Source organism: Sphingomonas yabuuchiae, assembly GCF_001477495.1.
GTDB lineage: Bacteria > Pseudomonadota > Alphaproteobacteria > Sphingomonadales > Sphingomonadaceae > Sphingomonas > Sphingomonas yabuuchiae_A.
Genome location: NZ_LDTF01000004.1, coordinates 55,624 through 112,454, shown reverse-complemented (window position 1 = coordinate 112,454; position 56,831 = coordinate 55,624). Strand labels below are relative to the sequence as shown.

Here is a 56,831-nt window from a genome sequence, read left to right as displayed (position 1 = left end):
ATATCCTGATCGCGGTCATGGAGGGACCACAGGGTGCGACGGGGGCCTATCTGGAGGGCTTCTACCTCGCCCTTGCCTCGATCGTGATCGGCACCGGTTTCCTCAAGGCCAATATCTCGGTGCTGGTGGGTCAGCTCTACGCGCGCGACGACATGCGCCGCGACCCGGCCTTCTCGATCTTCTATATGGGCATCAATGCAGGCGGTGCACTGGGACCGATCGTGTGTGGCGTCCTGGGTGAGACGGTGGGCTGGTCCTATGGCTTCGGCGCGGCGGGCGTGGGCATGCTGCTCGGTCTGGTCGCCTTCATCACCCTGAAGCGCGAACTGCACGGCGCGGGCGAAGCCCCCTCGCTGCCCGTATTGCGGGCGCCGGTCGTCGCGGGCCTGTCGCGCGAATGGCTGATCTATCTCGGCTCGATCGTCGCCACGCTGGCCGTGTGGCAGCTGATCCAGCATCAGGATGCGGTCGGCACCCTATTGGTTGTCTTCGCCGCCGCCACGGTGCTCTTCATCCTGTGGCGCGCGGTGTTCCAGCTGCCCAAGGTCGACCGCGATCGCATCTTCGCCGCGCTGTTCCTGATCGCGCTCTGCCCGCTCTTCTGGGCGTTGTTCGAGCAGGCGGGGTCGTCGCTGAACCTCTATACCGATCGCTCGGTCGACCGCACGCTGCTGGGCTGGACCATTCCCGCCTCGGCCTTCCAGTCGGTCAATTCGATCTTCATCATCCTGCTCGCCCCTCTGTTCGCCGCGCTGTGGACGATCCTGGGCAAGCGCGGGTGGGAGCCGAGCGCGCCGTTCAAGTTCGGTATCGGCCTGGTCGGCGTGGGCGCGGGCTTCATGGTGCTGGTGGCGGGCGCGGCGGCCTATGCGGGGGCCCCGACGCCGGTGATCTTCGTGATCCTCGTCTATTTGATCCACACCATGGCCGAGTTGTGCTTCTCGCCCGTCGGCCTGGCGGCGATGACGCGCCTGTCGCTGCCCAGCATGACGGGTCTCATGATGGGCACCTGGTTCCTGGCGACGGCGGCGGGCAACTTCATCGCCGGACTGATCGCCCAGGCGACCGGCGGCGAGGGCGCGGGGCCGGAAAAGGTACTCGACGTCTATACGCGGATCGGCTGGTTCTCGATCGGAATCGGCGTGGTCGTGCTGGTCGTGTCGCCCTTCATCGCCAAGCTGATGCACCTCGACCTGCTCAAGGCCGAGGGGACGCTGGCCGGGGACAAGGAACTGGCCGAACCGGCGGCGGCCGGGATCGACACGCGGCTGGAGCAGAAGCCGCATTGAGCCAAATGGGGCGGTCGGGTCGCGTGCCCGACCGTCCCACTTCCGTTCGGGCTGAGCGAAGTCGAAGCCTACGCCGCAGCCTATCTGCGTGACTTTGCGCTGATTGGATTGGATCTCGCGAAGCCGCGAACACGCGAAGATTTTTGTTCGCGCGGAGGCGCGGAGGCGCAGAGAGGTTCGGATGCGCTTCGGCGCACTCGCGCAGTTCAACGTTCCGCTTGCCGCACCGTGGTTATGTTAGGCCAGCCTGGCGGCTGGGTACGCCCCCTCCGCGTCTTTGCGTCTCCGCGCGAACCAAAATCAAAGCCGCGTCATCGCCATTGCCCGTTCGCCGTACCGCAGTCCTGCCGTGCCGCCACGCGGCGACGCTTCGTCCAGCTTGGCCAGTTCCTCCGCCGACAGCACCAGTTCGGCCGCCTTCATCGAATCCTCCAGCGTCGCGCGCCGCTTCGAGCCGGGGATCGGCACGATATCAGGCCCTTGCGCCAGCAACCACGCCAGCGCCACCTGCGCCGCACTGGCGTCATGCGCGGCGGCGATCTGCTTCACCACCTCGACCACCTTCATGTTGCGGTCGAAATTCTCTTCGGCATAGCGCGGGTCGCCCAGCCGATAATCGCCCTCGGGCAAGTCCTCGCGCCGGGTGATCTGCCCGGTCAGGAAGCCGCGCCCCAGCGGGCTGTACGGCACGAAGCCGATGCCCAGTTCGCGCACCACCGGCAGGATGTCGGCCTCGACATCGCGCTCCCACAACGAATATTCCGACTGGACCGCCGCGATCGGATGAACTGCGGCGGCGCGACGGATCGTCTCGGCGCTCGCCTCCGACAGGCCCAGGCGGCGGACCTTGCCCTGCTCGACCAGGCGGCCCATCGCGCCGACCGTCTCCTCGATGGGGACATTGGGGTCGACGCGGTGCTGATAGAACAGGTCGATCGTCTCGACGCCCAGCCGCTTGAGCGACCCCTCGCAAGAGCGCTGGACGTTGGCGGGCGTGGAGTCCACGCCGGTCATGCCGTTGTCGTCATAACGAAAGCCGAACTTGGTCGCGATCACCACCGCGTCGCGCTTGCCGCGAATGGCGCGGCCGACCAGTTCCTCATTGACCAGCGGGCCATAGATTTCGGCGGTGTCGAACAGGGTCACGCCCAGCTCGATCGCGCGGTGGATGGTGGCGATGCTCTCCGCCTCGTCGGCCTCGCCATACATGTTCCGGCCGACACCGGCCATCGGCATGCAGCCGAGGCCGAGGGCGGAAACCTCGAAATCCGGGCCGAGCGTGCGATACTTCATGAGACGTCCTCGTCGATGATGCGGCTGCCCCGGGAAACGGTCGCGGTGGCGGCAAGGTCCATGCTGACATTGCCCAAGGTCCGGAAGATGTCGGGAATCGTCTCCACCGCGATGAGCAGCCCCAGGGGTGCGGCGGGCACCCCCAGCGCGACGCAGACCGGCGCGATCGAGGCGAAGAAGGTGATCTGCGACGGCAGGCTCGCCGAGCCGAGCGAACACAGGATCGCGACCACCACGGCGGCGGCGACCGACGTCATGCCGGGCACGATGCCGAACCAGTCGGCGATATAGAGCGCCACCGCGACGTTCATTGCGGGCTGGGTCCCCCGGAACATGGCGACTGCCATCGGCAGGACCAGCCCGGCGGTCGCGGGTGCGATGCGCAAAGTCTTCGTCCCCTCGATCATCGCGGGCAGGCTGGCGAGCGAGCTTTGCGTCGAGATCGCGACCGCCTGGGCCGGGGCCAGCGCGCGGGCGAATCGCGACAACGGCACCCGCGCCGCCAGCATCGCCACACCGTACGCCATCAGCATCACGATGACGCCGATACTGGCGATGATCGTGATGTAATGCGCCAGCGCCCCGAACGCCCCGCCCCCCGCCGTCGCGCCGACGACAAAGGCGAGCGCGAAGACGCCCAGCGGCGCGAGCCACAAGACCCAGCCGATCAGGACCAGCATCGCATCGCGGATCGCGGTGAAGACGCGGAGCAGCAGCACCCGCCCCTCTCCCTCGATCCGGGTGATCGCAAAGGCGAAGGCCAGCGTGAACAGGATCAGCGACAACAGCGCATTGTTGGTGGCGGCGGCAAAGATGTTGGTCGGCACGATGCCGGTGACGAACTCGGCGATCGGCGGCGGCGGCGCGACCGGCTCGGCATGGCCCAGCGCCGCCTTCAGTGCGGCGGCCGCCTCGCGCGGGATGGGCAACAGGTGCAGCAGGGCGGGCGTGACCAGTGCCGCCATGGTCGCGGTCAGCGCGACCAGCACCAGGAAGGTCGCAATCGCCCGCCCCGCGATCCGCCCCGCCTGTGCCGCCTGCGCGGTCGAGGCGACGCCGGTGATCAGCAGCGTGACGACCAGCGGAATGACCGTCATCTGCAACCCGTTCAGCCACAAGGTCCCGACCGGCCGCGCGACGAACACCGCGCCCGCCGCCGCCGCAGGGGCCAGTGCCGCCGCCCCCACGCCGATCAGCAGACCGGCGGCAAGGCAAAGAAGGATCAGGGTCGCGCGCGACATGGATGGTTCTCGCGTATTTGGAGCTTTGGCAAAGGTCGCGCTAAAGGATGCGCGCAACCCGATTGTTCCACATCCTCTTAATCCGGCAGGGACCTGGCCGCATGGCAAGAAAATATTTCGGCACTGATGGCATTCGCGGCGCGACCAACGGCGCGGTCATGACGGCCGAGATGGCGATGAAGGTCGGCATGGCCGCCGGTGCCTATTTCCAGCGCGGCGACCATCGCCACCGCGTCGTGATCGGCAAGGACACCCGCCTGTCGGGCTATATGCTCGAATCGGCGCTGGTCGCGGGCTTCACCAGCGTCGGCATGGACGTGGTGATGCTCGGCCCGCTGCCGACGCCGGCGGTGGCGATGCTGACCCATTCGATGCGCGCCGATATCGGCGTGATGATCTCGGCCAGCCACAATCCCTTCGCCGACAACGGCATCAAGCTGTTCGGCCCGGACGGCTACAAGCTGTCCGACGAAGCCGAGGAATCGATCGAGGACCTGATCGAGCAGAAGGTGCCGCTGGTCCCTTCGGGCAAGATCGGCCGGGCGCGCCGGGTCGATGACGCGGCGGGCCGCTATATCCACTTCGCAAAGTCCACTTTCCCGCAATCGCTGCGCCTCGACGGGCTGCGCGTCGTGATCGATTGCGCCAATGGTGCCGCCTACAAGGTCGCGCCCGCCGCCCTGTGGGAACTGGGCGCGGATGTGGTGGCGATCGGCGTGACGCCCAACGGCACCAACATCAATGACGGCGTCGGCTCGACCGCGCCGCAGACGCTGGCCGAGACGGTGGTGGCCAGCGGCGCGGACATCGGCATCGCGCTGGACGGCGATGCCGACCGCCTGATCATTGTCGACGAGACCGGCGCGGTGGTCGATGGCGACCAGCTGATGGCGATGATCGCGACCAGCTATGCGCGCGAAGGGCGGCTGGCGGGCGGCGGCCTGGTCGCCACCGTCATGTCGAACCTGGGCCTGGAGCGGCATCTGGCCGCGCAGGGGCTGGGCCTGGTCCGCACCAAAGTCGGCGACCGCCACGTGCTCGAAGCCATGCGGACGCGCGGCTATAATGTCGGCGGCGAGCAGTCGGGGCATATCATCCTGTCCGACTATGCGCGCACCGGCGACGGGCTGGTCGCGGCACTTCAGGTGCTGGCCGAGCTGAAGCGCGCGGGTGCGCCCGCCAGCGAGGTGCTGCACCGCTTCGATCCGCTGCCGCAGCTCCTCAAAAATGTCCGCTTCGCGGGCGGCAAGCCGCTGGAGCATGAGAAGGTGCAGGGCGTCATCGCCGCCGCCGAGGCCGAACTGGCCGGGCGCGGCCGCCTGGTCATCCGCCCGTCGGGCACCGAGCCCGTCATCCGCGTGATGGCCGAAGGCGAGGACAAACGCCAGGTGGAGACGCTGGTGGACCGCATCTGCGACGTGGTGCGCGAGGTGGCCGCCTGATGCTGGAGATGCGTCCCGATTGCGAGCGCTGCGGCGCGGATCTGCCCCCAAGCCAGGGTGGCGCGTTCATCTGCTCGCTCGAATCCACCTATTGCGCCGAATGCGCCGATGATCTGGACGAGACCTGCCCCGATTGCGGCGGCGAACTGCTCGACCGGCCGACTCGGATGGGCCGGGTACTGAAGGCCAATCCCGCTTCGACGCAGCCCCGCTTTCGCGGCTGATCTCGACCCCGCCTGCCCGCTTCTCTATGCGGGAGGCCATCACTTTGAAGGAGTTTCCATGCCCCAGCTCGTCCTGATCCGCCACGGCCAGTCCGCCTGGAACCTGGAGAATCGCTTCACCGGCTGGTGGGACGTCGACGTGACGGCGCAAGGCGCGGCCGAGGCGCGCGCGGCGGGCGCGATGATGGCGGAGAAGGGCCTGGACTTCGACCTGACCTTCACCAGCCTGCAGACCCGCGCGATCAAGACGCTGAACCTGGCGCTGGAGACGATGGGCCGCCTCTGGCTGCCGACCGAGAAGCATTGGCGGCTGAACGAACGCCACTATGGCGGCCTGACCGGCCTGGACAAGGCGGAGACGGCGGCCAAGCATGGCGACGAGCAGGTGAAGATCTGGCGCCGCAGCTTCGACGTGCCCCCGCCCCCGGCCGAGGCGGGCGGCGAGTTCGATGTGTCGAACGATATCCGCTACAAGGGCATCGACGTGCCGCAGACGGAAAGCCTGAAGGACACGATCGCCCGCGTCCTGCCCTATTGGGAAGAGCGCATCGCACCCGCGCTGCGCGACGGCAACCGCGTGCTGATCTCGGCGCACGGCAACTCGCTGCGCGCGCTGGTCAAGCATCTGTCGAACATCCCGGACGACGAGATCACCGGCCTGGAAATCCCGACCGCGCAGCCGATCGTCTATGAGCTGGCCGACGACCTGACCCCGACCGACCGCTATTATCTGTCGGAACGCTGAGCGACCGGAAGACCGAGAGCCATCGCATCCAAGACCGTCTTTCGGTCGCTCATCCTCGCGTCATCGCGGCTTCGCGTGAACCAATTTTGATCTCACGCGGAGACGCGAGGGCGCGGAGAGATCCGGCGCGCGCCGGCGACGCCCTGCCGCCTCCGACACTCCCCTGTTCTGCCTGGCCTTCGATAGACCAGTCTTGCGGCTGGAGACGCCACCTCCGCGCCTCCGCGCGAACCAAAAAACCCACGCGAAAAGGTCCGAACGTATACGAGAGGTTGCCCCCCTCGCCCCGTCCCGCTAGTCAGCCCGCTTCCCCGGCGAAGGGGTCCAAGGGGCTAGGGCGGAAGAGCGGATATGGTGTCGGTCGGGATCATCATGGGGTCCACTTCGGACTGGGAAACCATGCGGCATGCCGCCGAGACTCTGGAGGCGCTGGGCGTCGCTCATGAGACCCGCGTCGTCTCCGCGCATCGCACGCCGCAGCGCCTGTACGACTATGCCACCGGCGCCGCCGATCGCGGGATCAAGGTCATCATCGCGGGCGCGGGCGGTGCGGCGCATCTGCCGGGCATGGCCGCGTCGATGACGCATCTGCCGGTACTGGGTGTGCCGGTCGAGTCCAAGGCGCTGAAGGGCATGGATAGCCTGCTCTCGATCGTCCAGATGCCCGGCGGCATTCCCGTCGGCACGCTGGCCATCGGCAAGGCGGGCGCGATCAATGCGGGCCTGCTCGCCGCATCGATCCTGTCGCTGTCGGACGAAAACCTCGCCGAGCGGCTGAAGGCGTGGCGCCAGCGCCAGACCGACAGCGTCGCCAACGATCCGCAGGGGTAAGCCAATGTTGAAGCCGGGTTCGACGATCGGGATATTGGGCGGCGGCCAGCTGGGCCGGATGCTGGCGGTGGCGGCGGCGCAGCTGGGCTATCGCACCCATGTGCTGGCCCCCGACGAGGAAAGCGTCGCGGCGCAGACCGCGTCCTCGCTGACCCGCGCCGATTATCACAACAAGGTCGTGTTGGCCGATTTCGTCGCGGCCTGCGACGTGGTGACCTACGAATTCGAGAATGTCGACGTGACGCCCGTCGAATGGCTGGCCGAGCGACTGCCCGTCCATCCCTCACCCGCCGCGCTCCGCGTCGCGCAGGACCGGATTGCCGAGAAGAGCTTCGTCGAGAAGGTCGGCGGTCGCCCCGCCCCCTGGGCGCCAGTGAACTGCGCCGCCGATCTGACCGAAGCGCTGGAGCGGATCGGCTGCCCCGCCATCCTGAAGACCACGCGGTTCGGCTATGACGGCAAGGGCCAGGTGCTCATCCGCGACATCGCCGAGGCGCCCGCCGCCTGGGAAGCGATTGGCGGCCCGGCGGTGCTCGAAGGGTTCATCCGGTTCAGCCACGAATTCTCGATCCTGATCGCGCGGGGGCCGGACGGCCGGACGGTCCGCTACGACCCGCCGCACAATGTCCATCGCGACGCGATCCTGCGCACCTCGACCTTACCCGCGCCGCCTGAAATCTCGGCGCAGGCCGAGGAAGCGACCGCGCTTGCCATCCGCATCGCCGAGGAACTGGGCTATGTCGGCGTGCTGGCCTGCGAGTTCTTCGCGACCGAGAACGGCCCCGTCTTCAACGAGATGGCCCCACGCGTTCACAATTCGGGCCATTGGACGATCGAGGGCGCCGAAACCTCGCAGTTCGAGAATCACATCCGCGCGATCTGCGGACTGCCGCTGGGCGATACGTCGCTGACCGGTGCGCACGTGCAGATGGAAAACCTGATCGGCGACGATGCGTGGGAGTCCGCGTTGACCGAGAAGGGCACGCATCTGCACCTCTACGGCAAGGGCGAGTCACGGCCCGGCCGCAAGATGGGGCATATCACGCGCGTGGTGCGTTAAGTCCGGTCGCGATCGCAGGATGCCCTGAAATGGCGCCCCTCCCTTCAGGGGGAGGGGCTCGCGTTGGCTCCATGCGATGTCATCGCGGTCTAAGGTCGCTTTTTGACATCGAAGGTCACGGGCACCAGCACCTGGGCCTGATAGACCTCATCGCCCTTCATCACCGGGCGGATGCGGAATTTCGGGTAGAGTCCCAGCGCCGCCGCACCGAAACCGCTTCCTCTCGGCCGTTCGGCGGCAATCGAACAGCTTTTGGGTCGGCCAGGCGTCGGGACGAAGCAGAGCAGAACTGCCACGCCGCTGACCCCGCCGTTTCGCGCCATCCGGGGAAAGGCCTCGTCGATCAGGTCCTGGGGCGGTTTTTCGATCCACTCGGCCAGCGCGAAGCGGAGCCTTCCCTCGCCCGGTCCATCCCCGTCACCGCGTCCGTTCCCGGTTCCATGCCCCTCACCACCGGTGCCACATCCGCTGGCGATCCCGACGCCCCGGCCATCCGACGCCGCCGTTCCGGCGCGCAGCGGCAGGTCGGTGCTGAACTCCGCGGCGGGCGCAGGCCGATCGACCCGGTCGAACCGCGCCGGAGCGGCGGCGGCCGGTGCCGCCTGCTCGGCCACAGGTGCCCTTGTCGGACGCGGCGATCCACCCCCGGCGGTGGGTCGCAGGACCGCGCTCTCTTGCTTGACCGGTCGGGCGGCGACCGGCGGCTGCGCGACGGGCACGAGCGGCGGGTCCGGCGGGCGCGGCAGGTCGAACAGGTTCAGCGGGGGGCGCTCGGCCGGAGTCGTCGAGGGCTGCGGCGCGCCCCAGAGCAGCAGCGCCACGAACGCGACATGAACCATCGCCGTGGCCATGACGGCCGTCCGCCGTCGCCCGCCATCCGGCCCGATCGAAGCGCTGACCTGCATCACGATATTCTCCCGCTCGGAAGGATCACCGCGATGCTGATTTCGGTCAAGCCCTGGCCCACTCCTCGCCCACCCGGCGCAGCACGTCGAGCGGTACGCGGCCATGGCGCAGGACGGCGGTGTGGAATGCCTTCAGGTCGAAACGGTCGCCCTGTTGCTTCTTCGCGGAATCGCGAATGTCCACGAACACCGAATGGCCCAGCTTGTAACTCGCCGCCTGGCCGGGATTGACGCAGTAACGCTCCACCTCGCGCGTGGCGAAGCCCTCCGCCTCGCCCTCGGCCTCGACGAAGTGGCGGATCGCCTGTTCGCGGGTCCAGCGCAAATGGTGCAGCCCAGTGTCGACGACACAGCGATTGGCGCGGAACAGCAGGAACTTCAGATAACCCAGTTGCCCCAGCGGATCGTCGTCATACATGCCGATCTCGTCCGCCAGCTGCTCGGCATAGAGCGCCCAGCCCTCGCCATAGCCCGAAAAACCGTTGATCTTGCGGATCAGCGGCAGTCGCGTGTTGGACAGCGCAAGGCCGCTCTCCATCTGATGGCCCGGCAGCCCTTCGTGATAGACGGTCGTCGCCAGGCAGAATTTGGGCCAGTCGGCGCTGTCCTTCAGGTTGAAATAGACGAGGCCCGGGCGCGAACCATCGATGGCCGGGGCCTGCGCAAAGGCCGCCGCCGCGCCCGCCTCGGTCTGGGGCGGCACACGGCGCACCTCGAATCCGTAAGGCGGGATACGCTCGAACACCTGCGGCAGGCGGGTGCGGATCGCGTCCAGTCGCGCGTTGCAATAGGCGATGGCCGCGCGCTTGCCCTCGTCGGTATTGGGATAGAGCTGATCGGCATTCTTGTAGAGCGCGGCCATGCGCTGGCCGACCGTTCCCTTGGTGTAGCCCTGCTTCTTCAGCAGCGTATCGAGCCGCGCGGACAGCATCGCCGCCTGCTCGCGGCCGAAGCGGTGCACCTCGTCGGGCGAGAAGCTGGTCGTCGTATTGGCCTTCAGCGCCACGGGATAATAGGCCGCGCCCTCACGCAGTTTCCAGACGCCCGCGTCATGCGTGGCCTTTGTGCGCAACTGCCGAGCATAGGCGATCTGGCGGTCGAGCGCGGGCAGGACTTCGGCGTCGTAGATCGTCCTGGCCTGTATGGCGTAGCGATCGCCCAGCCCCTTTTCGGCGGTGCGGCGCACGAGCGACTGAACGACCAGCGCCTGCTCGGCGGGCTGGCGCGTCTTGCCCATCTGTTCGAGCGCTAGGTCCAATATGAAGTCGGGCGGCACCACGCCCTGCTCCGCATCATGGCGCATCCGCTCGGTCTGCGCATCGATCTGCCGGGCGAAGGCGCGCAGCCGCATCAGATAGGCGTCGGCATCGCCAGCACCCGCGATCTTGTGCTTGGTGTCGAGGAAGTCGGGGACCGACTGATACGCGCCCGATAGCTGCGACACGACATAGGGGCTGGGGCCGTAGGAGCTGCCGCCGAAATCGAACGCCTGCACCGCCTCTGCCGAGCGGCGGGTGTAGAGGATCGATTCCAGGTCGATCCGCTCCTCGGGCGACAGGGTGGCAGGGTCGATCGCCTGCAACCGGGTCAGATCGGCCTTGGTCGCAGCCTTGGCCACGGCGATTCCGGCGGGCGACTGGTCGGAAAGCTGGCTGCGCAGATCGGCATTCGCCCCGGTGTCGAGGCCGAGATTTGTCGCGGCTTCGGGGCTGCGGCGGAGCTGCTCTTGGACCAGCGTGTCGAACAGGGCGGTCAGTCGGGTGGAGGGCGTGGCCTGCGCCACGACGCCTTCGCTGCCCGCCGCCACGGCCAGTGCCGCCGATCCGCCCAGGAAATGCCGACGGTCTATCATGCTGGTCCCCTTTTTTGGTTTTCAGGGGTCAGCGTAACGGGATTGGACGGGAATTGAAGCGGTTATGTGGTTGGCGTTTCGGCGTGGGCTTCGACTTCGCTCAGCCCCCAAAGAAAAAGGGCGGCCCGTCCTCCGACGCACCGCCCTTCCCCATCTCAAGGCGCGAAACTCACCCCGCGCGCGTGCCCGACAGCGGGAAGCTGCCGAACGCGCCTGCCCCGACCGAGCCGGTCAGCGTGTCGCCATCGGCGGTCGCTTCGCAGTCCAGCGTCATCGGCATCGGCGAGGAGATCGACATCTTCCACGTGATCGTGTTGCCCGACACGTCGCCCTCGATCTCCATCGCGCCCATCTGGCCGCCGCCGGAACCGGTAAAGCGATCGCCCTCGGTCGTGACCGTCAACGTCATTTCCTGATCGCCCAGCGGCGACTTGACGATGCAGTTCCAGGTCCCGTCGATATCCGCCATTCTCACTCTCCCTTATTGTGCCGCCGGGGCGGTCGCGACGATCGCCGATGGTTCGATCACCTCGACCGGCAGGCCCAGCGTGTCGAGCTGCGGCTTGACCGTCTTGGCATCGCCGACCACCACCCAGACGAAGTTCTTGGGGTTCAACGCCGTCTGGATCGACTTGTTCAGCTCGGACAGGGTCATCGCCTGATAACGCTGCGTGATCGTCGCATAATAATCGTCCGGGCGACGGTACAGGTCGTTGGTCTGCATCGCCGACAGAACCGCGCCGGAGGTTTCGAAATTGCCCGACAGCGAACGGATCGCGCCGGTGATCGCGCGGTCATACTCGACCTGGTCCATCGGTTTGGTGGTCAGGAACTCGGCCACGTCGGTGCGCAGCGCGTCGATCGACGGGCCGGTCTTGTCCGCCTGAACCGGCGCCGACATGACATAGGGCGCCGCGAATTCCGACGTCTGGAACCCGCCCCGCACGCCGTAGGACCAATGCTTGTTCTCGCGGATATCGGTGTTGATCCGGCTGAGGAAGCTGCCGCCCAGCGCGTCGTTCGCCGTGTTCTGGAGCAGCAGGTCGTCCACCCCCTTCAGCGCGGTCGGCGCGCCCGCCAGGATCATCGACTGCGGGCTGTCGGGCCGGTTCACCAGCACGATCTTCGGCGCGGAGGGCTGGCCCGCGGTGAAGCTCTTCACGCCCGCCGTACCGGTGCCCTTCCAGTCGCCGAACACCCGGTCGAGCGCCGCCTTCACCTCGGCCAGCGGACGGTCCGAGGTGACGAAGATCTTCGCCTTGTCGGGACGCAGCCAGGCCTGCTGGAATGCGACCAGCTGCTCGCGGGTCATCGCCGCGACCGCTGTCGGATCACCCGCCCCTTGCGCCTTGGCATAGGGGCTGGTCGGCCCATAGACGAGCGGCGGCAGCACGCGGCCCGCCAGCCCCTGCGGGCTGGTCAGCTCCTGCTTGATGCCGGCCAGCGTCTGCGCCTTCACCCGCGCCAGTTCGGGATCGGGGAAGGCCGGATTGCGCAGGATGTCGGCATAAAGGTCGAGCGCGGGGGCCAGGTTGATGCTCGGCACGTCCAGCCCGACGACGGTGCGGTCGTTCGACGCGCTCGACCCGATCGTCGCGCCCAGCCGTTCCTGCTCCTCTGCGATGGCGATGGTGTTGCGATGGGTCGTGCCCTCGTCGAGCATCGCCTGCACCATGCGCTGCGTGCCCAGCTTGCCGGGCACGTCGGCGGCGATACCGGCATCGAACGATGTCGCGATCTGCGTGACCGGCACGGCGGTGCGCTGGGCGTAGATCAGCTCGATACCATTGGCCAGGCGGCTGCGCTGGACGGCGGGGAAGCTCAGCGGCTTGACCTGTCCGACATCGGGCAGGGCCCCGCGCGTGCCCTTGGGCGCCTGCTCGGGGGCAGCGGGCACATCGGCGCGCGGCGGCACCTTGGCCTCTTCATAGGCGTCCCGCGCACCCGGCACGACGGTCAGGGTATAGGCGGGGCGCGACAGCCACTTGTTGGCCGCTGCCTTGACGGTCGCGGGTGTCTGCGCGGCGATCCCCTCCAGCTGCTTCTTATATTTGCCGGGATCGTTCGAGTAGAGCGTCCCCTCGGCCAGCGCGACCGCCTTGCCGCCGAAGCCGCCGACCGATTCCAGCCCCTGGACGCGGCCCGACACGAAACGGGTCACGGCGCGCTGCACCTCATCGGCGGTCGGGCCGTTCTTCAGGAAGTCGGCCAGGATCTCGTCCATCCGCTTGCTGACCACTGCCGGATCGACGCCGGGACGGACGATCGCCGTCATGTTGAACATGCCGACCTGCGAGAAGGGCCGGTCGCTCGCCGACACCTGCACCGCCAGCTTTTCCTGCTTCACCAGGATATTGTCGAGCCGCGACGAGGCGAGCCCGCCCAGCACCGACCCCGCCACGACCAGCGACGCGGTTTCGGGATCGTTCAACCCCGGCACCGCCCAGTTGCGGCTGATCATGACGGCGGCGACTCGGTCCTTCATCACCTCGTTGACGGGCGCGGGCAGCGTCGGGATGGTGACGGTCGGCAGGACGCTCTTGGGACCCGGCTGGATCGCGCCGAAATACTTCTCGACCAGGGGCTTGGCGGTGGCGACGTCGATATCCCCCGCCAGCACCAGCACGGCGTTGTTCGGACCGTAATGGCTGCGGAACCAGTCCTTGACCGTCTCCAGCGAGGCCTGGTCGAGGTCCGCCATCGAACCGATGGTCGAATGGGCGTACGGATGCCCCTCGGGGAACAGGCCGCTCAGGACCTTATACTGAGTCAGGCCATAAGGCTGGTTGTCGCCCTGGCGCTTCTCGTTCTGGACGACGCCGCGCTGCTCGTCGAGCACCCCTTGCGTCACCGCGCCGAGCAGATAGCCCATGCGGTCCGATTCCAGGAACAGCGCCCGGTCGAGCGCGGCGGTCGGCACCGTCTCGAAATAATTGGTCCGATCGAAATAGGTGGTGCCGTTATAGTCGGTGGCGCCCACGGACTTGAGCGGCGCGAAGAAGTCGCCCGGCGCGTTTTCCGAGCCGTTGAACATCAGATGCTCGAACAGATGCGCAAAGCCCGTCTTGCCCTTGGGCTCATGCTTCGACCCGACGTCGTACCATACGCTCACTGCGACCACGGGCGCCTTGCGGTCGGTATGAACGACGACGCGCAGGCCGTTCTTCAGGGTGAAGGTCTGATAGGGGATGTCGACCGCCTTCACGAGCGCCGAGACCGGCGCGGGCTTGGCGGCGGCCACGGTCTTCGGCGCGGCTTGGGCCAGGATGGCCTGCCCCGGCACGACGAACGCAAGGGCGGCGGCGCCGGTCAGCGCCACGGACTTGATACGCATCTTTTTGAGTCTCCCCACTCAGGTGTATGGTCCGAGCATAGCGCCCGCGCGGCGGACCGCAATCCGGCGTGACGCACGGATTTCGTCAGGAAAGGCTTTGGACCCTTTCGTTATCGAAACGGCCATCCCATGTTGCGGACAGGAAATTCCGCCCACCCCTTGTGTTGCCAAAATGCAACACCATCTGACCTGGAAAGCGACAGGAAGACCAGATGAACCTCGAAAAATTCACCGACCGCGCGAAAGGCTTTCTCCAAGCCGCGCAGACCGTGGCGATCCGCAACAGCCATCAGCGCATCGCCCCCGAACATCTCCTCAAGGCGCTGATCGAGGACGATCAGGGCATGGCGTCCGGCCTGATCCAGGCGGCCGGCGGCGATGCCAAGCGCGTCGAGCGCGAGACCGATGCGGCGCTGGCCAAAATTCCGGCGGTCTCCGGCTCGGGTGCACAGAGCTCGCCCGGCCTCGACAACGACCTGGTCCGCGTGCTCGACCAGGCCGAACAGGTTGCGCAGAAGGCAGGCGACAGCTTCGTCACCGTCGAGCGGTTGCTGCTGGCCCTGGCGCTCGCCTCCACCACGGCGGCGGGCAAGGCGCTGGCGGCGGGCGGGGTGAACCCGCAAGCCCTGAACGGCGCGATCGAACAGCTGCGCCAAGGCCGCACCGCCGACACGGCGGGTGCGGAGGATCGGTATGATGCGCTCAAGAAGTTCGCCCGCGACCTCACGCAAGTGGCGCGAGACGGTAAGCTCGATCCCGTCATCGGCCGCGACGAGGAAATCCGCCGCACGATCCAGATCCTCGCGCGCCGGACCAAGAACAACCCTGCGCTGATCGGCGAACCCGGCGTCGGCAAGACTGCGATCGCGGAAGGGCTGGCACTGCGTATCGCCAATGGCGACGTGCCGGACACGCTCAAGGACCGCAAGCTGATGGCGCTCGACATGGGCGCGCTGATCGCGGGTGCCAAATATCGCGGCGAGTTCGAGGAGCGGCTGAAGGGCGTGCTCGACGAGGTGAAGGCCGCCGAGGGCGACATCATCCTGTTCATCGACGAGATGCACACGCTCATCGGCGCAGGGAAAGGCGACGGGGCGATGGACGCCTCCAACCTGCTCAAGCCTGCCCTTGCGCGCGGTGAGCTGCATTGCGTCGGCGCGACCACGCTGGACGAGTATCGCAAGTACGTCGAGAAGGACCCCGCGCTCCAGCGGCGGTTCCAGCCGGTCTTCGTCGGCGAGCCCACGGTCGAGGACACCATCTCGATCCTGCGTGGCCTGAAGGAGAAATACGAACTCCATCACGGCGTGCGCATCACCGACGGCGCGCTGGTGGCGGCGGCGACCTTGTCCAACCGCTACATCACCGACCGCTTCCTGCCCGACAAGGCGATCGACCTGATGGACGAGGCCGCCAGCCGCATCCGCATGGAGGTGGAGTCCAAGCCCGAGGAGATCGAGACGCTCGACCGCCGCATCCTGCGCCTGAAGATCGAGCGCGAGGGGCTGCGCCGCGAGAGCGACGCGGCCAGCATCGACCGGCTCGGTCATCTGGAGGAGGAACTCGCCAATCTCGAGGAACAGTCGCACACGCTGACCCAGCGCTGGCAGGCCGAGAAGGACAAGATCGCGGGCGAAGCGAAGCTGAAGGAACAGCTAGACCAGGCGCGCATCGAACTCGACCAGGCGCAGCGCAACGGTGATCTCGCCAAGGCGGGCGAGCTCTCCTATGGTCGCATCCCGCAGCTGGAAAAGCAGCTGGCCGAGGCGCAGTCCGCAACCGAGGGCGCGATGCTGCGCGAGGAAGTCACCGCCGACGATATCGCGGGCGTGGTCAGCCGCTGGACCGGCGTGCCGGTCGATCGGATGCTCCAGGGCGAGCGCGAGAAGCTGCTGCGCATGGAGGAGGTGATCGGCAAGCGCGTCATCGGACAGGAGGACGCGGTCCGCGCCGTCTCCACCGCCGTCCGCCGGGCACGCGCCGGGCTGCAGGACCCGAACCGGCCGCTGGGCTCGTTCCTGTTCCTGGGGCCGACGGGCGTCGGCAAGACCGAGCTGACCAAGGCACTCGCCGAGTTCCTGTTCGACGATCCCAGCGCGATGGTGCGTATCGACATGAGCGAGTTCATGGAGAAGCACAGCGTCGCCCGGCTGATCGGCGCTCCTCCCGGCTATGTCGGCTATGAGGAAGGCGGCGTCCTGACCGAGGCGGTGCGCAGGCGCCCCTATCAGGTCGTGCTGTTCGACGAGGTGGAGAAGGCGCATGGCGACGTGTTCAACGTGCTGCTCCAGGTGCTGGACGACGGCCGCCTGACCGATGGTCAGGGGCGAACGGTCGACTTCTCGAACACGCTCATCATCCTGACCTCCAACCTGGGCAGCCAGTATCTGGCGGCGGTCGAGGACGGGCAGAGCGTCGAGAGCGTCGAGCCGCAGGTGATGGAGATCGTGCGCGGTCATTTCCGCCCCGAATTCCTCAACCGGCTGGACGAGATCATCCTGTTCCACCGTCTGGGCCAGAGCCATATGGGCCCGATCGTCGACATCCAGGTCGGCCGCGTCGCCAAGCTGCTCAGCGATCGCAAGATCGCGCTGCACCTGACCGACGCCTCGCGCGAATGGCTGGGCCGGGTGGGCTATGACCCGGTTTACGGCGCAAGGCCCCTGCGTCGCGCGGTCCAGCGCCACCTCCAGGACCCGCTGGCCGAGGAGATCCTGCGCGGGAATGTGAAGGACGGATCGACCGTCACCGTCGACGAGGGCGACGGCAAGCTGGCGTTGTCGGTCGCCTGACCCTGTGCGAGGCCGGGAAACCATCCCGGCCTCACCCTCCTCAGGCCGGAACCGGCCCGCGCCGCAACCAGCCAGTGATCGCATAACGGCGATAGGGTGCGGCGCGGGTTACTTCCGACACGCTGTGCGGTTGCGGCACGGCGAAGATGTTGAGCGTGTTGAACTGCGGCACCCAGGCTTCCGCCGCATCGCCTTGTGCGGGATGGAATAGCAGGAGGCCTCCCCATTCGCACCGCCACGCGGGCGTCAGCCCCAACACATAGGCCGCCATCCTGTTCTTGCCCGCCACGCCGTCGTCATGGCCGGTCAGGAAATCTCCGGGCGCATAGGCCGTCGCCTGGGCATCGGCCATGGCAACCGCATCGTCGCCGACGATTTTGCGAAACAGATCAAGCCTCGCCCCCTGCGACATCCAGCGGGCGAAGGCCGCCAACGGATCGTCGCTCGCGACCCGCGCGGCCTCGGCGTCGGGCGTGCGAATGGTCTCATAGCGATATTGGAAGCCGTTGCGCGCGCCCGCATAGACGGCATCGTCCAGCGCCTGCCGCTGCTCCGCACTCATCCCCTGGCGCATCGCGCGATCCAGTTCGAACAGGCGATCGCCACTGTTCACCACCTGACGCCAGTCGCCACGCTGGCGCAGATGCTCATGCCACCAGATCGCGCATTCGTCGGTCAGGATAGCGGGGATCCGCACCCGCCCGTCCCGCGCGAAGTCCCGGGCCAGGCGACCGGGGTCCAGGGACGGATTGAGCTGAAGCGGTGGTCGATTCATGGCGCGACTGTTCAACGATTCGCCATCCGTCAGCAACCGTAAACGGGCGCGATCGATCGCGGGGCCCCCAGCCGAAAAAGGGGCGGCCCGTCAAGGACCGCCCCGGAGTGGGATTCGCCGAGGCGAACCCGGGGGTTAGAAGTTCACGCCGAACTGGATACGCGCCGAGCGGCCCGCATTGTACGACGTCGGCAGCGAGTAGACCGGCTGCGGCGCACCGGCCGAGGTCGTACCCGTTTCCTGCAGGCGCAGGACCGGCCTCGAATTGAAGACGTTGAACACCGACAGACGGACAAAGCCGTTGAAGGCGTCGGTCGGCACGGCCACCGTCGCGTCGAGGTTCAGCAGCGCCAGCCAGTCCGACTTGAGCTGCGAACCGCGGTTCACGACCTGCAACGTGCTGGGACGTGCACCGCCCGCCCGGTTGAACGGGTCGTTGATGACGGTGAAGCCCGCCGGATTACGAACGACCGATCCGTTAACGAGGTTACAATAGGCGCCGCTGGTCGTGTAATACAGACCGGTGATGCCGCCCGGGGCCGTCGCGTCATAATCGGCACTCGCCGGCGGACGACCATAGCAGCCGAACTTGCGCGGTGCACTGACCGAGCCGTTGAAGCTGAGCGTCAGCCAGTCCGCGAACTTGTACGAACCCCATGCCTTGAAATTGTGGCGGCGATCGTTGGGCAGATACCCGAAAGTGCCGTTGACCAGCACCGGAAGGTCGAAGGCCGTCGTCAGACCGGCGTCGGACTGTGCATTGTCCGACCGGACGCCGCCTTCGATGTTCCCGTAATTCTTCGAGTAGGTGTAGTTCGCGTTCAGCGACCACTTGCCGTCCCATTCCCGCTCGAACGTGAGGTTGACGCCGCGATAGGTACGCTGCGCCCGCGGATATTGCAGCGACGCCGCCGACAACGTCACGGTCCGCGGGTTTGCCTCGCCCGGCAGCGGATCGCTCAGCGTGACCGCCACGTCGCGGCCCGGATTGATCAGGGCGAACTGATGGACGCCGTTCCAAATCGAACGGCAATCCGCCGCCGCCTTGCCCTGCGAGATGCAGTAGGGGATGATCGCCTGGTCGAGCGCGGCATCTTCCAGCGAGTTGTTCAGCTTCGTCTGAATGAAGTTGAAGCCCACCTTGATCCGGTTGCCGAGTCGACGTTCCACGCCGAAGACGATCTCGTCGACCGACTGCGGCTTCAGGTTGGATGCCACCACCGAGGCCGTGCTCGGCACGGTTCCGTCGTTGCGCAGGGTGCAGGCCGTGCCAGCGGGCGAATTGTTCGGACAGGCGGTAAAGCCAGCGCCGGTGGTGATCGGCGCGCCCAGGATCGGCGTGTTGTCGGCCATCAGCCCGGCGAACTGGTAATAGGCGTCATAGTCGAGTTCGCCGCCGGCCAGTCGGACATTGGTATTCACGGCGACGGGGATGAAGTAACGGCTATAGGACCCGAAGAACTTGGTGCGGCCATCGCCCAGCGGATCGATGCTGGCGCCCAGGCGCGGCGCCCACTGGTTCTTGGCGAGGAAGAAGGTCTGCCCGTCGCCATTCTTGTTCTCGAACCGATCGTTACGAACGCCGAGGTTCAGGTTCAGGCGATCATTGAGCAGATGCCAGTCGTCCTGAACATAGAAGGCCGTATTGCGGGTCGAGAACTGGCCACCCGTGCGGAACACACGCCCCTTGATATAGCTCGTGCCGCCCGGCAGCCCGATGACCGGATCGATCGTGGTTGCCGCGCCCGAAGCCGTCAGCAGCGTATATTGCGCGCCACCATTGGCAACGCTGATCGAATTTTCGTCGAGGTCTTCCCGGTCGTAACCGCCACGAATGTGATGCGATCCCAGCAGTTCGAACCGGACATCGGCATCCGCGCGATAGAAGGTGCGCTTGTCGAAATTCAACGATGCGTTGCTCAGCGTGTTGCCAATGCCGCTATTGGCCCCGTTCCGCTGGTCGGTCACCGACGGGAGATTGGGCAGGCTCGACTCGGTGGTATCGCGGTTCTTGTTGACGCCGTACGCCGCCGACAGGGTCAGCCACTGCGTGAAGCTGCCCGTATAGCGGAAGACGTAGTTTTCACCGCCCGACTGGTAGATGTTGGTGGCGATGTACCCACCCGGATTATTGGTGTTCAGATTGTAGCGCAGCCCGCTCGCCAGCGTGTAGCGGCTGGTGCCGTAGACATTCTCGATCCGACGACCGGTGGTGTTCCAATAGGTCGCCTCGAGCCGCTGGCCGTCGACGATGACCGCGTCGATCTTGCCACCCCAGAACGGGCTGGTGTTGCGGTTCTGGCTGTAGGAGGTGCCGACGATCTGCTGGTTGAAGGTGTTCAGATCGGCGAAATTGGCACACAGCGCCGGATTGCTGGCGCAACCATTGGCCCCCGTGCCGGTGGCCGATGCAACGCCGGTATAGCCCTGGCCATCGCGAATATCGCGGGCATTGTAGAGGCCATAGAAGAACAGATGGTCCTTGATGATCGGACCCGAAAGCTGTGCGATGAACTCGTGGCGATCCGAATAATAGGAATCATTGTCCGCCGCGTAGGTGTTGCGCGTCTTCGACATGAGGCTGTTCGGCTGCCAGTTGAACAGCACGCCGCCATGCCACTCGTTCGAGCCGGACTTGGTGGTGCTGTTGATCATGCCGCCCGTGAAGCGACCGAACTCCGCCGGGATACCGCCGATCTTGGTCTGCACCGTCTGATAGAATTCGAACGGGACACCCGCCGCACCCAGCCCGTTGCGGAACTGCGTGACGTTCAGGCCATTGATATAATAGACGTTCTCGGAGATCGACGCACCGTTGATCGACGGAAGCGCCGCAAAGCGATTGTCGCCGCCGACGGCGCCCGGCGCCAGCAGCACGACCGACGTCAGATCGCGGCTCACCGGGACGCGGGTCGCCAGGTCCGCAACGTCGACGGTCTGGCCGATGGTGTTGCTGCTGAAATCGACGACCTGCACGCGCCCCGCGGTCACGACGATGTCGCCGCCGTTTTCAGGATTCACCGGCTGAAGATTGAACTGGTTCGCGGCACGCCCCTGAATCAGGCGCACCGCGGGATCGGTGAAGCTGTCGAAGCCGTCCGCGCTGATCGTGAAGCTGTAGGTCCCCTGCGGCAGCGCCGTGATCACGTAGGAGCCATCGGGTTGCGTCGTCGCGCTGCGGCTGAAGCCCTGAGCCGTCGACGTTACCGTGACCGTCGCACCGCCGATGGCCTTGCCATCCGTGCCGATGACGCGGCCGGTTGCGTTCACCTGCGTATAGTCCTGCGCGGCGGCCGGAGCGACCGCCACCATGCTGCCCACGCCCGCACCGATGATCGCCAGCGCCTGAAGCGCCGCGCCGTGGCGCAGCACGGCCTTCGAGAAAAATCCTCTTTCCGTCACGTCCTGTTTCCCCCTCAAGAACGCCGTGATCGGCGCCTCTCAATTCGCTTCGTGAAGAAGCGATGACCAACATATGTCAGGAGAATGACGCCAACCTACAATCGATTTTTTGATATATTATTCTCTTTTCGCAGCAGGTCTTGCGAAAATGCAACAGTGCAAATGTCGCTGCCGAATAATTGCTGCAATTACCGTCAGCCCTCTCAAAGACATGCCTTAAATTTGAGCCATCCCGTTATGCCGTCTTAACTCGACATGGCACCTTAGAGTATTGATACAGCAACACATACTGTCCAATGACACTGATATATTGACGCAATACACGGGCCGGTGACTGGTCACTCACAGCCAACAAAGAAAAAGGGGCGGCTCCCGTAGGAACCGCCCCTCCAAGGGGGATCCGCCGAAGCGGACCCTGGGGTTAGAAGTTGAACTTGGCGCCGGCGCGGAACTGGCGGCCGAAGATGCCGTCGCCGCCCTGCACCGCGTTGTACAGATACGCGCCATAGGTGACCGGATCGACCGGGGGCAGACGGTTGAAGACGTTCAGCACGTTCACATAGAATGTAAACTTGTCGTTGACCTTGAACGACGCGTTCGCATCCGCGGTGATGTAGCTCTTCACGCGGCAGCCGAAATAGGCCGGAGCCTGGCCGCAATCCTTGTACGCGTCACCCTGGTCCATGGCCGACAGATCATAGCCCGAGGTGTAGTTGACCGTACCCGTCAGCGCGAAGTCGCCGAAGTCGAAGGTGTTGACCCAGTTGCCCTTCCACTCGAACGTGCCCGAACCGGCCGTCAGGTTGAAGTTGCCCAGCGTATCGACATAGGTCTGGCGCTTGCCATCCACCGTCGTGCTCAGCTCCAGGATCAGGCTGGCGTTCAGATTGGTGTTCCAACGGAACGAGCCAAAATCGTAGAAGCCGTTGATGCCGAAATCGATGCCTTCCGACTTGATCGTCTGCGCATTGATCAGCTGCGAACGGACGAAGGCGATTTTCGGCGTGGCGGTCGGGTTATTGACGTCGACCGCATCCGGAATGACCGTGAAGCCGCCGGGGATCGCGGTGCCCGCATAATAAGCGGCAATCGCAGGCGACAGGTCGGGCGTGGTGATCGCCCCGGTCTTGCGGATGTTGTAATAATCGACGGTCAGCGACAGGCCGCGCACCGGATCGACCTTGATACCGGCCGTGAAGCTGCGCGACTTTTCGGGGTCCAGATTCTGCGACGCCAGCGTCGTCTGACCGATCGAATAATTGGCGATATAGCCTGCGCAGTTGGTCGGCGTCTTCTGCGAACAGATCTGCCCCGCGCCCGGATTGATGCTGTACTGACGCAGGAAGGCGTCGGGGATGCTGCTCAGCGACTGAGTCACATAGCCCGTGGTGGGCAGCGCGTTTGCCTCGCCGAAGGACGGGATGCGGAAGCCGCGCGAATAGGTGCCGCGCAGCGTCACCTGGCGGATCGGCTTGAAGATCGCACCAAATTTCGGCGAGAAGGCGCTCTGACCGCTCGAATAATGGTCATAGCGACCCGAGGCGTTCAGCGTCAGCTGATCGACGACCGGCGCGTTGACCTCGTAAAAGGCCGACGAGACGGTACGGTTGCCCTTGGTACCGAACGCGTTCAGGCGGAAATAGCGCTGGGTCGGGCCATTCTCGTCCGAGTTCGCGCTGGGCGCGTCGATCGCTTCGTAGAAGATCGAGCCGCCGACCGCGACGCGCAGGTCGCCGCCCGGCAGGGTCATGATCGCCTTGCCCAGCGTGAACTGCGCCTGAAGAAGATCCGAGCTGTCGTTGGTGATGTTGGTCGGCGTCAGATAGTTCAGCGTCGCCTGGCTGTTCTGGCCCGGGTTGATGAAGTTGTAGCTGCCGTCCTTGATCACATCGAGCAGGTGCTGGATGTAGACATAGCCGTTCTGCTCGAGGCGCAGATCGGTGTGCATTGCGGTCGCATCGAAGCGATAGTCGACGTCGTTCAGGATCGTGCCGTTGATCCCGAAGGCGGCGCGATAGACGCGGCTGCGAGTGCTGGTCGATTCAAAGCTGTTGGGCAGCTGGCCGACCAGACGTGCGACCTGCCCTGCGGCGGCGAACGGGTTGTTCGGGTTCAGCGTCCCGTTGGTCGCGTTGCACGCGCCGACCGTGGTGCGGGCGCAGACATAGACCGGCAGCGCCAGGATGGCCGAATTCGGATCGATCGCCGAGGTCGGGTTCTGCGACGTCGAATATTGCGGGAACAGGATACCGGCCGGCGCATTGGCGCGGATCGTGGTCGGCGATCCGGTATAGCTGGTCGTCGCCTGCTGGAAATTGACCTGCAGATAGGCTTCCGACGTATCACCGATCTTGGCGGTGAAGCGCGCCGAACCGCCGACACGCTCAATGTCAGGGGTGATGTTGCCATACAGGCGCTGGGTGTCGACCTGGCAGACGGTGCCCGGTGCGGTGGCGTTGGCGGGAAGCGCCAGTTCGGCCGCCGTGGGGTTGTACGGATTGCCGGTGAGGCAGCCCGCCGCCGGGTTCAGCAATTGATAGCGGCCGAGCGCGGTCGTGTTGGTTGCATCCGCCGGGCGGACATAGAAGTTCGGCGTATTGATCGCGAAGCCGTTGGTGAACTGGTTGTTCGCGTCCAGGCCGTTGGCGATATTGTTCGGGCCGCAGACCAGCGAACCGGTGCGATTGGAACAGATGCCGCGTTCGTCGCTGGTGTTGTAGGGCGCGGGCAGCTGGCTCGCGCGGACGCCTTCCGAACGATAATAGAAGCCGCTGACATAGGCGTTATAGCCCTGCTCATCCAGGTCGCCGGTGCCTGCGGTCAGCGAGACGCGCTGGTTGGCGTTGTAGCCGCGCTGCGAGATACCTGCCTCGGCGCGTCCCATCACGCCCTTCACCGAACGCTTGGTGATGATGTTGACCACACCCGCGATCGCGTCCGCGCCGTAGCTCGACGAGGCGCCGTCGCGCAGCACTTCGACGCGGTCGACGATGTCGTCGGGGATCGTGTTCAGGTCGACGAAGTTGCGCGTGCCGTCATCCGACAGCGGGTAGTAAGCGGCGCGAAGGCCGTCGAACAGCACCAGCGTCGAATTGGTCGACAGGCCGCGCAACGACACCGACGAGGCACCGCTCGCAAACGCGCCATTGGCGGTGAACGAGTTGGTCAGCGCCGGGCCGTTGTTCGATGCCAGCGCCTGAATGCCCGCCTGCACCGTGTTGATGCCGCGCGCGTCGAGATTTTCGGCGGTGATCGTCGAGACCGGCGACACGCCGGTATCGGCACCGCGAATGATCGAGCCGGTGACGACGATATCGCCGCCGGTGCCCGCATCCGACTGTTCGGCGCCCTGCGCCACCTGGGCATTGGCTTCGGCATTCTGATTGGCGGCCGGCACGCTCTGCGCCAGCGCGGGCGCGCCCAACAGCATCGACAGCGGTGCAACGGTGGCCAACAGGCCGAGCTTGCGCGGCCCCATCCACGAATAGGTCATGGTCTATACCCCTTTTCCCGTCCGACGTCCGATTTCGGCTCGCCGGTCTACCCAACTTCATGAAACGGAATTTCTGCTCCGTAACCGAATGTTGCTTGATTGGTACGGAGCAGTGCCGTTGTAAAGATGGGAAAAATGCAACGGCCAACCACGCGTTACGTCATGACAGATGCGACATCCACTCTTACGCAATGCCGTGATATCGATTGCGGGAGGCGCTGGATGCGATGCCGCTGATACATTTTGCGACAATATTTTTGGCCTATTTTGGCCTTCAGCCATTTGCCACCGGACTGGCATGGGCCAAAAAAAAGGGGCGGCGGACCCTTAGGTCCACCGCCCCTTCCTTCGTGGGTCAGAACGAAGGTTTAGAAGGTAAAACGTACCGAGGCGAAGAAGTCGCGACCCAGTACGTCATAGACGCCCGGATAGGTGTTCGACTGTTCCTGATTCAGGCCAAGAACCTTTGGCTTCTTGTCGAACAGGTTATTCACGCCGATCGCAAAGTTCATGTTGTTGGTGACATCGAAGGCGAAGGTCAGGTCAAACACGTCATATGCGGGGATACGCTCGACGAAGTAGGTCGTGTCGGGATCGTCGTCACGAACGCCCGACAGGTGGCGCCACCGCATGCTGATGGTCGTCGGGCCGTCGAGCAGCGATGCACGGCTCGCCCACTTCCAACGCGGTGTCGGATTTCCGCACGCCAGCGCGCCAAAGGCTCCCGCGCACTTATTGTTCAAGTCGGGCGCAGTGGCGACCGGCGTCAGGGTGTTCTTACCGGTGTAAGTGCCCTGGAACGAGAAGTTCAGACGGCTGGCCTGCTCTCCACCAAAAACCGAGAAACCGAGCTTGGTGGCGTAATCCACGGCAAAGTCGACACCCTCCACTTCCAGCTTACCGACGTTGGCGTTCAGCAGCGACGGAAGGTTTTCACCATCGAACTGACCCAGCGCATTTCTCTTGCCAAGGAAGACTTGGCAATACGGGCTGCTGATGCTCTGGAAGGTATTATAGCAGAGGCTAAGCGAATTGCCGAGACCACCGCCAAAGGTGCTGATCGCATCCTTGACCTTGATATTGAAATAGTCGGCCTTGATCGTCAGCCCGCGGATGAAGGACGGCTGGAACACCGCACCCGCGGTGATGCTGTCCGACACTTCCTGCTTCAGGTTCGGGTTGCCACCGAAAACGCCCTGGATCTGCGAGTTGAGCTGGGTGCTGCTCTGACCAACCGCCGATGCAGGAACGCCGGTCGCGATGCAGAGATTGCGAATCGTGGCGTTGGTTGCCGCCGAAGCCAGCGAGCAGGGATCGGTCGCGGTCGGGAAGTTGACCGCTGCACCCTGATACAGTTCGGCGATGTTCGGCGCACGAACCGCGCGCTGATACTGAGCGCGGAACGTGATGTCGCGGATCGGCGCCCACTGCGCGTCGGCCGCATAGGTCCAGACGTTACCCACGCCGTTCAGCGAGTAGCTGGAGTAGCGGCCTGCGCCACCCAGTTCGAGGCGGTGGAAGAATGGGCGATCCGACACGATCGGAACGCGCAACTCGCCAAAGACTTCCTTGACATTGTAGCTGCCGCTGGTGGGGTCGCCCGCGTTGAAACCGATCACGTCACCCGACGACAGGGCCGTATCCGGCACAAACTCCGCCGACATCTTGCGATATTCGCCACCCAAGGCGAACGCCACATCGCCAGCGCCCAGGCCCAGGTTGAACAGCGACCCCGATACCGAGGCGTTGGCCACCTGCAGCACCGACATGTCGCTGTTCTGCGCGACGATCGAGATCTGATCGACCATCGCCCGGGTCAGCGTGCCCGGACCGAAGACGTTGATCGGGGTTGCCGTACCGTTCAGGCCAGCGCTGAACGCCGACTTGGAGATGTTGCCGGCCTGGATGTTCGAGTTGCGGGTACGCGCGTAGGAGTAATACGCGTCGTAGTTGAGAGCATCCGTGATCGCGCCACGAACGCCGACCAGCAGGCGGAACGCGTTGCGCTCGTCTAGCGAGTTGCGCGAACCGGTCTCATTGACGCGACGCTGGACCGACAGCGGGACGATACCGTCACCCACCGTGTTGCCGGTCGTCGCGATAGCATCCAGCGCACGGAGCGCGGCCACGTCGTTCGCCGACAGGAACTGTGACACGGAGTTGATATTGACCTGATACGTGCCCGTCACCGGGGTCGGTGCCAGCTCGTTCGCCACGCGATTGTTTACGAAGGTCGCCTCGACATAGGCGGTGTGACCATCCTTGAACTCGTAATCGGCATAGCCACCAAGCAGGTAACGCTCCTGCGGAACCATCAGGTAGTTATCGACCGCGTAATTGTAGAGATCGGTCGGCGTACGACGGCGGCTGACGCCCGGGGCGGTGAAAAAGGCGCCCGGCGAGCAGAAGACGTTGCCGGTCGGGCACACGGACGAACCATAGGTCGAGGTCACACGACCGTTCGGCGTGGTCGACGAACCGCCGGGAAACAGACCGGTCGGATTGCCGTTCGCGTCGAAATTCTCTTGCTGCGCGACGCTCGAAAAGCCACGCGCGCCCTGGAGGATCGAGGCACGATTGTAATATTCGCCATAGACCGTCGCATGGCCACGATCGCCCAGCTCGCCGCCGATCGCAACATAACCTTCGTAACGGCGGCCATCGCCACGCTCGGTGATGCCGTACTGGCCACCCGCGATCACGCCGTTCAGGTTGTTGCGGAGGCGGAAGTTGACGACGCCAGCCAGCGCGTCCGAGCCATACACGGCCGATGCGCCGCCGGTCACAACGTCAACGCCTTCGAGCAGGAAGGACGGGATGGTGTTCAGGTCGACGACCTGCGAGGTGTCATAAGAAACCCAGCGACGGCCGTTGACCAGGACCATCGTCCGCTGCGAGCCGAGGCCACGCAGGTTCAAGGTCGATACACCGCCGCCCGGATTGTTCGAGAAAGCGGTCGACCCCGGAATCACCTGCGGCAGGGTGTTGATGACCTGCTCGACATTGACCGTACCCGAAAGCTGGAACTCTTCCTGACCGACGACCGCGATCGGGGCAGCCGTCTGCAGGTCACGGCGCGCGATGCGCGAACCGGTGACGACGACTTCGCCGCCTTCGGGTTGCTGCGTCGTGGGTGCGGTGGTGACGTCGGCGTTACCGCCGGTGGCAGGCGCGGTCTGCGCCTGGGCTGCGGTGCCGACCGCGAAGGCACCCAGCATGAACGTCGTTGCGAGCAAGCGCGAACGCATTCCCTTCATATTCTAACCCCTTTTTTTGTTCATCCGTCTTCGCGGATCGGCGATGTTCACGCGGGAGACGCGCGCCATCGACTGGGTTAAGGTTTATGCAATAGTTCTGACATCAGGCAACAATCTAACACGCAGAAATAACGAAAATGACGCAGCTTTTCGCAATCTAGTGACAAAACTGACACAGGACGTGTCAGGCGGCAGGAAGGGCAAAGGGCGAAAATGAAGGCAATGACATCCACAAAGTCCATATTTGTCATATTCTTAGCGTCGACAACCATAGGTGCGGGTCCGGTCGCGGCGCAGGACGCGGCGGACACCGGCCAATCGGCGCTACTGATCGACAAAATCACCGCCTGTCGGGCGATCGGCGATGCGGGGCAGCGGCTGGCCTGTTTCGACCAGGCGGCGACGGCGCTGGCCAAGGCTCGGAACGACCGACAGATGGTCGTCCTCGACCGCGGCGAGGTCCGCCAGAAGCGGCAATCCCTGTTTGGCCTGCGCCTTCCCGAGATCCAGCTGTTCGGTCGCGACGAGGCCAAGGAACCCGAGATTCGGGAAGTCCGCTCCAAAGTGGTCCGGCTGGCCCGTTATGGTCGCGACCAATGGACCGTCTGGCTGGAACAGGGCGGTGTATGGCGCACCACCGAAAAAGCCCGATTCGATCCCGAGGTCGGTCAGTCCGTGCGCATCTTCAAGGCGGCGATGGGCAGCTTCCGGGCATCGTTCGACGATAATCTGGCGGTGCGGATCGAACGGGTCGAATAACCCGTCACGGCATCGGCCCCGTCACCAGCAGCGGGTCGAGCTTGCGGCCGCGCCATTGCAGGCTCCAGTGGAGGTGCGGGCCGGTGACGCGGCCCGTGGCGCCGACCGCGCCGATCGGCTGGCCCTGGCGGACATGTTCGCCGACGCGGACATCGATCCGCGACAGGTGCAGGAAGGCGCTGTTCAGCCCCTGGCCGTGATCGAGCATCAGCAGATGCCCCTCCAGCGTGAAGGGCTGCTCGGCCGCCAGGATCACGACCCCGTCGGCGGGTGCGCGGACGATGGTGCCGGTCGAGGCCGCGACGTCGGTGCCCGAATGATAGCTGCCCGGCTCGCCACGATAGACGCGCTGCGCGCCGAACAGGCCCGAGATGCGCCCCTTCACCGGCCATGCCAGCGTCTGGCGCCAGCCCTGCGCATCGGTCGCCAGCGCGCGGGCGGCGCGAATCCGGGCGAGTTCGGGGGGCCGCAGCCGCTGCAATTCGGGATCGGGGACGGGATATTTGGGCAGTGTGTCCAGCCGCTCGATCCGCCAGGCGCGCGGCGCGATGGTCAGCGGCTGGCGCACCTGACGCCCGTCGGACAGGCTGGCGATCAGCTCGGCCGATGGCCCTGCGTCACGGTCGAATCCGGCCAAAAATGCGCCGTCCGGGGCCAACGGCAAGGCTTGTCCGTCGAGCGTCACCGACACCGCCCCGGTCGGGGCCTGCCCGTGGATCAAGCCGCCCTGGCTGGGCTGTCCGGTCCAGCGGAACGGGGTCAGGGGAATGGCGACAGGGGCTGGAGCGGGGCGTGGAGCCGGGGTGGTGGCGGGTGCCGCCATGGGCTCGGCCGGTGCCACGCATCCGGCGAGCAGCAACGCAACGGCTCCGCCCCAAGCCCTCATTGCGGGCCGAGCACCTTGGCGGTCGCGTCCGCATCGGCATAGGCTTCCTGCCGCGCCGCGCTCCAATATTTCAGGTCTTCGAGCGCAATGCGCCGCCCCGTCACCGCGCAGACGACATGATCGCCCGGCGACAGAACGCGAAAGCCATTGGCCATATAGTGAAGCCGCGCGGGGCGATCGGTGTTCGACATCAGCATGGTGGTCTCTTTCGGGGTCAAAGGAGCGTCGGCTGATCCGGCTTGTCCTGTTTGGGCTGCTGCTCCCGCCTGGGCTTGTCATAGGTTTTGGCGGCGGCCCGCTCAAGCCCGGCTGCCTCCACCGCCACGTCCACGGTACCGTCGCGGAACCGCAGGGTCAGCATGTCCGCCGCCCGCGCCGCTTCCGCCGAAGACAGGGTCTCGCCGCCCGGTCGCGCGGTGATGCGGGCATAGCCGCGCTCCAGGATACGATCGGGGTTGAGCGACTGGACCAGCCGCCAGGTCGAGGCCAGCCGGTCGCGCCCGCGCTCGACCTGGCGCTCGAGGATCGCGGGCCGCAGCGCCGCGCCCGCCCGGTCGAGGCCACCGCGTGCCAGCGTCACCCGCCGCTCCAGCCCGCGGTCCAACCGCGCGCCTGCCTCGTCCGCACGCTGGCGCTGGGGGCCCAGCAACTGGTCGCGCTTGGGCAGCAGCCGCGCCATCGCCTCCAGTCGCTCGCGGCCCCGCTCGACATAGCGGCGTGCACAGCGCTCGGTACGCTGGCGATGGCTGGCGACCGTCAGGCGCAGGTCGGCGAGCACCGGCACCGCGATCTCCGCCGCCGCCGTCGGGGTCGGCGCGCGCAGGTCGGCGGCATAGTCGCACAACGTCGTGTCGGTTTCATGCCCCACCGCCGAGATGATCGGGATCGAGCATTCGGCGACGGCGCGCACGACGATCTCCTCGTTGAACGACCAGAGATCCTCGATCGAGCCGCCGCCACGCGCCACGATGACCAGATCGGGGCGCGGCACCGGGCCGCCGGGCTGAATCGCATCGAAGCTCCGGATGGCCGCGGCGACCTCGTCCGCCGATCCTGTGCCCTGCACCTTGACCGGCCAGACGATGACATGGGTCGGGCAGCGATCCTCCAGCCGGTGGAGAATGTCGCGGATCACCGCGCCCGTGGGCGAGGTGACGACGCCGATCACCGGCGGCATGAAGGGAAGCGGCTTTTTCCGTTCGCGCGCGAACAGCCCCTCGCCCGCCAGTTTCGCCTTCAACTTCTCGAACAGCGCCATCAGCGCGCCGGCACCCGCCAATTCCATCCGTTCGACGACGATCTGGTATTTGGACCGGCCGGGAAAGGTGGTCAGGCGGCCAGTGGCGATCACCTCGATCCCATCCTGCGGCTGGAAGGGCAGCGTGTTCGCCGCGCCCTTCCACATCACCGCGTCGATGACCGCATTCTCGTCCTTCAGGCTCATATAGACATGGCCCGAGGTCGCGCGCTTATAGCCCGAAATCTCGCCGCGCAGGCGGACATGGCCGAATTCGCCCTCCACCATCCGCTTCAGCTTCAGGCTGAGTTCGCCGACCGACAGCGCGAGTGCGTTGTCGCCGGCGATCTCCTCGGCTACCAGCCTCGCACTTTCGTCATAGGGATAAGGATCGGGCATGAACGTCCTGCTGCTGGGATCGGGTGGCCGCGAACACGCGCTGGCGTGGAAGCTGGCACAGTCGAACGGGTTAGATACGCTCTACGCCGCGCCCGGCAACCCCGGTATCGCCGCGCATGCGTCCTGCGTCGCGCTGAACGCGACCGATCACGCCGCCGTGGTGGCGTTCGTGAAGGACCATGCCATCGGCCTGGTCGTGGTCGGCCCCGAGGCACCGCTGGTCGACGGGCTGGCCGATTCGCTGCGCGCCGAAGGCATCCCCGTGTTCGGGCCGAGCAAGGCCGCCGCGCAACTGGAGGGGTCGAAGGGCTTTACCAAGGACCTGTGCCGCCGCGCCGACATCCCGACCGCCGGTTATGTCCGCGTGAACACGCTGGCGGAGGCGCAAGCCGCGCTTGCCGGCACCTTCGGCATGCCGGTCGTCATCAAGGCGGATGGCCTGGCGGCGGGCAAGGGCGTGACCGTCGCCTTCACCAAGGCCGAGGCGGAAGGCGCGATCACCGACCTGTTCTCGGTCCCCGGCGCCGAGGTGGTCATCGAGGAATTCCTGGAGGGCGAGGAGGCGAGCCTGTTCGTCCTGACCGATGGCGAGGCGCTCCTGCCCTTCGGCTCGGCACAGGATCACAAGCGGGTCGGCGACGGCGATACCGGCCCCAATACCGGCGGCATGGGCGCCTACAGCCCCGCGCGCATCCTGACGCCCGAGCTGGAAGCCCAGGCGATCGACCGGATCGTGCGGCCCACCGTGGACACGCTGCGGGCCGAGGGAACGCCCTTTTCGGGCGTACTCTATGCCGGGCTGATGCTGACCGAGCAGGGACCGAAGCTGATCGAATATAATGCGCGGTTCGGCGATCCCGAATGCCAGGTGCTGATGCTGCGTTTCCAGGGCGACCTGCTCGCGGTGATGCTGGCGGTGGCCGAGGGGCGGCTGGCCGAACTGCCTGCCCCCGCTTTCTCGGACGATCCGGCGCTGACCGTCGTCATGGCAGCGGCGGGCTATCCCGGCACGCCCAAGGCGGGCGGGGCCATCGACGCAATCGACGCGGCAGAGGCGACCGGCGCGGTGGTGTTCCAGGCGGGGACCAGGATGGACGGCGAACAGCTGGTCGCCAGCGGCGGCCGCGTGCTGGCCGTGACCGCCAGCGCCGCGACGGTGGGCGAGGCGCAGGCCGCCGCCTATCGCGCGGTCGATGCGATCCGCTTCCCCGACGGCTTCTGCCGCCGCGACATCGGCTGGCGCGAGGTTGCGCGCGAAGCGGGAACCGAGGCTTGATCCCAATGATTGGGCCTCGCGACGCGGGTCTCGGGGCCAATCGGCGGACAATAGGGTAGCACCATGAACGATACGACCGCAGCACCGGCGACAAGCCTCATCCCCGATGGCGTGGCGGCGATCACGACCATCCATTTCGTCCTGCTCGCCATCGTCGCGCTGGCGGCGATCGCGATGATCGTGGTCGGGATGCGCCTGAAGCACCGGCGCAAAGAGGCCGCCCGCCGGGTGGAGGAAAACGCGCAGGAAGCCGGGCTGTCGGTGCGCCAGCCCGACCGCAAGCCGATCAGCGAAGCCTCGCTGACCGAGCCCAAGGCGAGCCCGACGCCCGCGCCTACGCCTGCACCGGCTCCCGCCCCGGCCGCACCGCCGCCGCCTGCCCCGGTCATGCCGACGCCGAGCGCGCCCGAGGAGCCGGTAATCGCGGACGAGCCGCTGAACGACGAACCGGTCGCCGCCGCCGCGCCGATGACCGCCAGCCCGGCCGCCGAAGCCGCGCCCGCCCTTACCGAAGCGCCCGCCGAACCGGCGCGCCCGGAGGATCAGCCGATCACGCTGCTCAAGGGCCTGGGCCCCAAGCTGACCCAGAAGCTGGCCGAACATGGCATCACCACGGTCGGCGACATGGCGGCGCTCAGCGAGGCGCAGGCACAGGCGCTCGACGCGCAGCTCGGGGCCTTTTCGGGCCGCATGGCGCGCGACCGCTGGCTGGAACAGGCGCGGCTGCTGGCCGCCGGCGATCGTGCGGGGTTCGAGGCGGTGTTCGGGCGTCTCTGACGGAACGCCCCGAGCGTCCACCGGTTGAGGCGCGATGACCACGCTCGATCCCGGCACCACCGCCCTCATCCTCATCGATCTGCAACAGGGCATCGTACCGCATGCGGGCGGTCCGCGATCCGGCGACGAGGTGGTGGCGACCGCCAAGACGCTCGCCACCCGCTTCCGCGAGGCGGGTGCGCCGGTCGTGCTGGTCCATGTCGGCTTCACGCCCGAGACGCTGCCCAGCCTCAACGCCGACCGCCCCAGCCTGCCGCCCGAGGGCACGCCGCCCGCATTCAGCGAACTGGTCCCCGACCTGCGCCAGCCCGGCGACATCGTCGTGCTGAAGCATCATTGGGGGGCCTTCACCGGCACCGACCTGGACCTGCAATTGCGGCGGCGCGGGGTGCGAACGGTGGTGATCGCGGGCATCTCGACCAATATGGGCGTCGAATCGACCGCACGTTCGGCGTGGGAACTGTCCTATGACGTCGTTATCGCCGAAGATGCCTGCGCTTCGCGCTCGGCAGAACTGCACGGCTTTGCCATCGAACAGATTTTCCCTTTGTTTTCGCGGGTCGTAGGGTCGGGGGATATCCGACTGGCGTAACGGGCGCGAGCAAAGGCCAGGAAGATGGAAAACAACCAATGCGCTGCTAAAATAGCATCAGGACTTTTTCGATCCGCCTTATTCGGCGTCAGCTGTCTTTACGCTTTCCACCTGAACGCCAGTCCCGAGCGGCTATCTGGACAAGCTTGACCGGGATAAAAATCGCGATTGCGATAAACAGAACGGCGATCAGTCCCAAGACGATGACGAACCACGGGTCTTCATTTCCCATCGAATAAGACCTCTGGCCTATCGAATGGCCGCTATCCGAGCGTCGCGTTCCTCAAGCCTCGCTGACCAGCAGCTTGTCGATCCGGCGGCCGTCCAGATCGACCACCTCGAAGCGCCAGCCCTGTTCGACGAAGCTCTCGCCCTCGCCCGGCAAGTGGCGGAATACGGCCAGCGCCAGCCCGGCTACGGTCGCGTAATCGCGGTCGTCGGGCAGGTCGATGCCCAGCCGGTCGGCCAGTGCATCCGCCGCCATGGTGCCCGCCACCAGCAGCGAGCCGTCGTCGCGCTCGACCACCGAGGGGGCCTCGCCCGGATCGGCGTCGGACGCGAACTCGCCCGCAATCGCGGCCAGCAGGTCGGACGGGGTCACGATCCCCTCGAAATGGCCGTACTCATCGTGGATCAACGCCATCGGCACCTCGGCCTGGCGCAGCGCCAGCAGCACGTCCATCGCATCGATCCGGTCGATCACGACGGGGGCCTTGCGCATCAGGTGCTTCAGGTCCAGCGGCTCGCCCCGGAACAGCGCCATGGCGATGTCGCGCGCCTGCACGACGCCGACCACCGCGTCGATCGAGCCCTCCCCCACCGGCAGGCGGGTGCGCGGGCTTTCCAGCAGCTTGGCACGGATCGCGGCATCGTCCAGCGTACAGTCCAGCCAGTCGATCTCGGTGCGCGGCGTCATCACCTCGCGCACCGGCCGGTCGGCCAGCCGCACCACGCCCGAGATGATCGAGCGCTCATGCTCCTCGATCACGCCGGACTTGGACGCCTCGGCCACGATCAGGTGCAGCTCCTCGGCGGTCACCTGATCCTCATTGTCGCGGTTCAGGCCCAACAGCTTGAAGATCACCCCGCTGGTCGAATCGAGCACCCAGACGATCGGCGCGGTGCCCACCGCCAGCCAGCGCATGGGTACGGCGACGAAGGCCGCGATCGGCTCCGGCTTGCGCAGCGCGAATTGCTTGGGCACCAACTCGCCCAGGATCAGCGAGGCATAGGTCGTCAGGCCGATGACCAGCGCGAAACCCAGCGTTGCGGCGGTCGAAGGCGACACGCCCAGCGCCTGCAACCGGGCGGCGGTCGGCGTGCCCAGGCTGGCACCCGAATAGGCGCCCGCGATGATACCGGTCAGGGTGATGCCGATCTGGACGGTCGACAGGAACTTGCCCGGATCGGCGGCCAGGGTCAGCGCGGCCTGCGCCCCCTTGCGACCGCTACGCGCCATCGCTTCCAACCGGGCGCGACGGGACGACACGATCGCCAGCTCGCTCATCGCGAATGCGCCATTCAACGCGACGAGCGCGAGAATGATGAGGACGTCGATCCACGGAAAGGGGGGCAGCGTTGCCATCGTTGTGAGGTGCTCATAGCGGGCCGGACAGGGCTTCGACAACTCCCGTCGTCATGTTCCGTTCAGTTCACCTGCGGAACAAGTCGGTCCGACGCGGCGTTCCGGGGGTTGAGACGCCGTCCGAAACTAACAAGGATCATGTTTATGCGACTGCTGCCCAAGTTCCTGACCGCCGCCGCGCTGTCCGCCCTTGTCGCCACCTCGGCCTGCACCACCGACCCTGAGACGGGCCAGCAGCGCCTGTCCAAGGCCGCGATCGGCGGCATCGGCGGCGCCGTCGGCGGCTATCTGCTGGGCGATCTGGTCGGCGGTCGTCGCGACCGGACCGAGAAGATCCTGGGCGCAGGCATTGGCGGCCTCGCCGGGGCCGGCATCGGTGCCTATATGGACAAGCAGGAGCGCGACCTGCGCGCCCGCACCGCGGGCACCGACGTGCAGGTGGTCCGTCAGGGCGACGACCTGCTGCTGAACCTGCCCTCGGGCATCACCTTCGCGTACAACTCGTCGCAGGTGCAGCCGCAGTTCCGCCAGACGCTGGACCAGGTTGCCGACATCCTGTCGCAGTACAAGCAGACCTATATCGACGTGTACGGCCACACCGATTCGACCGGCAGCGCGGAATACAACCAGCGCCTGTCCGAGCAGCGTGCGACGTCGGTCGCCGACTATCTGGCGTCGCGCGGCGTGCAGCCCGCCCGCATCGGCACGCGCGGCTTCGGCAAGTCGCAGCCGATCGCGTCGAACGACACCGAGGAAGGCCGCGCCGCCAATCGCCGCGTCGAGATCAAGATCGTGCCGATCCGCGAGGGCGATCTGCGCTGATCGCTCTCGCGATTCGCGAATATGGGAAAGGGGCTCGGGCGGGATACCGTCCGGGCCCCTTTCACGTCATCCTGCCGTCATGCGCCCGTCATGGCGGGCCAGCTTTACTGGTCCACGGAGAAACCCCCTTCAGGACAAGGCAGGCGATCGGCATGGAGCAAGGACCGGACAAGAATGCTCGGGCTCCCTTGCGGATCACGGCCTTGCTGACCGGGATACTCGTCTTCGTCTCGCTTCTGATATTAAATTCGTGGAACATCGCACCCCATTCGTCGCTCCGTGCGGCCATCGTCGGTGGTGCAAGCAGTCTTGTGGTCACGGCGCTGGCGCGCCTCTTCTACAAGCGAAGGGGCCCCTGAGGCCGCCCTATCGCCGGGCCGCGAAGAAGTCCCGGAGCAGGTCTGCCGCCTCGGCCTCGCCCATCCCGGCATAAACCTCCGGCCGGTGGTGACAGGTCGGCTGGCCGAAGAACCGTGGGCCATGCTCCACCGCGCCGCCCTTGGGGTCGCTGGCAGCGTAATAGAGCCGGGCGATTCGGGCATGAGCGATCGCGCCCGCGCACATGGCGCAGGGCTCCAGCGTCACCCACAGGTCGCAATCCTCCAGCCGGTCGCGGCCCAGCACCATGGCGGCGGCGCGAATCGCCTGGATTTCGGCATGCGCGGTCGGGTCGTGCAGGCGGCGGGGCGCGTTGGCGCCGGTCGCGATGATCGCGCCGCCCTGCACCACCACCGCGCCGACCGGCACCTCGCCCGCCTGCCCCGCCTGGATGGCGGCATCGAGCGCGGCACGCATCGGGGCGGGGAGCGGAAACATCGCCCCCTCCTGCCCCGCGCCCGTCATCCGGGCAAGAGCGCGCAAGAGAGCTTACTGGGCGTTGTCGGCGGGCTTTTCGACGCGCACGGTCGGCACCTCGACCGTCTTCTGGGTCGTGCCGACCGACACCTTTGGCCCTTCGGCGCGGAAGCTGGGTGCCTGGACGACGGCAGGGCGGGTCTGGTCGATGCTGATCCAGCCCATCGCCATGGCACCGGCGGCCAGCAGAAGGACGATGCCCAACAGAACGAGAAAAGCGCGCATGATCCTGGCTCCCAAAGGTTCGTTGCCGTAACAACGCAGCCGACGTGGCGCAGTTGCACCCGCGATCGGCATGCGGGATCGGCGCGAATTGCAGGGCCGATTGTGGGGAATCGGTTGACGCCACCCCCCGGACGGGGTATCGGCGCGGCCTTTCCGGGCACTGCCTGAAACCAGGATAACGATCATGTCGCGCATTTGCGAGCTGACCGGCAAGGGCCGGCAGGTGGGTAACAACGTTTCCCACGCCAACAACAAGACCAAGCGTACGTTCCTGCCGAACCTGCAGAACGTCACGCTGATTTCGGACTCGCTCGAGAAGAGCGTCCGTCTTCGCGTTTCGACCCACGGCCTGCGCTCGGTCGAGCATAATGGCGGCCTGGACAACTGGCTGGTCAAGACCTCGGACGATCAGCTCTCGCTGCGCGTGCGTCGCCTGAAGCGCGACGTCGTGAAGAAGCTGGCCGCCGCCAAGACCGAAGCCGCCGCCGCTTAATCAGCGACGCGTCGGTTGACGGGTTGAAGCCCGCCGCTCCCCGGAGCGGCGGGTTTTCGTCGTTGTGGTTTTGGGTGGTGTCTCTTGGCCTTCGACTTCGCTCAGGCTGAACGGAGCGAGGGAGTAGATCGCAAATACCAAATGCCGTTCAGCCTGAGCGAAGTCGAAGGCCACGCCACGCCCCTCAGCGAACGGCTGCGCGCTCCAGCCGGAACTTGAGCAGATAGCTCTTCTGCAGAAACAGCTGGTTGTCGTCCGACACCAGCCACAGGATCGTCGCCCCCGCCTCCTGCGTCACGGCCACCCCTTCGAAATTGTCGTGGATCAGCGGCGAATCGAGTTCGGCGAGCAATCGCGCCTGTGCCACCCGCCCCGGCGCGATCTGCGCGGCGGGAACCAGCATGATCCGATTGGAGAAGCGGAAGGGCAGCCGGAAACGCCGCTCGACGATGACCAGCGATCCGTCCGGCAGCGCCGCCGCATCGGCGACATCATGGTCCGGCGACACGCGATAGGCGAAGCGCCGAGCATGACCCTTGAGCGGATCGCCCGGAAAGATCAGCGCCTGGCGGCTGTCGCGACGCGATGCCTCGCCGCCGCGCCAGAATTGGCGCCGGACCTTCGCTTCTTCGGAAATGGTCACGAATCGCCCATCGGGCATCCGCGCCAGCGATTCGGCCCCGCCATTTTTGGGCCAGTTCTTCATCTCATGCGGCGCGATATAGCCCTCGGCCCGCGCGAAGCCGGGCGCATAGCGCCAGATCTGGTTGAACCGCTCGAACCCGACCCAGAGCTGCCCCGTATTCGGGTCGACCGCCAGCGATTCGCTGTCGCGGTCCTGCTTCATCCATCCCGTGGCGGGGCCGGCGGGCAGGTTGGAGAAATGCAGGTCGTGCGGCGCCCAATCCGCCCCCATGCGAAAGCGCACGACATTGCCGCCGTCGCTCAGCAGCAGAAAACGATCGCCCGACACCGCCAGCGAGGAATAGCCGCCAAAGGCGGGCGACCGGCTCGTCAGGACGATGCCGCCCAGATAGGTCAGCGCGCCCAGTTTGCGCCGCGACGGATCGTGCGGATCGAGATCGACCCGGCGCGCATCCATCTGCGCCGCCCCCTCGAACAGCGCCAGCCGCTGCTCGCCCGTCCATCCCGGCACCAGCGCCAATATCAACAGGCAGGAGAGCAGAATACGCATGCCGCCTCATACGCCTTGCGACGCAGCACGACAGCCCCTCGACCGAGACCATCGTCCCGCATCTGCATGAACGGCGGATAACGACGACATTCAGGAAGCGCTCAACGCGAATCGGCCAGAAGCGGTGCAACGACGACGGATGGGACCGTCGATCGACACGAGTTTCGGGAGTGAGACCATGATGAAGACCCTGACCCTGGCGGCGACCGCAATGGCGATGATCGGTGGCGCCGTGCTGCCCGCGACCGCCGCGGATGCGCACCGCTATCGCCGGGCCCATCATTCGGATCGCTATTATCGCGGTTACGACGACGGCGCGCGTGCCGAGTATCAGGCGAGCAAGTGCCGCCGCTCGGGCACGACCGGCACCATCGTCGGTGCGGTGGCGGGCGGCCTGCTGGGCCGGACCATCGACACCCAGGGCGATCGCACGCTGGGCACGCTGATCGGCGGCGGTGCCGGCGCGCTGGCGGGCCGGGCGATCGAGCGGTCGGGCCGTCCGGGCTATTGCCGCTAAACGGTTAGGGCGGGCGGAGCCTGTATCTGCCCCACCCGCCCCAGTTTTCTCGCGTAGCGTATCGAGGACGGAACGCCGATCTCCCCACCGGAGGTCGGCGTTTTTGCGTTCCTCAATACATGTGCTGACCGCCGTTGATCGACAGGGTCGAGCCGGTGACGAAGCCCGCTTCGTCCGAGCAGAGGAAGGCGACGCCGCGCGCGATCTCATGCGCCTGGCCCAGGCGGCCGACCGGGATCTTGGCGACGATCTTCTCCAGCACGTCGGCGGGGACGGCGGCGACCATGTCGGTGTCGATATAGCCCGGCGCGATCGCGTTCACGGTCACGCCGACACGTGCGCCTTCCTGCGCCAGCGCCTTGGTGAAGCCATGGATGCCCGACTTGGCGGCGGCATAGTTGACCTGGCCATATTGACCGGCCTGGCCGTTGATCGAGCCGATATTGACGATCCGGCCCCATTTGCGCTCACGCATGCCGGGGAACACCGCCTTAGCCATGTTGAAGCAACCGCCCAGATTGGTGTCCATGACCTCCTTCCACATCTGGTAGGTCATCTTCAGCAGCGTGCCGTCGCGGGTGATGCCCGCATTGTTGACGACGATGTCGACGGGGCCGAGTTCCTCGGCGACCTGTGCGACACCGGCCTGCACGGCGTCATAGTCGGCGACGTCCCACTTATAGGCCTTGATCCCGGTCCGCTCCGAAAACTCGCGCGCGCGCTCGTCATTGCCCGCATAATTGGCGGCGACGGTTACGCCCGCCTCCTTCAGGGCCAGGCTGATCGCCTCGCCGATACCGCGCGTACCACCCGTCACAATCGCGACCCGTGCCATTCAACCTCTCCCAAATGAGATTGTGGCTTAAAAGGGGCATGCGCCGTCTGCAATGGCGAACACCGGGTGAAACGTAATATTACGCTACGGCAACCAGCCCTGAAGTTCGCGTTCGATCAATCCGCGTAGCATCGCGACACCGACGTCACTGTCGTTAAGGCATGGAAGATAGGCGAAATGGGTACCGCCCGCGCCTTCGAAACTTTCACGACCGCGAATCGCCAGTTCTTCCAGCGTCTCGATACAGTCGGCCGAGAAGCCCGGCGCCAGGATCGCGACCTTGCGGATGCCACGCCCCGGCAGCGATTCGAGTACCGTGTCGGTCGCGGGCTCCAGCCATTTGGCACGGCCGAATCGCGACTGGAACGCGACCAGCAACTCGCGGCCCGCCAGCGTGTCCTTCATCGCCTCGGCCAGCAGCCGCGCGGTCTTGCGGCAATGGCAATGATAGGGATCGCCCAGCTCCAGCGTCCGCTGCGGCATCCCGTGGAAACTGGCGACGACGGCCTCCGGCTCGAAATCCAGCGTGGCGAGCTGCGCCTCCAACTGCTGTTTCAGCGCATCGATATAGAGTGCATCGTCATAATAGGGCGGCAGGGTGCGGATGGCGGGTTGCCAGCGCAGCGTCGCCAGATGCGCGAAGGCCCGATCATTGGCGGTGGCGGTCGTCGCCGCACAATATTGCGGATAGAGCGGCGCGAGCAGGATACGCTCGCACCCGGCGTCCTTCATCGCCTTGACCTGATCGGCGATGGCGGGGCGGCCATAGCGCATCGCCCAGTCGACCATCACGCCCGGCCCGAACGCATCCTTCAGCGCGACCGCCTGCGCGCGCGTGATCGCCGCCAGCGGAGAGCCGTCGTCGCGCCACACCAGCGAATAGGCATGGGCGGACTTTTTCGGTCGGGTATTCAGGATGATCCCGCGCAGGATCGGCTGCCACAACAGGGCCGGAATCTCGATGACCCGACGATCCGACAGGAATTCGCGCAGATAGCGCTTCACCGATTTCGGATCGGGCGCATCCGGGGTTCCCAGATTCATCAGCAGCACGCCGATCTTCGGACGCGGGACGGGCGGGTGGTCGGGCGGCAGCATCAGGCGGACAACTCCATCGGCAGGCTTCGTATCCGTGGGAAGCCCGGCAGGGTGGCGAGCGCGTTGGCAATGGCGGGCGCGACCGGCGGCACGGCCAGCTCGCCCACCCCGCCGGGCGATTCGTCGGATGAGATAATCTCGACCGTGATGTCGGGCGTGTCGGTGAGGCGCGGCAGGTTCAGTGCCCCCAGCCGCGACGGCACGGCCCATCCCCGCTCGAACCCGACCGCGCCGCCGCGCAAGGCAGCCAGCCCGAAGATCAGCCCGCCCTCGACCTGCTGTCGCACGATATCGGGGTTCACCACCCGGCCACAGTCGATGGCGGCGACCAGCCGGTCGACGACCGGGCGGCCATTCTCGTCCCGGTGCGTCTCGGCCATCACCGCGACATAGCTGCCACGAAAGGCGTGCGCGGCGACGCCCTGCCCGCTGCTGGCCGCGCCGCCTTCCCAGCCGCCGAGCGAGGCGGCGGTCGACAGGCACCGCGCCAGCCGGGGCTCCTCCCCCAGCATCGCGATCCGCCACGCCAGCGGATCGGCGCCTGCAGCGCGCGCGCATTCGTCGATGAAGGACTCGGTGATGAAGCAGTTGGCGACATGCGCGCCGCCGCGCACATGGCCGGTCGGGATGGGCAGGGCGGCGTCATGGTGATGCACGGCCAGCGCCGGGATCGCATAGGGCGGCACCGCGCCGCCCATCGCATAGGCATCGCCCCGCCCCTGCCCGCGCATCCCCCAGCGGACCAGCCCACCGGGCATCACCTGCTCCGCCAGCGCCCGCCCGGTCGAAGGCGTCGCGATCCGGCCGCGCCAACCGACCAGCTTGCCCTGCGCCAGCCGCGCCGTCATCCGGGCCATGGCGGGGGCGCGCCAGGCGTCGCGGCGCAGATCCTCGGTGCGCGACCATTGGACGTTGACCGGCCGCTTCAACCTGGCCGCAATCATCGCCGCCTGCGCCACCGCATCCTGCTCCAGCCCCAGGCCGAAACCGCCGCCGATCGGCATGGCGTGGACGATCACCCGATCCTCCGGAACGGCCGCCGCCCGCGCCGCGACCTTGCGCGCGGCCTCCGGGGCCTGGGCCGGCACCCAGAGTTCCAGCCCGCCATCCTGCCACGCCGCCACCGCCGCGCGCGGCTCGATCGCGGCATGAACGCCGGTGCCGATCCGGTAGCGCGCCTCGATCAGCCCCGGCCCCTCCAGTCCCGCCGCGACATCGCCGCGCGTCACGACGCTATGGCCTTCCTCCTTCAGGGCCGCTCCGAGCCCTTGGGTGATGGCTTGCGAGGTCGGCACCGCCCCGTCGCCGAGCGCGCGGGGGGCGGCCGCGTCGAGGCCCTTTTGCGCGATCCACCAGCTGCCGGCGGCGACCGCGACCCAATCCTCGCCTTCGATCACCTCGATGACGCCCGGCACCGTCATGGCCGCCGCCCGGTCGATGCGGATCGCGCGCGTCCGGCCCAGCGGCGCGTGACGGAGCGCGACATGGACCATCTCGGGCAGGCGGATATCGGCGGTGAAATTGGCCGAGCCGTCGAGTTTGGCGGGTGAATCGAGCCGGGGCACGTCCTTGCCCGCCAGCTTGCCCGCGCCGCCGCTGCCCAGCGGCAGGGGATGGGGCACCGTCTCGCCCGCCGCCGCCTCGGCCAGTTCGGCGAAGCGCAGTCGCTGGTTACCGTGGACGATGAAGCCGTCCCTCGCCTCGCAGTCGCTCCAGTCGACGCCCCAGCGGCGGGCGGCGGCCTGCGCCATCAGCGCGCGGGCGGTCGCGGCGGCGGCGCGGGCAGGCCCCTCGAACATGCGCAGCGAACTCGAGCCCGCAGTCAGCATCACCCGGTCGCGCCGCAGCCATTCGTCGCGCACGCGATCCGGCAGGCGGCCGAACGCGCCCTCGAACAGCGAATCGACCCCGACCGGATTGGCGTAGAGCGGGCCGAGCGGCGCAGGCTCGACCGCGACGGTGCGCCAATCGGCACCCAGCTCGTCGGCGACCACCTGCGCCAGCGTGGTCGCGATCCCCTGGCCATGCTCGGCCTGCGGCACCGCGACGGTGACGATCCCGTCGCGCCCGATCTTCAGCCACGCCCCGAACGCCTGCTCGCCCGGCTCGGTCGCCAGGCTTGGCGGATAGGTGCGGGGCCACAGGCCCCAGGCGACCAACAACCCGGCCCCCACGCCCCCACCGACGACAATGTTGCGCCTGCTCAACTCCATCGCGGCCAGCCTTAGCCGACAGGCCGGGTCAGACAAGCAGGGGGTTTTGCTGTCTCAGAGCGAGGGGATCGATTGTTCGCGCGAAGCCGCGAAGAGTTTTGCGCGCAGAGGCGCGGAGGACGCAGAGATGTCCGGCCCGGCCGCAAGGCCAGTCCATACTCGCGTTGCGACATGGTCTGCCGATCGAAACGGCAGGAGAAGCGAGCCGCCAATCCCCCTCTGCGTCCTCCGCGCCTCTGCGCGAACCATTCTTCTTCGCGACGTCGCGGCTTCGCGTGAACCTGATTTTCCGGCGGTCACAGCATGGGCACCCCCGCCCCACACAGGATGGCACCGAACCCATGGTCTTGGTGTTGTCCCACGACCGCTCTATGAAGCGGACCAGAAAGGGAAACGCATTTGATCCTCTCCATGCTTGCCGCCACGGGGCTTGCCGCCGCCGGGGGCCATATCCGGTTCGAGGATCTGGGGTTGCACCCGGACGTCTTCTCGATCGGCTTCTTCACGCTGCGCTGGTACAGCCTGGCCTATATCACCGGCATCCTGTTCGGCTGGTGGTATCTGGGCAAGATGCTCGACCGACCGGGTGCGCCGATGTCGCGCGCCCATGCCGACGATCTGGTCTTCTATGCCACGCTGGGCATCATCCTGGGCGGGCGGATCGGCTATGTGATCTTCTACGCGCCCGAGATGTTCCTGCACCCGCTGCGGATCATCCGGCTGTGGGACGGCGGCATGAGCTTCCATGGCGGCGCGGCGGGCACCGGGATCGGCGTCATCCTGTTCGCGCGCAAGCACAAGCTCAGCTGGCTGCGCATCCTCGACTATCTGGTTTGCACCGCGCCGGTCGGGTTGTTCCTGGGCCGCCTCGCCAATTTCGTGAACGGCGAGCTGTGGGGCAAGCCGTCCGACGCCCCCTGGGCGATCATCTTCCCGCGCACCGTGCCCTTCGGCCTTCCCGATCCGGCCCGCCACCCCAGCCAGCTATACGAGGCCGGGCTGGAGGGGCTGGTCCTGTTCGCCGTCATGAGCTTCGCCTTCTGGCGCACCAAGGCGCGGTACGATCCGGGCAAGCTCTCGGGCCTGTTCCTGCTGGGCTATGGCATTGCACGCTTCATCGTCGAGTTTTTCCGCGAACCCGACCAGCAGCTGCGCGCCTTTGCGGAGATGACCGGGCTGCACATGGGCCAGTGGCTGTGCGTGCCGATGATCCTGGGCGGGCTGTACCTGATGAACACCGCCAAGGCGCGCCGCGTCCGGGTCGAGCCGATCGCGGGATCCGACAGCGTTTCCTGATCCCCTTGCGGCGAAGGGGGCGGATCGGCAGAGCGGGTTCATGACAAACCCGCTGATCCCCCCCGCCGATCACAAGCCGGAGCCCAAGGACGCGCTGCCCGAACGGCTCGCCCGCGCCATCGCGCTGGCCGGGCCGATTCCGGTGGCGCAGTTCATGGCCGCCGCCAATGCGCATTATTATGGTACCCGCGATCCGCTCGGCGCGGGCGGCGACTTCACCACCAGCCCCGAGATCAGCCAGATGTTCGGCGAACTGGTCGGCCTGTGGTGTGCCGACCTGTGGGACCGGGCGGGGCGGCCCGAGGTGCACTGGGTTGAGCTGGGGCCGGGACGCGGCACACTGGCAGCGGACGCCCGGCGCGCCATGGCCAAGGCGGGCTTCACGCCCGACATCCATTTCGTCGAGACCAGCGCCACGCTCCGAGCCGCGCAAGGCCAGCGCGTGGCGGATGCGACTTGGCACGATAATGTCGATACGCTGCCGACCGACCGACCGCTGATCGTCGTCGCCAACGAGTTCTTCGACGCCCTCCCCATCCGCCAGCTCGTCCGGCGGGGTGACGGCTGGCACGAGCGGCTGGTCGCGGCGCAGGATCTGCTCTTCCTGCCGATCGCGGGTCCCCCCGTGCCGGGCGAGATCATTCCCGAGCCGCTGCGCGAGGCCGAGGCCGGGTCTGTGATCGAGGTGTCCCCCGCCAGCGTCGCGGTGATGCGCGCGCTGTCCGCACGGATCGCCGCGCAGGGGGGCGCCGCCCTGATCGTCGACTATGGCTATGAAGGCCCCGCCATCGCCGACACGCTGCAGGCGGTGCGCGGGCACGCCTATGCCAACCCCTTCGAGCGGCCGGGCGAGCAGGATCTGAGCGCGCATGTCGACTTCACGACGCTGGCCGCCGCCGCGCAAGGCACGGGCCTGGCCGCCTTCGGCCCGGTGACGCAGCGCGACCTGCTGGGTGCGCTCGGCATCGACCAGCGGACCGCCAGCCTCGCCCGCGCACATCCCGACCGGGCCGAGGCGCTGCTCGCCGATCGCAACCGGCTGATGCAGGACATGGGCACGCTGTTCCGTGCGCTGGCGGTCGCCCGGCCCGACTGGCCGGTGCCTGCGGGCTATGGCGAATGATCGTCTATCGCGACGCCGCGCCCGGTGATGGCACAGCCCTCGCCGCAATGGCGCGTGCCGCCTTTACGGACACCTTCGGCCATCTCTACCCGCCCGCCGACCTGAACGCCTTTCTGGACGAAGCCTTCGGCCCCGAAGGCCTGCCCGCCCAAATCGGCCATCCCGACTTCACCATCCGGCTGGCCACCGAGGGGGATGCGATCGTCGGCTTCGCCAAGATCGGACCCGTCGGCTTTCCCGGTGAATGGCCAGACGATGCGGTCGAACTCTATCAGCTTTACGTCGCCTCCAGTCATCTGGGCGCGGGCGTCGGCCCCGCCCTGATGGACTGGACCATCGCCACCGCGCGGGCGCGCGGGGCAAGCCAGCTGATCCTGTCGGTCTATGTCGACAATCACCGGGCCAAGGCCTTTTACACCCGCTACGGCTTTGTCGATATCGGACGCTACGACTTCCCCGTCGGCGGGACGATCGACGAGGATCGGATCATGAGGTTGTCGCTATGACCATCGAAACACTCCGCACGCCCCTGTTGGAGCCTGTCGCGCATGGCTTTCTCGGGCGGCGCGGTGGCGTGTCGGCAGGCATCCATGGCGGCCTGAATGTCGGACTGGGTTCGGAGGACGACGCCGAGTCGGTCGCCGAGAATCGCCGCCGGGCGCGCGACGCGGTGCTGCCCGGTTCGCGCCTCATCACCTGCTACCAGATTCACTCGGCCGAGGCGGTGACGATCCTGACCCCGCCCGAGGACGATATCCGCCCGCATGGCGATGCGCTGGTGACCGACCGGCCGGGGCTGTTGCTCGGCATCCTAACCGCCGATTGCGCGCCGGTGCTGTTCGCCGATGCGGAGGCGGGCGTCGTCGGCGCGGCCCATGCCGGGTGGAAGGGCGCGCTGGGCGGCATCACCGACGCGACCCTGCTCGCCATGGAAGCGCTGGGGGCGAAGCGCGAGCGGATCGCCGCCGCCATCGGCCCGTGCATCGCCCGCGCCAGCTATGAGATCGACGCGGCCTTCCTCCGCCGCTTCGCCGAGGCCGACCCCGAAAACGAACGCTTCTTCGCGGACGGCACCCGCGCTGACCATTACCAGTTCGACCTGGAGGCCTATGTCGCCCACCGCCTGGCCGCCGCGGGCATCGCGCGCGTCGCGGCGCTGGGCGAGGACACCTATACGCAAGAGGACCGCTTCTTCAGCTTCCGCCGCGCGACGCACCGCAACGAACCCTCCTATGGCCGCCAGATTTCGCTGATCGGCCTCGCCTGAGCCTCGCCAAAGCCATTCGCCGCGTTATCCTGGGGACATGGCCGCCGACAGAGCGGCACCCGTTCCCGCGGAGACCGACATGCCGACCGAATCCGATCTGACCGGCGTCCCGCCGCAAGACCCGGCCGCCACCGAGCGCAAGAGCGATGTGACCAGTATCGGCGACCGCAAACTGAAGCCTTCCACGCTGATGATGGGTCATGGCTTCGACCCGGTACTGTCCGAGGGCTCGTTGAAGCCGCCGATCTTCCTGACCTCGACCTTCGTCTTCCCCAATGCGGCGGCGGGCAAGCGGCATTTCGAGGGCGTCACCGGCAAGCGCCCCGGCGGCGCGGACGGCCTGGTCTATTCGCGCTTCAACGGGCCGAACCAGGAAATCCTGGAGGATCGCCTGGCCATCTGGGACGAGGCGGAGGATGCCCTCACCTTCTCCAGCGGCATGGCGGCGATCGCCACCCTGTTCCTGTCGATGGTCCAGCCCGGCGACGTCATTGTCCACTCCGGCCCGCTTTATGCCGCGACCGAAACGCTGATCGGGCGCATCCTGGGCCGGTTCGGCGTCCAGTGGCTCGACTTCCCCGCCGGCGCGACGCGCGAGGAGATCGACGCGGTGCTGACCAAGGCGGCGGGTATGGGCCGCGTGCCGCTGATCTACCTCGAAAGCCCCGCCAACCCGACCAATGCGCTGGTCGATATCGAGGCGGTGGCCGCCTCGCGCGATGCGGTATTCGCCGACCATGACGCGAAGCCGCCGATCGCGATCGACAACACGTTCCTTGGCCCGCTCTGGCAGCGTCCGCTGAAGCACGGCGCGGATCTGGTCGTCTATTCGCTGACCAAATATGCGGGCGGCCATTCGGATCTGGTCGCGGGCGGCGTGCTGGGGTCGAAGGCGCACATCGCGACCATCCGCTCGATGCGCAACACCATCGGTACGATCTGCGACCCCAACACCGCCTGGATGCTGCTCCGCTCGCTGGAGACGCTGGAACTGCGCATGAGCCGGGCGGGCGAGAATGCCGCCAAGGTCTGCGCTTACTTACGCGATCATCCCAAGGTCGAGCGGGTCGGCTATCTCGGCTTTCTGGAGAGCACGCCGGGCATGGAGCGGCAGGCGGACATCTACCGTCGCCACTGCACCGGCGGCGGATCGACCTTCTCGCTGTACCTCAAGGGCGGTGAGGCGGAATCCTTCCGCTTCCTCGATGCCCTGCGCATCGCCAAGCTGGCGGTCAGCCTGGGGGGGACCGAGACTTTGGCCAGCCACCCCGCCGCCATGACGCATCTCTCGGTGCCCGACGAACGCAAGGCGGCCTTGGGCATCACCGACAATCTGGTGCGCATCTCGATCGGGGTCGAGGATGCCGACGACCTGATCGCCGATTGCGAACAGGCGCTGGCGGCGATCTGACCGGTCAGGCGGCGGCGAGCGCGGTGTAGAGCCGCGCCGTCAGCCGCCCCAGCGTGGCGCGAAACAGGGAAGGGTCGTTCAGGGCGCGGGACAGCACCACCGCGCCCTGGATGCCGCTGACCACATCCTGCGCCAGCGTGGCGGCATGATCCTCCGCCACGCCGCCGCGTACCAGGAGCGTCTGGAGCGCGGCGATCCAGCGCCGGAAATAGCCCGCGATCGGCTCGGCAAAGGGATCGCGCGTCGCGCCAAGCCCCCAGGCCCCGATCAGGCAGGCGCGCTGGCCCGAGCGGAAATAGCGGTCGACCTCGACCATCATCGCATCGATCCCGGCGCGTGGATCGTCGGCCTGCTCCAACGGCGTGAAGACCGACGCATCGAACCACGCCGCCACATCGGCGAGCACGGCGGCTGCCATCTCCTGCTTACCGCCGGGGAAGAAGTGGTAGAGGCTGCCCCGCCCCAGCCCCGTCGCGGTGCCGATCAGCGACAGGCTGGCGCCCGCATAGCCATATTCGCGAAACACCTCGGCCAGCCCGGGCAGCGCATCGGCACGCTCGGCGATCATCCGCGCCATGGTCAGAGGCCCAATTCGCTCAAAGACGCGTGATCCGCCGGGCGGGTGCCGAGCGGCCAGTGGAACAACCGTGCCTCCTCGCTGATCGCCAGATCGTTGATCGACGCGATCCGCCGCCGCATCCGGCCATCCTCGGCAAAGTCCCAATTCTCATTGCCATAGGAGCGGAACCAGCGGCCCGCCGCGTCATGCCATTCATAGGCGAAGCGTACCGCGATCCGGCTGTCCTGGTGCGCCCACAGCTCCTTGATAAGCCGATAGTCCAACTCACGCTCCCATTTGGCGCGCAGGAAGGCGACGATCGCGTCATGCCCGGCGAGGAACTGGTCGCGATTCCGCCAGGGACAGTCGGGAGTATAGGCCAACGCGACCCGCTCGGGATCGCGGCTGTTCCAGCCATCTTCGGCCGCGCGGACTTTCTGGACGGCGGTTTCGGTGGTGAACGGTGGCAGGGGTGGGCGCATAGTCACTTCCCTTTCTCGACCGGAAGGAGAACTCTTTACCGATTGGTACACGGCAAGAACAGTCCCGGCAAGCGGCAGGACGACGGGCGGGGACAAATAATCGAACTGACACCTGGCGAGGTCCATCCTCCATCGGCGCTTCATGGCCTTGATATCGCCATGGAAAAGCCGCCAGCGACCGAGTCTGGTGCCGCGCCTCTTACACAAAGGTCTTAAGGGTTCGTTTCCAGTCTGGGGCATAGCGCGAAACGATGCTCACGGCCCATCAGATCGACCTTGTTCAGGACAGCTTCGCTGCGGTTCTTCCCCTTACGGATCAGGCGGCGGCTGAATTCTATCGCCGTCTTTTCGCGCTGGCGCCCGACACCCGCCCCCTGTTCGACAACGACATGGAGGCGCAGGGACGCAAGCTGTTCCTGACATTGGCAACGGTCGTGGATGCGCTGGACCGGCTCGACACGGTTGTCCCGGTGGCACGCGAACTGGCGATTCGGCATGTCGGCTATGGGGCGAAGCCTCATCATTATGAAGCGGTCGGATCGGCGCTGATCGAAACGCTGCGTGGCGGGCTGGGCAGCGGTTTCGATCACGAGACCGAAGCCGCCTGGAACGCGGCCTATGCGATTCTGTCCGACACCATGTTGGCGGCCGCGCGCCAGACACCGCACTGATGGCGCGGCAGGCGTCGCCGGTTGCGCCGAGCCTGGATGCGCATCTGGGCAATATCGCGGACCGCCTGATCGACATTGCAGGCTGTGTCGCCTCGGAAGCGGAGGCCGCGACCGCCAGCGTCCGGGGCATGAGCGATCAGGCCGAACGTGTGGCGTCACTCGCCGCATGTTTGGAGGGCGCGGCGGGCGTCATGGCCGGAGCCGTCAAGCAACAGGCCGAAGCCCTGGCGATGGCCCGCGAGTTGCTCACCGCCAACAAGCCGGTCGTGGATACGCTGGACCAGTCGATCGGCCGTGTCGCCTCGATCAGTGCCGCCATTGCCACCATCGCACAGGAAAGCCGAATCCTAAGCCTGAATGCCCGGATCGAAGCCGCTCGGGCCGAATCGGGGTCCAGCGCCTTTACCGTCGTTGCGGCGGAAATGTCGGTGCTGGCGACCCGGACCAAGACGGCCACCGACGATATCGGGGCCAGCGCGCTGGCCATCGCGCATGATATCGGCGCGGCCGGAGATATGGTGGCGGCCTATGAGATGCTGGTCAGCGAGCAGGACGAACTGCTGGCTCGTTCGCTCGATCACGCCGCCAAGCAAAGCGATGCGGCACAGGAACTGGCGACGATCACCGCCGAGGCGGTCGGGACGATCGATCAGGCGGCCTCTGCCATCGGACGGGTTGGCGCCCATGCCGTGGCGGTCAAGCTTCTGGCCCGTCAGCTTTGCCGGTTGAGCCGTCGCGACGATCACGAGACGGACAGGTAATCCCCGAGCAAAGAGCGGCCCCCGCCCTATCGTCGCGGTTCTTCCTTACCTCCCGATAACGAAAAGGCCCGGCGTCGCATCGCTGCGACGCCGGGCCCTGACGCCCGAAAAGGGAGGCTTATTCAGCCGAGGGGGATCAGCCCTCGTTCTGCAGGTTGACCGCTGCGTACTTGCCGCGACGATCGACCTCGATCTCGAACTGCAGGCGGTCGCCTTCGTTCAGCGAGCCCATGCCGGCGCGCTCGACGGCCGAGATGTGCACGAACGCGTCGGGCTGTCCGTCGTCGCGCTGAATGAAGCCGAAGCCCTTCATCGCGTTGAAGAACTTGACCGTACCGGTCGCCTTCTCGCCGGTCAGCTGACGCTGCGGGGCGCCGCCGAAACCACCGGCCGCACCGCCGCGGGGACCGCGATCACGGTCGCCGCCGAAACCGCCTTCGCGCGGCTCGCGGGGGGCACGATCCTGGACGGGCATCGGCTCGCCTTCGATCTTCAGCTCGGTGGCCGAGATGCGGCCGCCGCGATCGACGAGGGTGAAGCCGAGCGGCTGGCCTTCGGCCAGGCCGGTCAGGCCCGCCTGCTCAACCGCCGAGATGTGGACGAACACGTCTTCGCCGCCGTCATCGCGCACGACGAAGCCGAAGCCCTTCTGCGCGTTGAAGAACTTGACCACGCCGGTGCCCTCGCCAACGACCTGGGGAGGCATGCCGCCACCACCACGACCGCCGCCGAAGCCGCCACCGCCGCCACGGAAACCACCGCCGCCGCCGCCGCCGAAGCCGCCGCGGTCACCGCCGCCGAAGCCGCCACGATCGCCACCGCCGCCGAAGCGGTCGCCGCCACCGAAACCGCCGCCGAAGCCGCCGCCACCGAAGCGGTCACCACCGCCGAAGCCGCCGCCAAAGCCGCCTTCATCGCCGCCGCCGAAATTGTCCCGCTTGTCGCGGCCACGCGAGCCGCGATTGCCCCGGCTACCTCTATCGAAACTCATAAGCCCTGTTCGTCTTCCCGGTTCGCCCGCAAATCCTGTCCTCAAGAACCGTGCGCCGGACGAAGAGCGCGGATCTTTTGGCGCCAAACCTTTTGCGCCTAGTGGGGATGCATAACGCAGAAGGACAGCCATCGCGAACGAAATCGTGCGAACCCGTCTCGCTTTGGCGCGAACGAGGCAGATTACGTCGGAATTGTGGCCGAAACTCCACAACATCTTCTGCCGAATCGGCGAATCACCTTGCCAGCGCGGCCGAGTCTTTTCTCATGGGGCTCGCCCGATCCCGGTTGAGGCTTTTCCCCGCCGCCGCTAGGGCAGGCATCATGACCGTTCACCTGCACGAAGAAGACATTCCCGCCGATCTGTTCGCCCCCGGCGCGTCGATCGCCGTCGATACCGAGACGATGGGCCTGATCACCCCGCGCGACCGGCTGTGCGTCGTCCAGCTGTCGGACGGCGGCCCGGACGAGCATCTGGTCCGCTTCGCGCCCGACAGCGACTATGCCGCGCCGAACCTCCGCGCGCTGCTCGCCGATCCGGCCCGGCTGAAGCTCTATCATTTCGGCCGGTTCGATATCGCCGCGATCCGCCATTATCTGGGCGTCGTCGCCGCCCCCGTCTATTGCACGAAGATCGCCTCGCGGCTGATCCGCACCTATACCGACCGCCACGGCCTGAAGGAGCTGGTCCGCGAACTGCTCGGCGTCGAGCTGTCCAAGGCGCAGCAGTCATCGGACTGGGGCGCGCCCGAACTGTCCGATGCCCAACGCGAATATGCCGCCTCGGACGTGCGGTACCTGCACCGCATGAAGGTCGAGCTCGACAAGCGGCTGGAGCGCGAGGGCCGGATGGAACTGGCCCAGGCCTGTTTCGATTTCCTCCCCGCCCGCGCCGAGCTGGATCTGGCGGGCTGGCCCGAGGTCGATATCTTCGCCCACGCCTGAACCATTGACGCCTGATCCGGGCACGATAGGGAGCCGTCATGTCCGAGATCGCCGACCGCGTCCGTACCCAGCGCCAGCATTGGGCCGCGCCGGGCAGCCGTCACGACCGTTTCGTGACGCTCGCGCGCTGGATGCTGCCCAGCGCGATCGGCGTGCTGACGGCGTTCCTGGTGATGGCGCCGATCTATTCGTCCAGCGAAGTGTCCTTCGTGCTCGACAAGAAGAAGGTCGAGGTCGCCAAGGAACGGATGAAGATCCAGGCGGCGCAGTATCGCGGCGTCGACGACAAGGGCCAGCCCTTCTCGCTCGATGCGGGTTCGGCGATCCAGCGCAGCTCGGCCGAGCCGGTGGTCCAACTCAACAGGCTGTCCGCCGCCATCCGCCTGTCGGACGGGCCCGCCACGGTCAGCGCCAATTCGGGGCGCTATGACATGCGCACCGAACAGGTGCAGCTGGACGGGCCGCTCGATTTCAAATCGGCGGGCGGATACGACCTGCGCACGCATGACGCGACCATCGACCTGCAACAGCGGACCCTGGTGTCGGGCGGTGCCGTGACCGGTCAGGTCCCGCAGGGCAATTTCAGTGCGAACAAGATGCGGGCGGACCTGGAAAATCGTTCCGTCCGGCTGGAAGGCAACGCCCGCTTGCGCATCGTCCCGTAAAGCCCGAAATAGCCGCTCATGCACAAGCTCTTCGCCGCTGCGGCTCCGGCCCTTCTCGTCCTGGCAGTGTCCGCGGCCGCGCAGGTCAAGCACAACAGCCGCGCGCCCATCGATTTCGGCGCCGACGTCATCGAGTTGCAGGACAAGCAGAACCGCGCCGTCCTGTCGGGCAACGTCTCGCTGCGCCAGGCGGAGATGACGCTGACGGCGGCGCGGATGACGGTATTCTATACCGGCCAGGTGCTGGGCGGAAAGCCGCAGGTGTCGCGCTTCGACGCTTCGGGCGGTGTCGTCGTCAAGCGGCCCGACCAGACGGCGCGCAGCAACTATGCGATCTACGACCTCAACCGGCGGGTCATCACCATGCTGGGCAACGTCACGCTGACCCAGGGGGGCAATACGGTGAATGGCGGGCGGCTGACGCTGAACCTCGACACCGGCCGCGCGGTCATCGACGGGTCGTCGGTGGCGGGTGGCGCTTCGTCGGGCAATGGCGGCACGGTCAGCCGCGCGCCGTCGGGCCGGGTCACGGGCACCTTCTCGGTCCCCGATCGCAACTGAGGCGTGACGCGGGTGCCTGCCCCGCGCTAACGTCCGACCAGCTAAGGAAAGAAACGGGCCGATGGACATGGAAACCCCGATTCGCGAGGCAAGTCATCGCACCGCCCCCGTGTCGGAGCCGCCGGTCGCCAACGGCCTGCAGGTCGTGTCGATCGCCAAGAGCTATGACAAGCGCGTCGTCCTGACCGACGTGTCGGTGTCGGTCGGGCGGGGCGAGGTGATCGGCCTGCTCGGCCCCAACGGCGCGGGCAAGACGACCTGCTTCTATTCGGTCATGGGACTGGTGAAGCCCGATTCGGGCCGCATCATGCTGGACGGCGAGGATATCACGGGGCTTCCCATGTATCGCCGCGCGATCCTGGGCCTGGGCTATCTGCCGCAGGAGACCTCGATCTTTCGCGGGCTGTCGATCGAGAAGAACATCCTGACCGTGCTCGAGCTGGCCGAGCCCGACCCGGCCGAGCGCGCGCGCAAGCTCGACAAGCTGCTCGAGGAATTCGGCCTGACCCGCCTGCGCGCCGCGCCCGCCATGGCGCTGTCGGGCGGCGAGCGCCGCCGCGCCGAGATCGCGCGCGCGCTGGCCGCCGATCCGTCGATCATGCTGCTCGACGAACCGTTCGCGGGCATCGACCCCATCTCGATCGCCGATATCCGCGATCTGGTGAAGGACCTGAAGCGGCGCGATATCGGCGTGCTGATCACCGACCATAATGTCCGCGAGACGCTGGACATCGTCGACCGGGCCTACATCATCTATGACGGGCGCGTGCTGTTCAGCGGATCGCCGGAGGAACTGGTCGCCGACGCCAATGTCCGCCGCCTGTATCTGGGCGAGGGCTTTTCGCTCTGACCGCATGAGAGCCGCCCGTCGATCCGCACCTGATGGCATGACCGGCGCGGCGGACGGCGCCCCCTATCCTCCCCGGTACGGGGAGGGGGACCATGCGAAGCATATTGGAGGGGGCGCTCCACATGGGGTGTCCTATGGGGAAGCCCCCCTCCGTCAGCGCATTCGCGCTGCCACCTCCCCGTGCCGGGGAGGAATGGTGCCGTGAGCCTCGCGCCGCGTCTCGACATCCGCCAGTCGCAATCGCTGGTGATGACGCCGCAGCTTCAGCAGGCGATCAAGCTGCTGACGCTGTCGAATCTGGAGGTCGAGGCGTTCATCGCCGAGGAGGTGGAGAAGAACCCCCTGCTCGACGCCAGCGCGGTGCGCGAAGTGGCAACCCCTGAGCGCCCCGAGCGGGAGGCCCCTGCCGGGGCCGACGAACTGGTCGCGGGGACGGCCCCCTCGGAAGACCGGGGCCTCGACCTGGATTATGCGACCGAAAGCCATCAGCAGGACAGTGTCGCCGATGGCGGCACGGGGCCGGACGGCGGCCTGTCGCTGAACGGGACGGCGGGCAGCGGGGGTTCGATCGACGCAGACGGGCTCGACTGGGATTCGCTGGCCGACGATGCCCCCAGCCTGGCCGAGCATCTGGAGGCGCAGGTGGCGCTGATCCTGTCCGGCACCGACCTGACCATCGCCGCGCATATCATCGACCAGCTGGACGAGGCGGGCTATCTGACCGTCCCGCTGGAGGAGATCGCCGGGCGGCTGGGGATCCCCCTCCCCCACGTCGAATCGGTGCTGACGGTGGTACAAAGCCTCGACCCGACCGGCGTCGGCGCGCGCGATCTGGCCGAATGCCTGGCGCTACAAGCGCGCGAGGTAGACCGCTACGACCCGTGCATGGCGAAGCTGATCGCCAATCTCGACCTGCTGGCGCGCGGCGAACTGGTCCGGTTGAAGCGCATCTGTGGTGTCGATGACGAGGACATGGCCGACATGATCCGCGAGTTGCGCGGCTATGATCCCAAGCCTGGCTGTCGCTATGGCGGCGAGCCTTCTCAGGCGGTGGTGCCCGACCTGTTCGTGACCCGGACCAAGCATGGCTGGGGTATCGAGCTGAACACCGCCACCCTGCCCCGCGTGCTGGTCAACCGCCGTTATTATCAGGAACTGCGCCACGGCCCGCAGGACAAGGGGTCCAAGGCATGGCTCGCCGACTGCCTCGCCAGCGCCAATTGGCTGATGAAGGCGCTTGACCAGCGACAGCGGACGATCATCCGCGTCGCGACCGAGATCGTGAAGCAGCAAGAGGCGTTCTTCCTCCACGGCGTCGCGCATCTGAAGCCGCTGACGCTGGCCCGCGTCGCCGAGGCGATCGGGATGCATGAATCGACCGTCAGCCGCGTGACGAGCAACAAATATCTGAGCTGCGCGCGCGGGCTGTTCGAGCTCAAATTCTTCTTCACCAGCGGCATCGCGGCGGCGGATGGTGGCGATGCGGTGTCGGCGGAGGCGGTGAAGAGCGCGATCAAGACGCTGATCGCGAACGAAGGCGCCAAGATCCTG

General features: G+C 66.7%; 50 protein-coding genes (2 of these 50 only partly in view). 26 read left to right on the top strand and 24 right to left on the bottom strand.

Features of this window, described 5'->3' with window-relative positions; translation table 11 throughout:
- Nucleotides 1-1,289 carry the 3' portion of a peptide MFS transporter gene (locus NS355_RS00900; protein WP_058743928.1) on the top strand. It extends 298 nt beyond the left edge of the window, so only the last 1,289 of its 1,587 coding nucleotides appear in the window; its start codon lies beyond the left edge, outside the window; it ends in the stop codon at nt 1,287-1,289.
- A gap of 300 nt (nt 1,290-1,589) precedes the next feature.
- Here the strand turns inward: NS355_RS00900 and NS355_RS00895 are convergent, their stop codons facing one another.
- Together NS355_RS00895 and NS355_RS00890 are read right to left on the bottom strand one after the other, a co-directional pair.
- On the bottom strand, nt 1,590-2,582 hold the full coding sequence (locus NS355_RS00895) for an aldo/keto reductase (RefSeq protein ID WP_058743927.1): 993 nt from the start codon (nt 2,580-2,582) through the stop codon (nt 1,590-1,592).
- Nucleotides 2,579-3,823, bottom strand: a complete 1,245-nt coding sequence (locus NS355_RS00890; RefSeq protein ID WP_058743926.1) for a dicarboxylate/amino acid:cation symporter — start codon at nt 3,821-3,823, stop codon at nt 2,579-2,581. The genes NS355_RS00895 and NS355_RS00890 overlap by 4 nt, the downstream gene beginning before the upstream one ends.
- Nucleotides 3,824-3,924: 101 nt before the next feature.
- On the opposite strand from NS355_RS00890, the gene glmM reads away from it, so the two are divergent.
- The 5 genes from glmM to NS355_RS00865 all read left to right on the top strand — a co-directional run bounded on the left by glmM (nt 3,925) and on the right by NS355_RS00865 (nt 8,125).
- A complete protein-coding gene (gene glmM / locus NS355_RS00885) occupies nt 3,925-5,265 on the top strand; it encodes a phosphoglucosamine mutase (protein ID WP_058743925.1) in 1,341 nt (446 codons plus the stop codon).
- Nucleotides 5,265-5,489 (top strand): DUF1272 domain-containing protein, encoded by a 225-nt coding sequence (locus tag NS355_RS00880; RefSeq protein ID WP_058743924.1) that lies wholly within the window; start codon nt 5,265-5,267, stop codon nt 5,487-5,489. The genes glmM and NS355_RS00880 overlap by 1 nt, the downstream gene beginning before the upstream one ends.
- 58 nt (nt 5,490-5,547) lie before the next feature.
- Entirely contained in the window at nt 5,548-6,234 is a 687-nt protein-coding gene (gene gpmA, locus NS355_RS00875) for a 2,3-diphosphoglycerate-dependent phosphoglycerate mutase (protein ID WP_056432082.1), read from the top strand.
- Nucleotides 6,235-6,606: 372 nt separating this feature from the next.
- Nucleotides 6,607-7,065, top strand: a complete 459-nt coding sequence (gene purE, locus NS355_RS00870) for a 5-(carboxyamino)imidazole ribonucleotide mutase (protein WP_244489505.1) — start codon at nt 6,607-6,609, stop codon at nt 7,063-7,065.
- A gap of 4 nt (nt 7,066-7,069) precedes the next feature.
- Nucleotides 7,070-8,125, top strand: a complete 1,056-nt coding sequence (locus tag NS355_RS00865) for a 5-(carboxyamino)imidazole ribonucleotide synthase (protein ID WP_058743922.1) — start codon at nt 7,070-7,072, stop codon at nt 8,123-8,125.
- 89 nt (nt 8,126-8,214) lie between these two features.
- Here the strand turns inward: NS355_RS00865 and NS355_RS00860 are convergent, their stop codons facing one another.
- The 4 genes from NS355_RS00860 to NS355_RS00845 form a co-directional block, all read right to left on the bottom strand.
- A complete protein-coding gene (locus NS355_RS00860) occupies nt 8,215-9,033 on the bottom strand; it encodes an energy transducer TonB (protein WP_153007971.1) in 819 nt (272 codons plus the stop codon).
- Nucleotides 9,034-9,076: 43 nt separating this feature from the next.
- The gene (locus NS355_RS00855) at nt 9,077-10,882 is read right to left on the bottom strand and encodes a DUF885 domain-containing protein (protein ID WP_058743920.1); all 1,806 of its coding nucleotides are present in this window, start codon (nt 10,880-10,882) and stop codon (nt 9,077-9,079) included.
- 169 nt (nt 10,883-11,051) lie between these two features.
- Complete coding sequence (locus NS355_RS00850) at nt 11,052-11,351, bottom strand: hypothetical protein (RefSeq protein WP_058743919.1); 300 nt, start codon at nt 11,349-11,351, stop codon at nt 11,052-11,054.
- 12 nt (nt 11,352-11,363) lie between these two features.
- Nucleotides 11,364-14,216, bottom strand: coding sequence for a M16 family metallopeptidase (locus tag NS355_RS00845; RefSeq protein ID WP_058743918.1), 2,853 nt, complete (start codon nt 14,214-14,216; stop codon nt 11,364-11,366).
- 212 nt (nt 14,217-14,428) lie between these two features.
- On the opposite strand from NS355_RS00845, the gene clpB reads away from it, so the two are divergent.
- Entirely contained in the window at nt 14,429-17,008 is a 2,580-nt protein-coding gene (clpB, locus tag NS355_RS00840) for an ATP-dependent chaperone ClpB (protein ID WP_058743917.1), read from the top strand.
- Between the two features lie 40 nt (nt 17,009-17,048).
- Here clpB and NS355_RS00835 read toward each other — a convergent pair whose 3' ends face one another.
- The 4 genes from NS355_RS00835 to NS355_RS00820 form a co-directional block, all read right to left on the bottom strand.
- Nucleotides 17,049-17,783, bottom strand: a complete 735-nt coding sequence (locus NS355_RS00835) for a 2OG-Fe(II) oxygenase (protein WP_058743962.1) — start codon at nt 17,781-17,783, stop codon at nt 17,049-17,051.
- Nucleotides 17,784-17,918: 135 nt separating this feature from the next.
- Nucleotides 17,919-21,185 carry a TonB-dependent receptor gene (locus NS355_RS00830; protein WP_153007970.1) on the bottom strand — a complete coding sequence of 1,089 codons (3,267 nt, stop codon included), beginning with the start codon at nt 21,183-21,185 and terminating at the stop codon, nt 17,919-17,921.
- A gap of 421 nt (nt 21,186-21,606) precedes the next feature.
- Complete coding sequence (locus tag NS355_RS00825) at nt 21,607-24,678, bottom strand: TonB-dependent receptor domain-containing protein (RefSeq protein ID WP_058743915.1); 3,072 nt, start codon at nt 24,676-24,678, stop codon at nt 21,607-21,609.
- Between the two features lie 368 nt (nt 24,679-25,046).
- Complete coding sequence (locus NS355_RS00820) at nt 25,047-27,935, bottom strand: TonB-dependent receptor domain-containing protein (protein WP_244489504.1); 2,889 nt, start codon at nt 27,933-27,935, stop codon at nt 25,047-25,049.
- Between the two features lie 222 nt (nt 27,936-28,157).
- Between NS355_RS00820 and NS355_RS00815 the strand changes: the two genes are divergently transcribed.
- Complete coding sequence (locus NS355_RS00815) at nt 28,158-28,694, top strand: hypothetical protein (protein ID WP_058743913.1); 537 nt, start codon at nt 28,158-28,160, stop codon at nt 28,692-28,694.
- Nucleotides 28,695-28,698: 4 nt separating this feature from the next.
- Here the strand turns inward: NS355_RS00815 and NS355_RS00810 are convergent, their stop codons facing one another.
- Genes NS355_RS00810 through xseA form a run of 3 tightly spaced genes read right to left on the bottom strand, consistent with a single transcriptional unit; the run spans nt 28,699 to nt 31,216 of the window.
- Entirely contained in the window at nt 28,699-29,580 is an 882-nt protein-coding gene (locus NS355_RS00810; RefSeq protein WP_058743912.1) for a M23 family metallopeptidase, read from the bottom strand.
- The gene (locus tag NS355_RS00805) at nt 29,577-29,777 is read right to left on the bottom strand and encodes a DUF2093 domain-containing protein (protein WP_058743911.1); all 201 of its coding nucleotides are present in this window, start codon (nt 29,775-29,777) and stop codon (nt 29,577-29,579) included. The genes NS355_RS00810 and NS355_RS00805 overlap by 4 nt, the downstream gene beginning before the upstream one ends.
- A 17-nt stretch (nt 29,778-29,794) precedes the next feature.
- Nucleotides 29,795-31,216, bottom strand: a complete 1,422-nt coding sequence (gene xseA, locus NS355_RS00800; RefSeq protein ID WP_058743910.1) for an exodeoxyribonuclease VII large subunit — start codon at nt 31,214-31,216, stop codon at nt 29,795-29,797.
- On the opposite strand from xseA, the gene purD reads away from it, so the two are divergent.
- The 3 genes from purD (at nt 31,215) to NS355_RS00785 (ending at nt 33,861) form a co-directional block, all read left to right on the top strand.
- Nucleotides 31,215-32,492, top strand: a complete 1,278-nt coding sequence (gene purD, locus NS355_RS00795) for a phosphoribosylamine--glycine ligase (RefSeq protein ID WP_058743909.1) — start codon at nt 31,215-31,217, stop codon at nt 32,490-32,492. The genes xseA and purD overlap by 2 nt on opposite strands.
- A 63-nt stretch (nt 32,493-32,555) precedes the next feature.
- Nucleotides 32,556-33,269 (top strand): hypothetical protein, encoded by a 714-nt coding sequence (locus tag NS355_RS00790; protein ID WP_058743908.1) that lies wholly within the window; start codon nt 32,556-32,558, stop codon nt 33,267-33,269.
- 34 nt (nt 33,270-33,303) lie between these two features.
- Nucleotides 33,304-33,861, top strand: a complete 558-nt coding sequence (locus NS355_RS00785; protein ID WP_058743907.1) for a hydrolase — start codon at nt 33,304-33,306, stop codon at nt 33,859-33,861.
- Nucleotides 33,862-33,949: 88 nt separating this feature from the next.
- Here NS355_RS00785 and NS355_RS18870 read toward each other — a convergent pair whose 3' ends face one another.
- Nucleotides 33,950-34,093, bottom strand: coding sequence for a hypothetical protein (locus NS355_RS18870; RefSeq protein ID WP_167345375.1), 144 nt, complete (start codon nt 34,091-34,093; stop codon nt 33,950-33,952).
- Between the two features lie 51 nt (nt 34,094-34,144).
- The gene (locus NS355_RS00780; protein WP_058743906.1) at nt 34,145-35,446 is read right to left on the bottom strand and encodes a hemolysin family protein; all 1,302 of its coding nucleotides are present in this window, start codon (nt 35,444-35,446) and stop codon (nt 34,145-34,147) included.
- A gap of 144 nt (nt 35,447-35,590) precedes the next feature.
- On the opposite strand from NS355_RS00780, the gene NS355_RS00775 reads away from it, so the two are divergent.
- The gene (locus tag NS355_RS00775) at nt 35,591-36,268 is read left to right on the top strand and encodes an OmpA family protein (protein ID WP_058743961.1); all 678 of its coding nucleotides are present in this window, start codon (nt 35,591-35,593) and stop codon (nt 36,266-36,268) included.
- Between the two features lie 366 nt (nt 36,269-36,634).
- On the opposite strand, the gene NS355_RS00765 is transcribed toward NS355_RS00775, so the two are convergent.
- Together NS355_RS00765 and NS355_RS00760 are read right to left on the bottom strand one after the other, a co-directional pair.
- A complete protein-coding gene (locus NS355_RS00765; protein WP_244489503.1) occupies nt 36,635-37,084 on the bottom strand; it encodes a nucleoside deaminase in 450 nt (149 codons plus the stop codon).
- Nucleotides 37,085-37,135: 51 nt separating this feature from the next.
- Complete coding sequence (locus NS355_RS00760; protein WP_058743904.1) at nt 37,136-37,348, bottom strand: hypothetical protein; 213 nt, start codon at nt 37,346-37,348, stop codon at nt 37,136-37,138.
- A gap of 184 nt (nt 37,349-37,532) precedes the next feature.
- On the opposite strand from NS355_RS00760, the gene rpmB reads away from it, so the two are divergent.
- Nucleotides 37,533-37,841 (top strand): 50S ribosomal protein L28, encoded by a 309-nt coding sequence (gene rpmB, locus NS355_RS00755; protein ID WP_056432158.1) that lies wholly within the window; start codon nt 37,533-37,535, stop codon nt 37,839-37,841.
- A 184-nt stretch (nt 37,842-38,025) separates the two neighbouring features.
- Here the strand turns inward: rpmB and NS355_RS00750 are convergent, their stop codons facing one another.
- The gene (locus NS355_RS00750; RefSeq protein WP_058743903.1) at nt 38,026-39,036 is read right to left on the bottom strand and encodes an esterase-like activity of phytase family protein; all 1,011 of its coding nucleotides are present in this window, start codon (nt 39,034-39,036) and stop codon (nt 38,026-38,028) included.
- Nucleotides 39,037-39,214: 178 nt separating this feature from the next.
- Here NS355_RS00750 and NS355_RS00745 point away from each other — a divergent pair, with 178 nt between their 5' ends.
- Nucleotides 39,215-39,553, top strand: a complete 339-nt coding sequence (locus NS355_RS00745; RefSeq protein WP_058743902.1) for a glycine zipper 2TM domain-containing protein — start codon at nt 39,215-39,217, stop codon at nt 39,551-39,553.
- A 112-nt stretch (nt 39,554-39,665) separates the two neighbouring features.
- On the opposite strand, the gene phbB is transcribed toward NS355_RS00745, so the two are convergent.
- The 3 genes from phbB to NS355_RS00730 all read right to left on the bottom strand — a co-directional run bounded on the left by phbB (nt 39,666) and on the right by NS355_RS00730 (nt 43,699).
- Nucleotides 39,666-40,388, bottom strand: a complete 723-nt coding sequence (gene phbB / locus NS355_RS00740) for an acetoacetyl-CoA reductase (RefSeq protein WP_056432167.1) — start codon at nt 40,386-40,388, stop codon at nt 39,666-39,668.
- A gap of 84 nt (nt 40,389-40,472) precedes the next feature.
- The gene (hemH, locus tag NS355_RS00735) at nt 40,473-41,486 is read right to left on the bottom strand and encodes a ferrochelatase (RefSeq protein ID WP_058743901.1); all 1,014 of its coding nucleotides are present in this window, start codon (nt 41,484-41,486) and stop codon (nt 40,473-40,475) included.
- Nucleotides 41,486-43,699 (bottom strand): xanthine dehydrogenase family protein molybdopterin-binding subunit, encoded by a 2,214-nt coding sequence (locus NS355_RS00730; RefSeq protein ID WP_058743900.1) that lies wholly within the window; start codon nt 43,697-43,699, stop codon nt 41,486-41,488. The genes hemH and NS355_RS00730 overlap by 1 nt, the downstream gene beginning before the upstream one ends.
- A 411-nt stretch (nt 43,700-44,110) precedes the next feature.
- On the opposite strand from NS355_RS00730, the gene lgt reads away from it, so the two are divergent.
- The 5 genes from lgt to NS355_RS00705 all read left to right on the top strand — a co-directional run bounded on the left by lgt (nt 44,111) and on the right by NS355_RS00705 (nt 48,796).
- Entirely contained in the window at nt 44,111-44,995 is an 885-nt protein-coding gene (gene lgt, locus NS355_RS00725) for a prolipoprotein diacylglyceryl transferase (protein ID WP_153007973.1), read from the top strand.
- A 40-nt stretch (nt 44,996-45,035) separates the two neighbouring features.
- Nucleotides 45,036-46,118 (top strand): class I SAM-dependent methyltransferase, encoded by a 1,083-nt coding sequence (locus NS355_RS00720; RefSeq protein ID WP_058743898.1) that lies wholly within the window; start codon nt 45,036-45,038, stop codon nt 46,116-46,118.
- Nucleotides 46,115-46,624, top strand: a complete 510-nt coding sequence (locus tag NS355_RS00715; RefSeq protein ID WP_058743897.1) for a GNAT family N-acetyltransferase — start codon at nt 46,115-46,117, stop codon at nt 46,622-46,624. Before NS355_RS00720 ends, NS355_RS00715 begins: the two co-directional genes overlap by 4 nt.
- Nucleotides 46,621-47,385, top strand: coding sequence for a peptidoglycan editing factor PgeF (gene pgeF / locus NS355_RS00710; protein ID WP_058743896.1), 765 nt, complete (start codon nt 46,621-46,623; stop codon nt 47,383-47,385). The genes NS355_RS00715 and pgeF overlap by 4 nt, the downstream gene beginning before the upstream one ends.
- A 79-nt stretch (nt 47,386-47,464) precedes the next feature.
- On the top strand, nt 47,465-48,796 hold the full coding sequence (locus tag NS355_RS00705) for a cystathionine gamma-synthase family protein (RefSeq protein ID WP_058743959.1): 1,332 nt from the start codon (nt 47,465-47,467) through the stop codon (nt 48,794-48,796).
- Between the two features lie 4 nt (nt 48,797-48,800).
- Here the strand turns inward: NS355_RS00705 and NS355_RS00700 are convergent, their stop codons facing one another.
- Nucleotides 48,801-49,373 (bottom strand): TetR/AcrR family transcriptional regulator, encoded by a 573-nt coding sequence (locus NS355_RS00700; protein WP_058743895.1) that lies wholly within the window; start codon nt 49,371-49,373, stop codon nt 48,801-48,803.
- A gap of 2 nt (nt 49,374-49,375) precedes the next feature.
- Complete coding sequence (locus NS355_RS00695) at nt 49,376-49,837, bottom strand: DUF1348 family protein (RefSeq protein WP_058743894.1); 462 nt, start codon at nt 49,835-49,837, stop codon at nt 49,376-49,378.
- A 251-nt stretch (nt 49,838-50,088) separates the two neighbouring features.
- On the opposite strand from NS355_RS00695, the gene NS355_RS00690 reads away from it, so the two are divergent.
- Together NS355_RS00690 and NS355_RS00685 are read left to right on the top strand one after the other, a co-directional pair.
- Nucleotides 50,089-50,508 (top strand): globin family protein, encoded by a 420-nt coding sequence (locus NS355_RS00690; RefSeq protein ID WP_058743893.1) that lies wholly within the window; start codon nt 50,089-50,091, stop codon nt 50,506-50,508.
- Nucleotides 50,508-51,269, top strand: a complete 762-nt coding sequence (locus NS355_RS00685; RefSeq protein ID WP_058743892.1) for a methyl-accepting chemotaxis protein — start codon at nt 50,508-50,510, stop codon at nt 51,267-51,269. Before NS355_RS00690 ends, NS355_RS00685 begins: the two co-directional genes overlap by 1 nt.
- A 136-nt stretch (nt 51,270-51,405) precedes the next feature.
- Here the strand turns inward: NS355_RS00685 and NS355_RS19360 are convergent, their stop codons facing one another.
- Entirely contained in the window at nt 51,406-52,260 is an 855-nt protein-coding gene (locus NS355_RS19360) for a cold-shock protein (protein WP_058743891.1), read from the bottom strand.
- A gap of 323 nt (nt 52,261-52,583) precedes the next feature.
- Here NS355_RS19360 and NS355_RS00675 point away from each other — a divergent pair, with 323 nt between their 5' ends.
- The 5 genes from NS355_RS00675 to rpoN form a co-directional block, all read left to right on the top strand.
- Complete coding sequence (locus tag NS355_RS00675; RefSeq protein ID WP_042487278.1) at nt 52,584-53,204, top strand: ribonuclease D; 621 nt, start codon at nt 52,584-52,586, stop codon at nt 53,202-53,204.
- Nucleotides 53,205-53,242: 38 nt separating this feature from the next.
- Complete coding sequence (gene lptC / locus NS355_RS00670) at nt 53,243-53,869, top strand: LPS export ABC transporter periplasmic protein LptC (RefSeq protein WP_058743890.1); 627 nt, start codon at nt 53,243-53,245, stop codon at nt 53,867-53,869.
- An 18-nt stretch (nt 53,870-53,887) separates the two neighbouring features.
- A complete protein-coding gene (locus NS355_RS00665; RefSeq protein WP_058743889.1) occupies nt 53,888-54,430 on the top strand; it encodes an LptA/OstA family protein in 543 nt (180 codons plus the stop codon).
- A gap of 67 nt (nt 54,431-54,497) precedes the next feature.
- On the top strand, nt 54,498-55,280 hold the full coding sequence (lptB, locus tag NS355_RS00660; RefSeq protein WP_430726985.1) for an LPS export ABC transporter ATP-binding protein: 783 nt from the start codon (nt 54,498-54,500) through the stop codon (nt 55,278-55,280).
- A 201-nt stretch (nt 55,281-55,481) separates the two neighbouring features.
- Nucleotides 55,482-56,831, top strand: partial view of an RNA polymerase factor sigma-54 gene (gene rpoN / locus NS355_RS00655; protein ID WP_058743887.1) — the 5' portion only. Its footprint extends 135 nt past the window's final position; only the first 1,350 of its 1,485 coding nucleotides appear in the window; its start codon is at nt 55,482-55,484; its stop codon lies beyond the right edge, outside the window.

Bases quoted from the DNA above. Each gene is read 5' to 3' on its own strand.
- NS355_RS00895 (WP_058743927.1), bottom strand. From the start codon at position 2,582: ATGAAGTATCGCACGCTCGGCCCGGATTTCGAGGTTTCCGCCCTCGGC.
- NS355_RS00890 (WP_058743926.1), bottom strand. From the start codon at position 3,823: ATGTCGCGCGCGACCCTGATCCTTCTTTGCCTTGCCGCCGGTCTGCTG.
- glmM (WP_058743925.1), top strand. From the start codon at position 3,925: ATGGCAAGAAAATATTTCGGCACTGATGGCATTCGCGGCGCGACCAAC.
- NS355_RS00880 (WP_058743924.1), top strand. From the start codon at position 5,265: ATGCTGGAGATGCGTCCCGATTGCGAGCGCTGCGGCGCGGATCTGCCC.
- gpmA (WP_056432082.1), top strand. From the start codon at position 5,548: ATGCCCCAGCTCGTCCTGATCCGCCACGGCCAGTCCGCCTGGAACCTG.
- purE (WP_244489505.1), top strand. From the start codon at position 6,607: ATGGGGTCCACTTCGGACTGGGAAACCATGCGGCATGCCGCCGAGACT.
- NS355_RS00865 (WP_058743922.1), top strand. From the start codon at position 7,070: ATGTTGAAGCCGGGTTCGACGATCGGGATATTGGGCGGCGGCCAGCTG.
- NS355_RS00855 (WP_058743920.1), bottom strand. From the start codon at position 10,882: ATGATAGACCGTCGGCATTTCCTGGGCGGATCGGCGGCACTGGCCGTG.
- NS355_RS00850 (WP_058743919.1), bottom strand. From the start codon at position 11,351: ATGGCGGATATCGACGGGACCTGGAACTGCATCGTCAAGTCGCCGCTG.
- NS355_RS00845 (WP_058743918.1), bottom strand. From the start codon at position 14,216: ATGCGTATCAAGTCCGTGGCGCTGACCGGCGCCGCCGCCCTTGCGTTC.
- clpB (WP_058743917.1), top strand. From the start codon at position 14,429: ATGAACCTCGAAAAATTCACCGACCGCGCGAAAGGCTTTCTCCAAGCC.
- NS355_RS00835 (WP_058743962.1), bottom strand. From the start codon at position 17,783: ATGAATCGACCACCGCTTCAGCTCAATCCGTCCCTGGACCCCGGTCGC.
- NS355_RS00825 (WP_058743915.1), bottom strand. From the start codon at position 24,678: ATGACCTATTCGTGGATGGGGCCGCGCAAGCTCGGCCTGTTGGCCACC.
- NS355_RS00820 (WP_244489504.1), bottom strand. From the start codon at position 27,935: ATGAAGGGAATGCGTTCGCGCTTGCTCGCAACGACGTTCATGCTGGGT.
- NS355_RS00815 (WP_058743913.1), top strand. From the start codon at position 28,158: ATGACATCCACAAAGTCCATATTTGTCATATTCTTAGCGTCGACAACC.
- NS355_RS00810 (WP_058743912.1), bottom strand. From the start codon at position 29,580: ATGAGGGCTTGGGGCGGAGCCGTTGCGTTGCTGCTCGCCGGATGCGTG.
- NS355_RS00805 (WP_058743911.1), bottom strand. From the start codon at position 29,777: ATGCTGATGTCGAACACCGATCGCCCCGCGCGGCTTCACTATATGGCC.
- purD (WP_058743909.1), top strand. From the start codon at position 31,215: ATGAACGTCCTGCTGCTGGGATCGGGTGGCCGCGAACACGCGCTGGCG.
- xseA (WP_058743910.1), bottom strand. From the start codon at position 31,216: ATGCCCGATCCTTATCCCTATGACGAAAGTGCGAGGCTGGTAGCCGAG.
- NS355_RS00790 (WP_058743908.1), top strand. From the start codon at position 32,556: ATGAACGATACGACCGCAGCACCGGCGACAAGCCTCATCCCCGATGGC.
- NS355_RS00785 (WP_058743907.1), top strand. From the start codon at position 33,304: ATGACCACGCTCGATCCCGGCACCACCGCCCTCATCCTCATCGATCTG.
- NS355_RS18870 (WP_167345375.1), bottom strand. From the start codon at position 34,093: ATGGGAAATGAAGACCCGTGGTTCGTCATCGTCTTGGGACTGATCGCC.
- NS355_RS00780 (WP_058743906.1), bottom strand. From the start codon at position 35,446: ATGGCAACGCTGCCCCCCTTTCCGTGGATCGACGTCCTCATCATTCTC.
- NS355_RS00775 (WP_058743961.1), top strand. From the start codon at position 35,591: ATGCGACTGCTGCCCAAGTTCCTGACCGCCGCCGCGCTGTCCGCCCTT.
- NS355_RS00765 (WP_244489503.1), bottom strand. From the start codon at position 37,084: ATGTTTCCGCTCCCCGCCCCGATGCGTGCCGCGCTCGATGCCGCCATC.
- NS355_RS00760 (WP_058743904.1), bottom strand. From the start codon at position 37,348: ATGCGCGCTTTTCTCGTTCTGTTGGGCATCGTCCTTCTGCTGGCCGCC.
- rpmB (WP_056432158.1), top strand. From the start codon at position 37,533: ATGTCGCGCATTTGCGAGCTGACCGGCAAGGGCCGGCAGGTGGGTAAC.
- NS355_RS00750 (WP_058743903.1), bottom strand. From the start codon at position 39,036: ATGCGTATTCTGCTCTCCTGCCTGTTGATATTGGCGCTGGTGCCGGGA.
- NS355_RS00745 (WP_058743902.1), top strand. From the start codon at position 39,215: ATGATGAAGACCCTGACCCTGGCGGCGACCGCAATGGCGATGATCGGT.
- phbB (WP_056432167.1), bottom strand. From the start codon at position 40,388: ATGGCACGGGTCGCGATTGTGACGGGTGGTACGCGCGGTATCGGCGAG.
- hemH (WP_058743901.1), bottom strand. From the start codon at position 41,486: ATGCTGCCGCCCGACCACCCGCCCGTCCCGCGTCCGAAGATCGGCGTG.
- NS355_RS00730 (WP_058743900.1), bottom strand. From the start codon at position 43,699: ATGGAGTTGAGCAGGCGCAACATTGTCGTCGGTGGGGGCGTGGGGGCC.
- lgt (WP_153007973.1), top strand. From the start codon at position 44,111: ATGCTTGCCGCCACGGGGCTTGCCGCCGCCGGGGGCCATATCCGGTTC.
- NS355_RS00720 (WP_058743898.1), top strand. From the start codon at position 45,036: ATGACAAACCCGCTGATCCCCCCCGCCGATCACAAGCCGGAGCCCAAG.
- NS355_RS00715 (WP_058743897.1), top strand. From the start codon at position 46,115: ATGATCGTCTATCGCGACGCCGCGCCCGGTGATGGCACAGCCCTCGCC.
- pgeF (WP_058743896.1), top strand. From the start codon at position 46,621: ATGACCATCGAAACACTCCGCACGCCCCTGTTGGAGCCTGTCGCGCAT.
- NS355_RS00705 (WP_058743959.1), top strand. From the start codon at position 47,465: ATGCCGACCGAATCCGATCTGACCGGCGTCCCGCCGCAAGACCCGGCC.
- NS355_RS00700 (WP_058743895.1), bottom strand. From the start codon at position 49,373: ATGGCGCGGATGATCGCCGAGCGTGCCGATGCGCTGCCCGGGCTGGCC.
- NS355_RS00695 (WP_058743894.1), bottom strand. From the start codon at position 49,837: ATGCGCCCACCCCTGCCACCGTTCACCACCGAAACCGCCGTCCAGAAA.
- NS355_RS00690 (WP_058743893.1), top strand. From the start codon at position 50,089: ATGCTCACGGCCCATCAGATCGACCTTGTTCAGGACAGCTTCGCTGCG.
- NS355_RS00685 (WP_058743892.1), top strand. From the start codon at position 50,508: ATGGCGCGGCAGGCGTCGCCGGTTGCGCCGAGCCTGGATGCGCATCTG.
- NS355_RS19360 (WP_058743891.1), bottom strand. From the start codon at position 52,260: ATGAGTTTCGATAGAGGTAGCCGGGGCAATCGCGGCTCGCGTGGCCGC.
- NS355_RS00675 (WP_042487278.1), top strand. From the start codon at position 52,584: ATGACCGTTCACCTGCACGAAGAAGACATTCCCGCCGATCTGTTCGCC.
- lptC (WP_058743890.1), top strand. From the start codon at position 53,243: ATGTCCGAGATCGCCGACCGCGTCCGTACCCAGCGCCAGCATTGGGCC.
- NS355_RS00665 (WP_058743889.1), top strand. From the start codon at position 53,888: ATGCACAAGCTCTTCGCCGCTGCGGCTCCGGCCCTTCTCGTCCTGGCA.
- lptB (WP_430726985.1), top strand. From the start codon at position 54,498: ATGGAAACCCCGATTCGCGAGGCAAGTCATCGCACCGCCCCCGTGTCG.